Below are 57,671 nucleotides of genomic sequence, written 5' to 3' on the forward strand. Positions count from 1 at the left end.
AACCCATCGGGTCTGCATGTTCAGAACTAAGAAAAGACAATACCCGCCGCCGTCGGGATGGAGATACCAAAACCGCAGCTAAAGCCGCTATCCCCAACAAGGCGATTCCGGCAGTCAAATAACGCATCGAAATCCCGACTACCATCAGCACACAAAGCAAAATAGAAACGAAGATAAGCAGCGTTCCCATATCGTGACCAGCCATAACCAGAGCCGCAATCATCACAAAAGGTAGTCCTACCCAGATAAACAGCGAAGACAGGGATTCAATCTTGCATTTGCCGCTCGCGAACACCGTAACTAGCAGCAAAATGAAGGCTACTTTTAAGAACTCGGAGGGCTGAAAGACCTGGTTAATACCGGGCACATAAACCCAGTTGCGGTTACCGCCCTGGGCGCGTCCTAGGGAAGTAAACACCGCCAACTGACCGACTACTGCCAAAAACAGGATAAAAGGTGAAAGAAACTGCAGATAGTGAGCTGGCATACGGGAAACGGCAACCATGAAAGCGAAACCCATTGCCACAATAAGTAAAGGACGCGCTATCCCCCAATAGGGCGTAGTTCCTGCCGACAGCTCCAAGATTACCGAGGCAGAAAACTGCATTAGCAATCCAATTACCGAAAGCGCAATGATTAAGAACCATAACAACTGATAGTTAAATAAGGGAGCCTGGGTGACGGATTTCCATAGCCTGAGCAGTTTACGCTTCCCATCGGGATTATCGGAATGAAAACTATCCGCTAACTTTACTTGGATTCTAGGAATCTTGGCTTTTACTTTCGCAGCGGCGCCCGGTCGTGTACCCCTATTGTTCTCCACAACTTTTTGCCTAGCCACAACTATCCCTCCAAACGGGCAACGGCCTTAGCGAAAGCCTGACCGCGTTGAGAATAGTTCGCGAACTGATCCCACGATGCACAGGCAGGTGCCAAAATCACCTTGTCCCCCGGAAGCGAAAGTGCCACTGCTTCATTAACCACCGAGAACATCATGTCCTCATGAGAACTAACCTCAACCACCGGAACTTTCGGGGCATATTTGGATAGTGCGGTGCGTAAAGCTGAGCGGTCTTCACCGATTAGCACCACCCCGCGCAAAGTGGCAGCCACGTCTTTAACTAGCTGGTCAAAAGACTGCCCTTTCGCGTCTCCCCCCGCAATCCAAACCACCGAAGCCGGAGGTAAACCCGCTAAGGAAGCCGCTGCCGCATGAGTGTTGGTGGCTTTGGAATCATCAATCCAGGTAACCTGAGCTGCATTCCCAACGGTAGCCCGCCGATGAGCCTCGGGTTTGAACGCGCGTATCCCGTCCCGAACGTCCTCGGGTTTTACCCCAAAGGCTCGGGTAAGACCGGCAGCTGCCAAGGCATCTTGAAGGACGGTAATCCCTGGTTCCCCCTGGTAGTAGTGGAAATCCCCCAGACCGGCAAGCGCGATCGCCTCTTTTTGGGGATTGGGGCTATAGGCTCTATCGACCAGCATATTCTCAACAATTCCTAGCTGATAGATATCGGGAGTACCGGTGGTAAAACCAATAGCGCGACACCCAGCAATAACATCGGCATCCAGTACCATCTGCAATGTTTGGCAATCTTGTTGATTATAGAGGGCAGCAACTTTTGTACGCTCATATACCCGCGCTTTTGCTTGTACATAAGCCTCGCGAGAGCCGTGCCAATCTAAATGATCAGCATCAAGGTTCAAACAAACCGCTGCTAAGGCAGACAGGGATTTAACCGTATATAGCTGGAAACTGGACAGTTCAACCGCCAACACCTGGGCTTTCGCATTTGCGGCAGCTAGAACCACCGGAGAACCCACATTGCCCACTGCCTGAGCCTCATAACCGCCAGCTTGCAAAATAGAGCGAGTCATCTGCACCGTGGTGGTTTTGCCGTTAGTGCCGGTGATGGTCAGCCAAGGGGTATCTTGACGTAAGGTAGCTGTCTGTTGGATTTGCCAAGCCAGCTCGACCTCGCCCCATAAATCTACCTGGTGAGATTGTGCCCAAGAAAAAACCGGATGGCGCGGAGGTACTCCGGGACTAACCACAATCAGTGAGGGCTGAATCTTATCGAGAAGCTGCTCGCAGTTCCCCTGAGTCTCCTGATAAAACTGGGAGCGCGGATAATCGCTAGCGCAGTTATCTAGGGCTTCTTCCCGAGAATCAATAGCGCAAACTTTCGCCCCCAAAGTGCTCAATACTTCAAGGCAGGCTCTGCCCGATGTTCCTAAACCGATAACGCAGACCACCCGGTCTGCCCAGATTTCATTAGTCACTTGATGGCAACCACCCATTCGGCGTAGAACAGGGCAATCCCAGCAATTGCGCAAAGACCAGCAATAATCCAGAATCTAACTACAATAGTTATTTCTTTCCAGCCCTTTAACTCGAAATGGTGATGCAAAGGCGCCATTTTGAACACCCGTTTACCGGTTAGCTTAAATACCCCCACCTGAATCACATCAGACATCACAATCAACACGAATAAACCACCGATAATTACCGCCAAAAACTCGGTACGGGTCAGTATCGACAGTCCCGCGAAAGCGCCTCCCAGCGCCAAAGAGCCAGTATCACCCATGAAGATTTGAGCCGGAGAAGTATTCCACCACAAGAAACCAAAACAGGCTCCCACTATGGCTAAGGAAATTATCGCCAAGTCAGCCGGGTCGCGAACCTCATAGCAAGCCTCAGCCACTTGGGGAGCCACATTTTGCAGCGGACAACGCTGATAATACTGCCAGGTGGCAACCCCGGTGTAGGCTCCGAAAGCAAATAGGCAAGCCCCCGAAGCTAACCCATCAAGACCATCAGTCAGGTTCACCCCATTTGACCAGGCAGCAATGAGAAAGTTAGCCCACAAAGCAAACAGGATAAAGGCTACGAAAATGCCCGCGAAAGCTAAATCCAGTCCGGGAATATCACGTACCACTGAAATTTTGGTAGAGCCCGGAGTAACTAAAACTCCGTTTTTTTCATGTCGCGGAAACAGTAAAGCTAATACCCCAAAAGTGGTGCCTACTGCCACTTGTCCAAGTATTTTTGCCCAAGGGGTCAGACCCAGGGAACGCTGCTTAGAAATCTTAATATAGTCATCTAAGAATCCGATTAGTCCCAAACCTAATATCAGCAGCATCAATAGCCAGCCTGAGGGGGATGGAAAAGTCCAGGAAGCTATATGAGCACTGATCCAGCCACCAACCGTTGCCAAAATAATAACCAAACCGCCCATAGTGGGAGTGCCACGCTTCGTGTAATGGGCGGTAGGGCCGTCCTTACGAATGAACTGACCATATTGGTGTTTACGCAAAAGACGAATAAGTACCGGAGTCCCGGCTAGCGATATCACCAGGGAGGTTAAAAGAGCTATCCCCAAAGGAACCATTAGGCGTTGCTACCTCCTGTTAGTGCATCAGCAATACGCCAAACCCCCGACCCGTTTGAGCCTTTAATCAATACCGTATCGCCGGGAGAAATAACCTGTTTAACTACTCTAAGCGCCTTATCAGCATTTTCAACGTGTTGGGCTTCGGCGTGGTCAGAAACCATTGCGTAAATCGGCTTTGCTTGCTCGCCTACGGTGATAACAACCGCTATTTTTGCCTCCAAACAAGCCTCGCCGACCAAGCGGTGATGCTCGGCAGAATCTGCACCCAGCTCCAACATTTCCCCGAGAACCGCTACTGTGCGTCCTCGTCCTTTTGCCTGCGTTAAAGTCTGCAGAGTTTTTATCCCGCTGCGCATAGAATCAAGATTCGCATTATAAGAATCATCTATAACCGTAATATCGGATTCGATTTCCCTAACTGCCAGGCGGTGTTCAGAAAGAGGACGTGCTTTTTCTAGGACTAAGGCGGCATCTTGCAGACCCAGCCCCAGCTCGGTAGCAGCGGTAACAGCCGCCAAAGCATTAGAGACATTATGTTTCCCGATTAGCCCCAGCTTCACCTTCACGCTTTCTTTACCGCGAGTGATTAAAAACTCGGCTCGTCCTTTGCCATCCATAGTTATCTGGGAGACATAAACCCCGTTGCTCTTTGCAAAAAGCCCCAAATCATTAGCAGTTTCCAGCGACCCGAAATAACGAACCGCCTGTCCGCAAGCCATTTGACGCACTCTTTCATCATCTATGTTCAAGATAGCTAGGGAAGTTTTAGCTGGTAGCTGCGAAAAAGAGTCTTGGTAGCCATCTTCAGCGAAACTCTGCTTAGCGCACTCAGCCTCCGGACTAAGGGAAAACGAGCGTTCTTCAGGAAAATTCCGTAGCCCCCAAAGCAGTTCCGCCTTGGCTCTAGCCAGCGCTTCTATCCCTCCAAATCCTCCCAGATGGGCATGTCCCACCATGAGCTCAATCGCCATATCCAAGGGGGCAATCTCGGTTAGGAGCGCCAAATGCCCCAGACCGGAAGCCCCCATTTCCAGCACCAAAAAGTCAGTGTCCTCCTCTGCTTTCAGCACAGTTAATGGTAGCCCTACCTCGTTGTTATAGGACTTTTCCGGGGCAACTACCTTTCCGAGCTTAGTAAGGAGCACCGACAATAAATCCTTAGTGGTAGTTTTACCGGCCGAACCGGTAATACCCACACAAATCGGTTTTTTGCCCCCACTTTGTTGCCGCAAAAAAGCTAGATGTTGGTGGGCTAGCCAACCTAAAGCCCGGGTGGCTTCCGGAACTTGCACATAGGCAATACCAACCGTTTCGGCTGCCTGTGCCTGCTCTACAATCGCAGCCGCCGCCCCCGCCTTTTTAGCTGCCGCTAAAAAATCATGTCCATCCGAACTTTCTCCGCGGCGCGCCACATACAAATCCCCTGGCTTTACCTGGCGAGAATCGGTTACCACAGTTCCGGTGATGGTGATGTCGGGATTTTGGCAGGAAGTGTTTAACGCCTGCGCTATCCATCCCAATGTCCACATATCTTCGCTCCTATTTATAGGTTCTCTTCTAAGGATAGCTAGTGCGCGCTCACGGGATATAACTGGGGCTTACTGGTTGAGGGAGGAACATCTAGCAAAGTGAGCGCCTGCGCTGCTACCTGCGAAAACACTGGCCCAGCGACAACGCCGCCGTAGATACCAGATTTAGGCTTATAGATAACTACCGATACCGCAATTTCGGGATTCTCCGCCGGAGCCAAACCAATAAAGGAAGCCACTACCCCGGCAGAAGCTCCGGAACTGGAAATAATCTCACTGGTACCAGTCTTGCCAGCACTTCGATATCCGGGAATCTGCGCCTTTTTTGCAGTACCTTCATCGGTAGTAACCGATTCCATCATTCGCACTAAAGTAGCAGCCACATTTTGATCTAGTTTTTGGGTTGTTGCCGGAGCTTTAGCCTTTTGAATAATCCCTTGAGAATCTGCATACCCCTCAACCAATCTGGGCATAACCTGCACCCCTTGATTACCAATAGTGGAGATTAGGGAAGAAATCTGTAACGGCGTACAGGCCATACCTTGCCCAAACATGGTGGTGAATCGTTGGCGTCCATCCCAACTTTTGGGGCTGCCGATGATGCCGGCAGATTCGCCAGGCATCTCTATCCCCGTTTTCTGCCCTAGACCTAAGGACTGCATCATTTGGTAGCGCTGTTGGTCACTAACTTTTTGTCCAATTTGAACTGTTCCGGTGTTAGAAGATTCAGCCAATACCCCGGAGGCAGTTAATGACAAAGTGGGGTGGGAGTGGGAATCTCTAAAGGTTTGACCGCCAATAGTGATTTGATAGGGCGAGGTTACCGGAGTTAGAGGGGTGATTTTCTTTTGTTCTAAGGCAGCAGCGAAAGTGACGAGTTTTCCACTAGAACCCGGCTCATAGGTGTATTGAACTACTCGGGAACCAGTTGTCCCATTAGTACGTTTGCGAACTGTCTCGGGAGGTTCATTTCCCGAATCCGCCAAAGCTAGAATTTGTCCGGTTCCCACCCGTTGAACTACTACCGTCCCCCAGGCAGCTTCAAACTCTTTCACCTGCTTATTAAGGATATTTTCGGTGATATTTTGGAGGTCAGCGTCAATGGTTAGCCGCACGGTTTTCCCCGGTTTGGCTGCCTGTAAAGTATCGGTTCCTCCGGGAATAATCTGCCCGGAGGGAGAAATCTCCGCTACCCGTTTACCCGGAGTGCCAGAAAGCTGTTTATTTTGCGTAGCTTCTATCCCGGCCTGTCCGACTTCTTCCGAATCGGTAAATCCCAGAATCGAAGAAGCGGTAGCCCCATTAGGGTATTGACGTTGATAACGGCGTTCCCCATCGATGCCGTCTATCCCCAGTTCACGGATTTTACGCCAATCCTCGGCACTTACATTTTTCGCAAGATATACAAATCCCCGTTTACCAACCATTTTACCCCCCAGAACCGCCGGGTCCATTTTTAATATGGGGGCAAGTTGTCTGGCTGCTTCCGCAGCTCCAGTGCCAACTATTTTCTTCTCGTTGCGAGGGTCGCGAAGTTTAGATTTGTCGGTAACTATTTCTCCCTCTGGGGAAAAAACTTCGCGATGAATATAGTTCTTAACTAGCAGCTGGTTTACCGACACGTTATATACCTCAATTGAGGTGGCTAGGACGGTTCCCTTACGATCAACGATATCTCCCCTTTTAGCGGCGATTTCGGTTGAAGAGGTGCGAGCTTTAGTTGCTTCCTCGGCAAGGGAGGAAGCCTGTACCACCTGCAAATCAAATAATCGGATTGCGCAGATAGTCAAGATAAAAACCACAATCGTCAGCAGTAATCGCCCGCGTTTTCTAGCCACCTTACTGCCAAGTGTCTCAGTTTTTGCGGACGAAGAGATATACCCATCTTTCCCAGAAAGGCTGTCTTTTCTAGGGCTGGCTATTTTTGGGCGCGAAGATGATATCTTCGCTTTCCGAGAGTCCGCTTTCCCCTTGACCATATGCGATATTATTCCTCAGCAGCTTGGGTAGGAGGGGTACCGCCCTCTATTTTCCCTGTTTTCAAGGTAACGTAGCCGGTTTCTCCGGCGGGAACATAACCATTCTTCAGGGCGGCTTCTCGCACCCGTTCAGGACTAGATTGGGAGTTTACCTGGGAACGCACCCGTTGATTCTCCTCTTTAATCTGCGCCAACTGCACCTGATCATCGTGGATTTGGTAGGAAATAACCGCTAGTTGCGTATTTATTAAGAGGGGGGAAATTATTAGGGCAGCGAGAGTCAATGCGGCAGCGATTATTTTTGCTACCAGCGGGGAGCGCTTCTTGGCTGTTTGACCCTCCCCAACTACTCGCAAATTGCGGGTGTTAAAAGCGCGAACCGTCCTAGGTCGCTTGGGGGATATCTGACGGGCAGCTGCAAAATTAGGCATTTTGTTCCCCAATCTTTTCGGTTTGCATCCTCAACTTCTGAATTGCCCGCAACCGCACCGATGCGGAGCGCGGGTTTTTTTCGATTTCGGCGGCTTCAGCTTTTTCAGCTCCACTGGTTAAAAGAGCGAAAGCTGCGGGTTTATACACGGGAATACCCTCTGGCATTTGCGAGGTCACTACCTGTCTAAATGCCTGTTTTACTATCCGATCTTCAAGGGATTGATAGCTTTCAACTACTAACACCCCACCGGGAGCTAGGGCATCTAAAGCGGTGGGCACCGCGGCACTGAGGATAGATAACTCCTGATTAACCGCTATCCTTAGTGCCTGGAATGTACGTTTTGCGGGGTTGCCTCCGCTGCGCCTAGCAGGTGCAGGAATTGAGTCTCGCACTATCTCTACGAGCTGTTTTGACGTTTCTATCGGCGTTTCTTGGCGTTTTTCTACTATGGCGCGGGCGATGCGGGTAGCGAATCTTTCTTCCCCATATTCGCGCAGTATCTTACTTATTTGCTCCCCCGACAACTCGGCAAGCAACTCCCGGGCACTCTTGCCTTTGCTTTGATCCATGCGCATATCGAGTTCGCTATCCTGGGCGTAGCTGAATCCGCGAGCGGTATCATCTAGTTGCATAGAGGAAACCCCTAAGTCCATCAATATTGCAGCTAAAGGATATTTATCGTCGCTGTAGGCACTGGCGACTGCCCCAATTGCGTCATAGGTGGCGTGCACTGCCTTGAACCGTTGGGAATAGTTTTGCAATCTCGACATAGAGCTAGCGAGCGCCTGTTTGTCGCGGTCAATTCCTATCAGATGTACTTGGGGATAGGTCTTTAGGATTAGTTCACTGTGCCCTCCTAGCCCTAGGGTGGCATCGATTATTAGGGCGCGACCGTTTTTTCCCGCTTGTTCGACACCTTTCCCTAAGAGCGCGATGCAGCGCTCAGCCAGCACTGGCTGGTGGGTAAAAGTTACGTGTCTAGGCATATTTTCCTTCGGGACAAGTGGGAACTACAGGGCTGATTTTTGGAGAACCAGGACTCTCCCCGACGATCTGCTACCGGGGAAGAGGTGTCAGAGCATTCGGGAAGAGACCAGGTACTCCAGGTCAAAACATTCCGGGTATCACTTCCTCCCCGGTTTGAGAAAAGGATTCTTCTTGTTCGGCTAGATACTGGTTCCAGGTGTGTGCGTTCCAGATTTCTACGCGCGCACCTGCGCCTATAACGGCTAGTTCTTTTCCTAAATCGGCATAGGTGCGCAGTTGGGGCGGAATCACTATTCTGCCTTGTTTGTCGGGGATCTCATCTGAGGCTCCAGATAGCATTACCCGCACATAGTTGCGACCTTGGCGGGAGGAAAGTGGAGCCCGGCGTAACTCTTGATACATTTCCTCAAACTCTTGAGCGGGAAAAACGTAGAGACAGCGGTCTTGACCTCTGGTGATAACGAGACCGCCTGCTAGTTGATCACGGAATTTAGCTGGAAGAATTAGGCGTCCTTTTTCATCCATTTTCGGTTCATAGGTACCGAGAAACACTTACGCCACCTCCTTTTCAGCCAGTTAGCTCCACTTTACCCCACTTTTCCCCACTTAGACACAAAAAATGAGCGTTTCCCCAAAAAGATTAGAAATAATTCAGGCTTAAATCTGACTTGACCTGCAAGTAGACACAGTGGAGGAAAAAAGAGAGTTACTGACTACAAAAGGTGAATACCTAAACAGCAGCCAGAAAAAGATGCGAAAGCTGAAACCTTAGAAAAAGGAAACCCCAAAACCAGCGGGGAAAAGAAAGATAAGTAAAAGCCTCTAGCTAGCCAGCGTTATTGCGGCGATTCCACTTATCTTCTTGACGCTGCCTAAAACTTGGAGCAGCCACCGAGGAAGAGGATTGCCCCTTTTTGACAGATTTGCCAGAGCTAAGCCCAAAAGTAGCGAAGCGGGAATTCATCGGCAAGGTTACCGAAATGAGCACTACCACAAAACCGAAAACTGCAATCACCACAGCTAACAGTTTTGAAATTGACCACAGAGAAATCCCTACCACCAACAGAATTATCCCTACCACAACCAGGAGCGTCATGGCAGCTATCAGCTTGGGAGAAAGATTAACTTTTTGTGTCTTTACGCTATTAGAGGTTTCTTCCTGGGAAGGTGGTGCTACCTGGACATCAGAAAACTGACGTTCCATATCTGCCAGAATCTGTTTTTCTTTCTCAGACAGTCCCACAGTAGTTCACTCCTCTCCTAGCTGACACTAACCAGCATAAAACAAAACTCTAGTTCAGCGAGATTCACTTTCATAACCCGAAACCTCACGAAGATTATCTACAGCCACTAAGGTGGCTGGCAGCAAGGAAATATCACCAAATTTCTGATGGATTTTATCCATTGCTATTTCTGCCGCCCGTCCTCGCCCATCACTGTCCCAAGACATTTGTACCCCGGAAGAAGGGGCAGATAAATCCTTCGTAGTTACCCCTACTAGACGAATTCCCCCATGCGGCATTTTTTCTTTCGCAAATAAGCCCAAGGCAGCCTGAGCAATATCGCGAGCAACGTCGGTAGGTTGCAAAAGGGTACGCGAACGAGTCCAGGTACGAAAATCGGCAGCTCGCAGCTTAATGGTGACGTTAGCAGCTAAAAGATTATTTGCTCGCAGCCGGGCAGCACATTGATGAGCCTGACTAAGCAAAGTTGAGGCTATTTCTTGGCGCGAATGCACATCGAGCGAAAAAGTAGTTTCGGTGCCAATCGACTTTTCTTTGGGTTCAGCGCCAACCGGGCGGGAATCTTGCCCCCTGACCATCTGATATAAACGCACCCCCATAGCTTTCCCAAACAGCGAGTTCATTTGGGAAATACTTAGATCAGCTAGTTGCCTAACTGTTTCAATCCCTTTACTTTCTAGTTTTTTACCGGCAGCCTGGCCAATACCGGGAATCGCCCCCACCGGCAGCATATGTAAGAACTCTAAAGTTTTAGTGTCCGGTACTAACAGAATGCCATCTGGTTTAGCATGGGCAGAAGCAATCTTCGCGATTAGCTTATTGCAACCAATACCTACCGATGCGGGAAGCGACAGCTCACTGCGGATGCGTCCTCGCAATAACCGCGCTATTTGCACCGGGGAGCCTAAACGCCTCCTAGCCCCCGAAACATCTAGAAATGCCTCATCAATCGAGATTTGCTCTATCACCGCCGTAATCTCCCCTAACAGGGACATCACTTTTCGCGACAGTGCCGCATAGTAAGCATGCCCCGAAGAGACCACAATCGCTTCCGGACAAAGCCGTTTAGCTTGAGAAACCGGCATAGCGGCATGGATACCTCGCGCCCTCGCCTCATAGGAAGCAGAAGACACTACCCCGCGGTTACCACTTCCCCCCACAATCACCGGTTTTCCCCGCAAAGAGGGATTGCGTAAAATCTCGGCTTCCACGAAGAAAGCATCCATATCGACATGCAAAATATCGGTTCTGCTATCATCACTACCCCAATCGCGTTTAGCGGCAGCGCAGTAGGGGGACTTACTCACCGTTCAGCTCTTCCTAGTGTCCAGGTAGCGTCAGTTTCCACCTTGAGCATCATCTTCGGTGACGCTTTCACCACCACTAGGAGGCGGAGGGGGCGGAGCGGGAATATCGATTTTTTCCGCAGAATGCGAGTTTTCAGTTTGCTGAGGACGCGAGCGACGCGGTGGGAAATGCCGCCCCTTGGGAATCGGCACCGCTAGGGAATCGTCTTTATCTGCCTGGGGGCTTCGCTTCCCAGATACCGAACCATCTGGGCTTTCTAGCCGGCTCTTGTCGTCTTCTACCGGAGTATCCACCCGGCTAGGGGCAGGGGATACTGTACGAGCGGGTAACTTCGGTTCGTCGGGGAGCAGCTGATTCAAAGCGGCCTTTTTAGAAAGATGTGCCAGCAAATCGTCACGTCCCCCTAAAAGCCCGTCAGCATTATTATCGGGAGTTTCTTGCGTATTTACCTCTGCCAAGAACCTTTCAATACGTTCTGCGATTGCTTCCCCGGAACGTGAATTTACCGACTCCGCCAAAGATTTCGGATGTAGCTCTCCCCAAGGAGAAGTTAAGGCCTCATCGTAGTGTTCTTCCATTTTCTCGATGAGCTCTTTAGCTTCGGGGTTTTCCTCTATTTGCTGGTTTATTTCTTTGGTCATCTGGGCGCTGGCAGCTTCCAAATCCCCCAAAGGTAAATCCAGGTTCAAAGTTTCAGATAGATATTGAATCGCGCTGACCGCACCGGGAGGAAATTGCCCATCTGCTAGGTAATATGGCACTCCCACAATCAGCCCTCGGGCTTTGACGGAAATCATTTTGAATAGCATCTGCAAGTACTGCCCGAAAGAGGCGGTGATAATAAAAGTTCCCGGCATTTGGGTTTGGGGAGGCAACAGATCAGAATTCGGGGAAGTTTGATTAATAAAAGGAATCCGAGTGTGCGGGATATTTGCCGCGATTCCCATCAAATCAACCGCTTGCTTCACCCCCATCTTCTTACAGACCTCAAAAATCGCTAACGAAAAGTCTTCCCAGTTGATGTCAGGTTCCAAACCTCGCAGCAGTAAAACATTACGTCCGGAATAGTCGGTGATTCGCTCTAGGGTGCAACTGGGATAACGCATATCGGTCATCGTCCAGTTTTCGATAGTGATTCGAGGGCGACGGGCTCGATAATCCAAAACTGTTTCCAGAGCGAAACGAGCGACTTCTTCATGTGGGAGAGCATGCAAGAGCTGTTCAATAATCATTCCTCCGATATCGCCAGCATCTATTGCCCCAGAAAATGCGTAAAGCAGCACTTCAGCCTGAGTGTCCTCATAGGCCGGACCGGGAATTACAAAACGGCTATGCTCGGTCATCTACCCTCCTTTTCTGATTCCAGCCTACCTGGCTGACGCAAACCATGCATACCCCTCGCCCAATCTCTAGGCTTTTCAGCTAAAGCAGCTAGAATGGTTGCCTACTTTTTCTACAGGAGGAAAGGCGCTCTTGAACGATTCCGCAGAACTGGCACGCGAACAGGCAGCAGTCGATAGCATTTACCAAGTCTTAGATGACAACCGCACTCGTTACCGCCAGCAACAACGCGCTATCGAGGCACATGGCGCCACCGGTTCGCCCCAGAACCGTTCCGAACGAGACGTGATGTCTGCTCATCTTGGAGATCAAGCTGCCCGCTTAGAGGGAGTGGAAGAACGTCTAGTATTTGGACAGATAACTCCCTTAAAAGGAGAAAAACTCTATATCGGCCGAGTAGGTTTACAAGACCGCAACCACCAACAAGTTTTAATGGATTGGCGGGCAAAGGCCGCTACCCCTTTCTATCAGGCTACCGCGCGTCACCCGCTGGGCATGGCAAGCCGCAGACATATCGGTTTACATCGCCGGAAAGTTATTTCCTTAGAGGACGAGGCATTCAATATCTCCCATGCCCGCAAGGAAGGGATAGAGCTTCAAGGCGAGGGCGCACTGCTGGCGGCATTGCAAGCAGAACGCAGCGGACGGATGGGCGATATTGTCGCCACTATTCAAGGCGAACAAGACCGAATAATCCGCGCTAAAACCTCCCAGATTTTGGTGATTCAAGGCGGACCGGGAACTGGAAAAACTGCGGTGGCTCTACATCGCGCCGCTTTCTTGCTCTATGAACAGTCTGAGCGTCTGGCAAAATCCGGAGTATTAATAGTTGGTCCTTCCCCGGCTTTCTTGCGCTATATCGAGCAGGTACTGCCCGCCCTCGGAGAAACCGGGGTGGTATCCACCACCATTTCTACTTTGCTGCCCGCAGTTCGCGCCCAGGCAACAGAGCACCCAAAAATCGCCGCTTTAAAAGGCGATTTACGCTGGGTAAAACTAATAAAACAGGCAGTGCGTTCCCTGCAGAGAGTACCCGATTGTCCCCAAACTATATCTGTGGGGGCTACAAAACTGTTGCTAGCGCCACAAACCGTGCGGGAAGCGATAAAACATGCACGCCTAAGCGCTAAACCCCATAACCAGGCGCGGGAAATCTTTGTTACCCAGGTACTAGATGCTCTCACTGACCAGTATTTAGATATTGAAAACCGCCGAGAACGCGAACAGTTAGCCTCCGCAGCCAGCGCTGCCGGTCTGGAAGAGATCGAAACTGTCCGGGACGACCTTAGTGAACGTGCCTTCGTACGTGAAGAAATACGCGCCAACATTAATGCGCGCCGAGCAATAAATCTTTGCTGGATGCCGTATTCAGCGCAAAACCTACTACGCCGTCTCTATGCCTACCCGGCTTTTCTTGCTCGTTTCGCCAAGGAGTTCACGCTCGCAGAGCAAGAAATCCTCTACCGCCCCAAAACGGCGGATTTCACCCCCGCCGATGTACCTCTATTAGATGAGTTAGCAGAATTGCTGGGAGAAGTTCCCAGCGCTAACTCCTCCAGTTCCACAAAAGCAGCGCGGCAGGTACATGAAAAGGAGCTTTCCCGCGCACAAGCAGCAATTGAAGCTCAAGGCCTGGGAGATGGAATCGTTTCGGCAACTATGTTAGCCAGTAGAGCTGGCGAAAGCGTTGAGCAAATAGCTCTATCGGAGCGCGCCTACCGCGATCGCAGCTGGACTTACGGACACGTGGTAGTAGATGAGGCCCAGGAACTATCCCCTATGGATTGGCGTTGTTTGCTACGTCGCTGCCCATCGCGTTCTTTTACGGTAGTAGGTGATTTAGCCCAACGTATTTGGGGAGGTAAAACCGGCTGGAAGGAGCTATTAGGTCCGGCGGCTAGCGCCTTGGAGGAAGAAGCCTATTTAACGGTGTGTTACCGCACCCCAAAGGAGATTATGGATTTAGCCGAGAGCGTTAGTGCCGCTGCCGGTCGCCCCTCGCCCTATCCGGTACAGGCAGTACGTAACGATCCGGGCTGTCTTGTTACTCGACAAGTAGCAGCTATTGACAGTCCTGTTTTGGAAAACGTAATCAAGGAAGAAATCGTTTATCTGGATAATCAACTAGGTAAAGGACGAGGACGAATCGCCTTGATTTGCGGGAAAAATGATTTTGCAGGCTTGCGCGATATCTGTTCCCAACTGCCGTTTAGAGTCGGCATTGACCCGATTAGCGAGCGAGTTTGCCTGCTAGATGCGGTTACTTCCAAGGGACTAGAGTTTGACAGCGTGATTTTGCTAGAGCCTGCCCATATCGGAAAACAAAGCGTAGGTAACTTGTTTGTGGCTATGACCCGTCCTACTCGCCACCTGGTTACTTTACACACCGAGCCTTTACCGGCTGGCTGGAACTAGATTAATTGCTGATTTAAGTACCGAAAATCGGACATTTTTGCTAACTGCCTGCTGCGCTGAAAAGATGGGGGTATGACGAAGGCAGTTTTACTTGAAGATCCGCATGAAATGGCGGATGAAGTTTTTTCCAATTACGACATTGACGTAGAACGTATCAAGGGTTCTCTTGACGAGGACGCACTGATTGAGCGCCTCCAAGACGCGGATATTGTGGGGATTCGTTCAAAAACACAGGTCAGTTCCAAAGTAATTGAAAACTGTCCTCGTCTGAAGGCTCTTGGTTGTTTTTGTATTGGAACTAACCAGGTTGATTTAAAGGCAGCCACCCGACATGGAGTAGCCGTCTTCAATGCCCCCTATTCAAATACCCGTTCGGTGGTTGAGTTAGCTATCGGTCATATCATTAACTTGGCGCGTCAGGTTGAAACCAGAAACCAAGATTTGCAACGCGGCATTTGGAACAAGAGCGCCTCCGGCTCGCACGAGGTACGCGGGAAGACCCTGGGGATTATCGGTTATGGAAATATCGGTACCCAGCTGTCTGTCCTGGCAGAGGCGATGGGTATGAACGTAGTCTTTTACGACTGCGCCCAGCGTCTAGCTATGGGAAATGCTCGTGCTCAAGCTTCAATGGATCAGGTGTTAAAAACTGCTGATTTTGTTTCTATCCATGTTGATGGACGTCGCTCCAATGCGGGTTTAATCGGTCGGCGTCAGTTTGACCAAATGAAAGAGGGGGTCATTTTCATCAACTTGTCACGTGGACATGTGGTTGATGTAGATGCCTTGGCAGATAATATCCGCAGCGGAAAGATTGCCGGAGCCGCGGTAGATGTTTATCCAGAAGAACCAGAAAAGAACGGTAACAAGTTCCACTCTCCGCTTTTAGGTTTGCCAAACACCATATTGACTCCGCATATCGGAGGCTCGACTTTGGAAGCCCAATTCGATATCGGTCAGTTCGTGGCACATAAAATTGCCGACTATTGGCGACTAGGTACTACCGAGATAAGCGTTAATCTACCTAATCTCAATCTTCATGCCCATAAGGATTCTCTGTACCGTCTAGCGTTCCTACACACCAATACCCCCGGCGTATTAGGACGGGTAAATCAGGTTTTTGCTAATCAAGACGTAAACATTAATGGGCAGATTCTAGGAACTGAGGGACAGGTGGGCTATGCCCTGACTGATATCGCCTCCCAGCTGCCAGTTTCGGCAGTTGCCGAGATTCGTTCAATGCCGGAAACTATTGCGCTTCGAGTTTTGTCTGTGAGTTAGCTTCTTGCTGACGAGCCCGGATTTCATCAATTGCGGCTTGAAAGTCCTCTAAATCATCAAAGCTGGAATATACCGAAGCGAACCGCAGATAGGCCACCACGTCTAACTCTCTAAGCGGCCCCAGAATGGCGCGCCCAATTGAGTGACTGTCGATTTGAGATTTTCCGGTAGAGCGCAAATCTTCTTCTACCTGTTGCGCGAGATGAGCCAGATTATCGTCACTGACTGGGCGACCTTGACAGGCTTTTTTTACCCCGCTAATTACTTTTTGGCGGGAAAAAGGTTCGAGTGTGCCTGAACGTTTACTGACCGAGAGGGCGGAAGTTTCTAAAGTGGTAAAACGCTTGCAGCATTTCGTACATTCTCGGCGGCGACGGATAGCGTTACCATCTTCAGCCATGCGCGAATCAATCACTCGCGAATCATCGTTATGACAAAACGGACAGTGCAAACTTCTCCCCCATATTTTAAGACTCTGGAGGTCTAGCTTATCGCAAGATTTCAGATGGCTGCACCACCGCTACCCCGCTAAACCATTTCTAGAAATTGAAATATCCAAAAAACGACAAAACTTGGGTTAGACGTAGAACGCGGAAGCTGACTCTAATAAAACTGAAGGCAGCTGGGCTATTGCCCTAACAGCAAGTCAGCTTGCAGGGAGTGTTCCCCCTGGGGTATATCTGCCCCCGATAGCTGACTAAAACCACCTTCTAGAGGACTATCCAAGTCCCAGTAAGTCCCAATTGTGCCACCCGCCATTAAGGCGCCAGCTACCAAAACTAAAGCCAGCGAAATTTTGGCTAACTTGAGACTGATAGCAGGAAGAACCGCAGCTGAAACCGTCTTGGCTATCCGTTTTATTGGATTATTAGTCCCCCTTTCCCTGGAGGACAGTTTTGTAGGGCGCGCCGTTAGTTGCCCAGCTGCCGATAGAATGCCCGGCACGTCACCCCTCAAGTTGTCTTGGTGATTCTTCACGGTGGAGGATAGCGGCGCACTGTCCGAGCTATCAACCAAGACCGGAGACTTAAAGTTGCCAGCTGAAGGAAGTTTCGCCGAAGAACTTAAACGTAAAGAAGAAGCACTATCACCGCGGTGCACCCAAGCTGGAAGTGAGTCGAAAGCTGCCCCTGCCCCATCCGTACGGTTCTCCCTACCGACGGCTTTCGGGCAGGGCAGTTTCGACCCCGCAGGATGACGAGACTTTGCCCGTGCACGTTCAATATAGGTGGCATCCACCAATTGCAGACGAGGACGTTTTACGGTAGCAATCTGACGCTTTGCCATCTGGTAGTCCCCTAAACCCACTACCCGCTGATGGGTCAGTTCTTCCAAATCAAATGAAAGTTGCGCAGACATAACTACCCCTTTCTCGAACAAACGTTCGTCGAACATCTGTTTGATAGAATAGCGCTAAGGGTGAGTAAAATCAAGCCAAAATCATTTATTTATCGAACAAATGTTTGCATATTGGGTCACAATTTCTTATCATGGGGATAACAATCAGGAGGAAACTATGGCAAAACCACAAAGTCAGCACCTTGACCTTGCGGATTTACGTCCGCGTCCGCGCGCCATTTTTGAGGCAGTTTGCACTGGAATCCGCGTCCATGGATACCCTCCATCAGTTCGGGAAATAGCCGCCGAGGTAGGGCTATCATCTTCCTCTACAGTCAAACACCACTTAGACAGTCTGGTAAGTCAAGGTTTCTTAGTTCGAGCCGATGGACGCAGTCGAGCTCTTGAAATTAATCCCCAGTTCACTTCACTGCCTGTCAGTTCAAACCCACCTACCTCTTCCCCCAACGACCATGACAACATAGTCCCGCTTAACCATCACGCTATCCCCCTGGTAGGTCAAATAGCTGCCGGTGTCCCAATCGATGCCGAGCAACACGTCGAGGACGTATTTACCCTCCCCACTCGTCTCACCGGTGAGGGTGAGCTGTTTATGTTAAAAGTACATGGCGAATCGATGATTGAGGCAGCCATCTGTGATGGCGACTGTGTGGTGGTACGCCGCCAAAATGTTGCCGAATGGGGGGAAATCGTAGCTGCCATGATTGATGGAGAAGCCACAGTGAAGACCCTTGCGCGCCGGGACGGACACATCTGGCTACTGCCCCACAATCCCGCTTTTGAACCGATTAACGGGGACAACGCAACTATCTTAGGAAAAGTAGTTACCGTACTACGCTCCCTCTAGTTGTACTTAAGTAAGACCCTTACCGCTTTCACCTCAATAGATAATCACATTTCTGGAAACGTGACCTCTTCGACAGCGAATTTTTTTGCGTTTACCCCTCGCTCCTGCTTAACATAGACAAGCCGCCGCGGGGTGGAGCAGTTCGGTAGCTCGCCGGGCTCATAACCCGGAGGTCGTTGGTTCAAATCCAGCCCCCGCTACTAAAGAAAATCCTGCAACCTCCCGGCTGCAGGATTTTTTATTAAATCTACCCCGCCCCCCACAGGGGAAACTCAATAACTCGGATTAAGCCTCAATATGGGCGCGATTACGATAGGCTACCAGGCAATCCTGAGCCACCGGGGTGTCATTAAAGGCGTGGAAAACCCCTTCAATTTCTTGATAGGGCTCCGCGCCCTTACCGGTGATTATTACCGTGTCGTCCTTAGCAGCCGCTAAAATCGCTTTACGAACAGCGTCGCGCCGACAGGTAGTAATTTCGCAAACATCTTCCATTTCGGGACGTTCTTCTTTAATCCCAGCGAGTAGCTGATTACGAATCGACTGCGCATCTTCGGTACGCGGATTTTCATCGGTCACCCACAACCAATCCGCATATTTAGCAGCCATTCTTGCTAGCGGCACCCGTTTAGTTGCGTCCCTATCCCCATCGGTACCGAACACCAAATGCAGTTTTCCGGGAGTAAACTCGCGCATAGTTTTCAAAATAGACGCTAGGGCCTCGGCAGTATGGGCATAATCATTTACTACCAAGGGGGTTCCCTCACCCCGTCGCCCTACGATTTCTAAACGCCCCGGAACTGCCAGTTTAGCCAGCCCTGCTTTCGCTGCCTGGGAGCTAATCCCAATTCCGGTAACCATCAAATAAGCTATCGCCGCATCTTGAACATTTACTTCCCCCGGCAAGGCTACCCTTATCTCTTCGCTTCGCCCCGCCCGGGCATCATTTTTTTCCGACAAAGTAAAATCGCAAGCCGCATGGGCGACATTATTAACAATGCTGGTAACCACCCAGTCTGCTTTACTAGCAGGATTATAGGCCGATATCGTAAGTCGGTTAGTGTTAGAACTTTCAGCTAGTTTCTCGCCCCACTGGTCATCAACGCAAATAACCGCGTAGTCAGTAAACTCTTTGGAGCATAACCGGGCTTTGGCAGCCAGATAATTCTCCATAGTATGAAAATAGTCCAGATGATCATGTTGCAGATTAGTAAAAGCAGTGGCATCAAATTTCATACCCGAAATCCTGCCTAGGGCGAAGGCATGTGCCGAAACCTCCACTACCGCGGCTTTCATACCCTGCTCCACTCCATAGGCTAGGATTCGCTGCAACATTGGCCCTTCAAAAGTGGTGCGCGCGGACTGAATCCGCAAATCACCCACCCGGGTTTCGGCAGTTGAAAGAATCATGGTGGGCAAACCGGCAGCTTCAAAAGCAGCTTTAACCGCAAAACAGGTGGTAGTTTTCCCATTAGTACCGGTAACCGCCACAGTTTTCATTTTCCCTGCTGGATTATCGAAAGCTCTAATCGCCATCACCGAAGCAGCAGCGCGGGGATTTTCTACCTCTACCACCGGTATTTTCACCTCTTGGGAACGAGCCAAATCGGCGCCCTCAGTGTCGGTAATTATCGCTACTGCCCCGAGCTGTTCGACCTCAGCAGAAAACTTCGCGGCATGAACATTCGCTCCTTTCAAGGCAATAAATGCTTCCCCCGCTAAAATCTCATCAGAAGCCATCGAAACCCCGCGCACCTGAATATGCTCCCAGGCTGGCTCGATATGGGAGGTAAAACCCTCCACAATCTTAGAGAGGGAAACCGGCGCTATTTGGAGAGGACGAAAATCTCGAAAGGTTACAGTCATAGCTTCTACTCTAGTCTTAGGACGCCCTCTAGCAATAAAACCGAAAGTTACTACCCAAAGAGAGACATAAAGATAAAGCTCCCGTTTAAGGACGCACAATTTCTCCCCCGCCGAGGGAGCATATCTCGCTAAATACCTCGGGGTCAGTTAAACATTGACCTAAGCTATTGGTCTTACCGTAACCGTGAAAATCTGAAGAACCAGTAAGTTTGAGCCCCAGCTTTCTCCCTATTTCCCTTATTTGCGCCTGTTCTTGCGGATTTTGTTCCGGATGAAATGCTTCAAGGCCAAACAATCCAACTTCTTTCAGTTCCCCAATAGTCGCTATTGATAGGAAGCGGCGCTGCCTTTTAGCAGCTCTAGGATGAGCCAGCACCGCAACCCCTTTCGCTTCCCTAACCAGGCGCACCGCAGCAACAGTATCTAAAGCCTGGTAGTGGACATAGTATTTACTGGAAGTAGCCAGCACCTGCTCGAAGGCAGCGCTACGATTCGGAAAATACCCGCCTTTTACTAGCGCGTCAGCCAGATGAGGACGACCAATTGGGCTGGAACCAGCTTGCTGGAGGACTTGTGCATAAGAAATATCGAAATCGCGGGATAAGCGCTGCACCATTTCCCGCATTCGCTGCTGGCGGGCAAATAGCGTTTTTTCAAATTGAGTAGATAAAACTTTGCTGTTCGGGTCGGGAAGATAGGCTAGCAGATGCGCAGTTATCCCCTGGTAGGCAGTGGAAATCTCTACCCCTGGCATCAGAGCAACCCCGCATTCGGTAACCAGTTCACTGGCTGGTTTTATTCCTTTGAAAGTGTCATGATCGGTTAGCGCTATCGCATCCAATCCGGCTTTAGCGGCAAGACGCATCACTTGAGCAGGAGAATCTGTCCCATCTGAACAGGAAGAATGAACATGAAGGTCGATACGCCTAAAGGACATAGAACCATAATAGGATACCCGTGGCATGATGGAAGCATGGATAAAAATGTGAAGGCACAGGAAACTCAGCCCTTAAAAGACCGGGTAAATAACCGCTCTAGGCGAATTAACAGTCTGGCGTTTCGAGAGTTCATTGGCAGCGGCTGGGGGGAACGCAAAGACCCACCCCCTACCCCTAGCCCTGCAAAAGAGTATTTACCTCAGCGTTACCAAAAACTGGGAGCACACTTTCGCGGGGAACGCCTAGTGATTCCTGCCGGAAATTACAAGGTTCGTTCTAATGATTGCGATTACCGTTTCCGAGCTCACTCGGCATTTGCGCACCTGACCGGGCTAGGCGGGGAACTAGAGCCTGACGCCGCCCTGGTTTTGGAACCCCTAACCGATAAAGAGGGAACGCCCTTAGATAATTCCCCCGCGGATACGCAGTCCTTTACCCACCGGGGCATCATATTTTTCCGCCCCCAAGCTCCGCGTAGCAGCGAAGAATTCTATTCCGACTCCACTTATGGTGAGTTTTGGGTAGGACCGCGTATGACCCTTACCCAGATGGAGGCAGTTACCGGGCTGCAGGCGCGTCCTCTAGATACTTTGCCCGATCAATTAGCTAAAGATGCTGGTCTAGTGCAACTGCGAGTAATTAGAAATGTTGATAGTTGCGTGCAAGCGGCGGTAGAAAAAGTGCGCCAAGAAGCGGGGTTAGTGACCGGTGAGGACGCCAAAGCTATTGACGAGAAATTAGAAGAAGCCGCATCAGTCTTACGGTTACAAAAAGATGACGCCGAGATAAAGGAACTTCAACAGGCCGTAGCTATCACTAAGCGAGGCTTTGAAGACATGATTCGCGTCTTACCTCGAGCCACCGGTCACCGACGCGGGGAACGCGTTATTGAGGGGGCGTTTGGGGCTAGGGCGCGCGAAGAAGGCAACGGTCTAGGTTACGACACTATTGCTGCTTCAGGAAATCATGCTAATACCTTGCATTGGATTGATAACGATGGTCAGGTTCGCGAGGGCGATTTGATTCTTATTGATGCCGGAGTGGAAGCCGACTCGCTCTATACTGCGGATATTACCCGCACTCTGCCGGTAAATGGCAAGTTCACCCCGGTACAGGCCAAGGTCTATAACGCGGTACTTGATGCCTGTGAAGCTGGTCTAGCGCAAGCTAATAAACCGGGGTGCCGTTTTAAAGATGTACATGATGCAGCGGTAGCTACTTTGGTTAAACATTTGGATTCCTGGGGGCTGCTGCCGGTTTCGGCGGAACAAACCTTATCTGAGGACGGCGGGGAATACCGCCGTTGGATGCCACACGGGGTTTCTCACCATTTAGGTTTAGATGTCCATGACTGTGCGCAGGCAGCGCGAGATATGTATATGGATGCTCCCTTAGAGCCAGGAATGTGTTTTACGATTGAACCGGGACTCTATTTTCATCAGGACGATGAGCTTCTACCTGAGGAACTACGAGGTATCGGGGTCAGGATTGAGGACGATGTGCTGGTAGAAAAGGACGGCAGCGTACGCCGCTTGTCGGAAGATATTCCCCGCACTATCGAAGATGTTGAAGCCTGGATGACGCGAGTGCAAGCAGGCTAAAGCGGTAAACGGCAAAACTAGCAGCTTTTAAGCTGTTAGTTTTGCCCCCGTAGTTTATTGAGGAACTGGCGGGTACGCTCCTGGGAAGGATTATGGATTAACTGTTTAGCGTCTCCGGATTCCAGTACCACTCCGTTATCAATAAAGAGGGCGCGATCAGCGACCTCGGCGGCAAACTCCATTTCGTGGGTCACAATTACCATCGTCATCTCTTCTGCTGCCAAAGAGCGAATAATCTGTAGGATTTCCCCAGTTAGTTCCGGATCTAAGGCCGAAGTAGGTTCATCAAAATAGAGCATCTTTGGTTTTAGAGCCAGCGCCCGGGCGATTGCCACCCTTTGCTGCTGCCCTCCAGATAACTCACCGGGATAAGCTAGTGCCTTATCCGCCAGGTTCATGCGTTCTAGTAGCTGTTTAGCCTGTGCATTGACCTTAACCGGGTCGCGTTTTTGTACCTTTATCGGAGCGTCAGTAAGATTTCTGAGCACTGTCCAATGAGGAAACAGATTAAAGTCTTGGAACACTAGCCCAAAATCGCGGCGAAACTCCCGTTCGTCGGCGCTAGAAACCTTAACTCCGTCCTCTTTCTTTAAGGCTTGTTTCCCAAAGTAACGAATCTCTCCGCTGTCCATTTGTTCTAGGAAAGTACAGCAGCGCAAAAGCGTAGATTTTCCAGAACCTGAAGGACCTAGAATCGCCAAAACTTCACCGGTATCTACGCTCAAGGACACGCCTTTTAGAACCTGATTAGTCCCAAAACTCTTTTCCATTCCTTTAATGCTTAGCGCTTCCATATCACTCACCTAATCTGATAACTACCCACACGTTTCTCAATCCGCTCCATCACTACCGCTACCACCAGGTTAAACACCCAGTAGAAAATACCGGCCGCCACAAAGGGAAGCATCGAAGCGCTGGCTGCAGCCTGCTGTTTCGCAATTGTAAACATCTCCGCGTAGGCAATCGCAAAAGCGAGCGACGTATCTTTTACCAGGGTGATTACCTCATTAGTAATCGAAGGTAAGACCGTGCGGAACATTTGCGGCAATTTGATAGTCAAGAAAGTGCGCGCCGGAGAATACCCCAGGACAAAAGCAGCCTCAGATTGACCCAGCGGAATTGCTTGAAAACCTCCCCGATAGATTTCCGCAAAATATGCCGCATAGTTAATCGCAAACGCAATAATCACCGCACTAAAGCGATAAGTAGAACCGATTTGCACCCCAAATAGGAAAAAAGGACCAAAATAGACCACCAATAGCTGCAGCATTAAGGGGGTGCCGCGCATCACCGAGATATAGAACTGGATAAACCAAGCCAGAGGCTTAAACCGGCTGACTCTGCCGCCATAGACCGCCAAACCTAAAGGTAGGGAGAGTAACAGGGTGAGTGCGAAAATGATGAAAGTTTGTACCATACCACCGGCAAGTTCCGGTAAAAACGACAAATCCATATAACTCCCCTAGCTAGCGTTCGCGCTTTTGAAGAACCTATAAGGCAGACATTGAATAATCACAGCTTTTAGCGGCGTCTGAACAACGCGACGCTAAGCCCCCTTAAAATTAATCAGCGATTACCGACTTTTCCAGCTGGTACTTTTTCGCAATGTTCAAGAAAGTGCCATCTTTCTTCATTTCGTCCAAGGTTGTTTGTACCTGATCGCGTAGCGCCTGGTTACCTTGCTTAAAACCAATCGCATATTGCTCGGTGTGGAAAGGCGGATTCATAATCTGGAACTTATCCTTTCCGCGCTGTTCCAATTGGTACTGCGCCACCCCAATATCGACTGCTACCGCATCTGCTGCCCCTGCCTGGAGGGTCATAAAAGCATTGTTATAGTCGGGAACTTGGGTCATTTCTTTGAAGCTAGCTACCAAATCTTTATTCTTCTCATCTTGCAAAGCGGTTAGACCGGAAGAATCTGCCTGGACTAAAACAGTTTTACCTTTCAAATCGGCTGTCGTTTTAATAGCCGAATTGGTTTTGGTAACGAATACTATCGAGTTATCTACATACGGCTTGGAAAACGTATAGTTATCCTCGCGCCCGTTCATGGTGAACCCATTCCAGATGCAGTCGATAGTGCCGGATTTAAGTTCCATATCTTTGGAGTCCCAATCAATAGGACGTTTTTGCAGTTTCCAGCCGTTACGTTTGGCGACTTCGGCGGCTAAATCCAAATCGAAGCCCACGTATTCCCCGCCCTCTTTATAGCCATAGGGAGGAAAGTTTGCGTCAAAACCAACGGTAAACTCGTCGCCCTTAGCCTTAGTTTGCGAGGACGCTTTACCGTTTCCGGAGCAAGCGGCTAGACCACAGACCAAAGCTAGCGAGGTGATGGCAAGCAGCGTTTTCTTTAGCTTCATTTGAAATCTTCCTATCCTGGGGACAAATAAACCAAGTAGAGTTTAGCAAATAGGCTAGTCCTAGCTTGCGTAGCTACCTTTCTATCTCAGTAGGCAACACGAGAGTGGAAATAGTCCCCAAATAGACTAGAGGTTTACCAAAGCCTGGCGGGTGGGTAAAAGATTATTTTACGCACCAATCGGAAAAATATCCCCAGTTAGCCCACCTGGTAACCGGTACGAGCTTTGAGTAAATCCCCGCCGGGTACTGCTTCGATAAGTTCGCGGGTGTAATCCATTTTGGGATTCGCGAAAATCTCGTCAGCACTGCCGTATTCGACCAGCTTGCCATGCTCCATTACCGCGATATCATCAGCGTTTTCACGAACTACTGCCAGGTCGTGGGTAATGAACAGATAGGTCAGCCCCAGTCTACCTTGCAGCTCATTTAGCAAATGCAAGATTTGGTCTTGAACCAGAACGTCCAAAGCCGATACTGCCTCGTCAAGTACCACCAGTTCCGGACGCAGCGCCAGAGCGCGAGCAATCGCTACTCTTTGCCGTTGTCCCCCCGAAAGCTCATTCGGGAAGCGCCGCATAGCGCTGCGCGGCAACGCTACCATATCAAGTAGTTTTGCTACTCGTTCTTCCCAAGATTTGCGGTTACCAATTTTGTGAATCCTCAAGGGTTCCTCAATGCAACGGTAAACCGAAAACATGGGGTCTAAAGAGCCATAGGGATTTTGGAAAACTACTTGCATTTTGCGACATAGCGCGAAAAGCTGCTTTTTGTTCAAAGTTGAAAGGTCGATGCCTTCATAAAAGACTTTACCGCTAGTAGGGTCAAGCAGATTCAAAATCATGTTGGCAACAGTGGATTTACCCGAACCGGATTCTCCCACCAAGGCTAAGGTAGAGCCACGTCTAACTTTGAAAGAAACATCATCGACAGCGCGAAAGTTCTTTTTCTTGCCTTTCTGACCGCGAATCTCGAACTCTTTAACTAGATGATCTACCCGGATAACTTCGTCGCCTAAATGTTTAGCTAGGGGTTCTCCGCGCACATTGGTTCCCATAACCACCTGGTCTGAGCCTTTTTTAGCCGCTACCGCAACTGTAACATCCGCGCTGGTACGCGAGTCAATAGTTCCGGCTTGAGCCTCGCCCTCTTCGGGGGAATAGTCAATCTCGATTCGCTTTGAAGCTAGCGAGGGCGCAGCATCAACCAGGCGGCGAGTATAAGGATGCCGCGGATCGTTTAGAATATCGCGAGCAGGTCCAGATTCAACTACCCGTCCACGGTGCATTACTACCAGGTGAGAGGCCCGTTCTGCCGCCAGTCCCAAATCGTGGGTAATAAAGAGGAGCGCCGTACCGAGTTGTTTGATTTCCTTTTCCAGGTGATCGAGGATTTTCCGTTGCACGGTTACGTCCAGCGCACTGGTAGGCTCATCGGCAATCAACAGTTGGGGGGCAGCTGCCAAACCAATCGCGATTAAGGCTCGCTGACGCATACCACCCGAAAACTCGTGAGGATATTGCTTTGAACGAGCCTCAGCATCTGGGAGCCCGGCATCTTTTAATGCCTGCATCGCCTGTTCATGAATATCTTTATCTTTAGTAGCCTCGTTAAACTTTAGAGCTTCTTCAACTTGAGAGCCTATTTTCCAAACCGGGTTAAGGTTTGACATCGGGTCTTGCGGAACCATTCCAATTTGAGCCCCGCGTACCTGCTGCATTTCCTTGGCAGTCAGGGTAGTTAGCTCCCGCCCATCAAACTTTATGGAACCGCCAGAGACTCTCCCCGTCCCCGGTAGCAGTCCAATAATGGCAGCCGCTAGGGTTGATTTCCCTGACCCTGATTCGCCTACAATCGCAACGGTTTGTCCCCGGTAAAGCGTCAAATTTGCTTTGCGCACCGCCGGGACTACCCCGGTAGTGGAACGGAAAGTAACCTCTAAATCTTTTACTTCCAACAGGGGTGAGGGCGCAGCGGCAGTATTCCTATACATTTCATCACCCGCGTCTTTAGGCATAGTATCAATCTTTGGCTCGGTCATATTATTGTTTCCTCTGGTTCGGATCGAGCGCGTCGCGTACCACGTCGCCCATCATAATGAAGCTCAAAACAGTCATTGCCAGGGCAATCGATGGTAAGAACAGCACCATCGGAGCTACCCGCAGTTGCGCCTGAGCAGTCGAAATATCTCCGCCCCAAGAAACGATGGAGGACGGTAGACCAATCCCCATAAAGGATAGCGTTGCTTCCGCCACGATAAAGGTGCCCAGCGCCACGGTAGCGTAAACAATCACCGGTGCCGCCGCATTAGGCAAAATATGCCGAAGCAGAATCTTTATATCCGAAACCCCTAGAGTACGAGCCGCGGTTACGTATTCTTCATTCTTGATAGACAACACCGCTCCGCGACTAATACGTGCAATTTGTGTCCACCCGAAGATTCCTAAAACAATCACTACCATCCAGATGGAACGATGTTCCTTGAACATCTGCATAATCACGATGGCAGCTAAAACCATGGGGATAGCAAAGAAGATATCTACAATTCGGGAGAGGATGGCATCTAGAATACCGCCGAAATACCCGGCCAGTGACCCAAATATTACCCCGATTACCGTAGCAGTCAGGGTAGAGAAAATCCCAACCGCGATTGAGGCACGTGCTCCGTAGATAATTCGGGAATAAAGGTCGCAGCCTTGCTTATCAAACCCGAAAATATGCCCCTTGGTCGGCCCTTTAATGGAATTCTCTAAGGTGCAATACGCGGGATCTTGAGAGGTGAATAGCTGGGGTACAAGTGCCATTAGCACCGCAATCACGATGATGGTAGCTGCAACCCAAAATAGTGGTCGCTTTCGCAGCTGTTTCCAGGCTTCTCCCCATACCGAGGAGGGAGCTGATTCATCAGCTACTGCATCTACAGCGCCCAGACCGGTTTCATCAACTTTATTTACGTAATGTTCTTGTCCGGGAAGTTTTTGGTTACTCATAGCGAATCCTCGGATCTAGTACAGCGTATAACAGGTCTACGAGCAGATTAGCCACAATATAGACCAGAACCAGAACGGTGGTGATAGAAACTACGGTGGCAGCCTCACCACGTAAAATTGCTTGGTAAAGTGTGCCTCCAACTCCGTTAATAGCGAAGATGCCCTCGGTGACGATTGCTCCAGTCATAAGACCCCCCAGGTCTCCACCTAGGAAAGTGGCTACCGGAATCAGGGAGTTGCGCAGCACGTGATGGGTCATAACCCTGCTTTCGGGAATACCTTTAGCTCGAGCAGTACGAACATAATCCGCCGTGAGGTTTTCGGATACTTCTTGACGCGTTAAGCGAATAACGTAGGCACAAGAAACCGCGCCCAGCACTATCGCGGGCATCAATAAAGACTGGAAGCTAACGTTACTGCCAACTGTGGTGGGTAGCCAACCCAGTTTTACCCCAAAGAGGAATTGAAACAGAAAACCGATAACAAAGGTGGGAACGGCGATTACTACCAGAGAAAGCACTAGCACAGTAGAATCGAAGATTTTCCCTTTTTTGCGACCGGCGAGAAAGCCGAACACGATACCGATAACTGCTTCAAAGAAGATAGCCATGAAAGCTAACTGAATCGTTACCGGGAAAGCGCCAGCCATCACGTCTGTTACTTCCAGTCCGGAGAATGTCTTTCCAAAGTCTAAAGTCAATATCCCCTTTAGATAGAGCAAATACTGCATCCAAAGCGGCTTATCCAGGTTGTACTCTGCCCTAATCTGAGCAGCGACCGAGGGCGGAAGTCCTTTGTCGCCGCCTAGTGCCTGTACCGGATCGCCCGGCATGGCATAGACCATGGCGAATATCAGGAACGTTGCCCCAAAGAATACCGGGATCATCTGAAGTAGACGACGCCCTATGTATCTGAGCATAGGTATCTCCTTATTAATAAGCTGCCTTTTACTCTATCGTGATATTTGATTGAGGAAAAAATAAATCTGGGGGCGGCGATAAGAAATCACCGCCCCCAGAGGATTATTTGCTGCTACAGTAGCCAGTTCGACTAGAACTAAAGACTACTTAGCGTTCTTGGTAATCTCGTAGTAAACCGGCTCACTCTTCCAGTTGAAGGCAACATTGGAAACGTTGTCTTTGTTCCACACCCCTACTACGTTGGAGTTCCACAGCGGGATAGCCGGGAGATCGGTAAACAAAATACTTTGAGCTTCAGCAAACTTCATGTCTTGCTCATCTCCCACCGGAAGTTTCGCAATATCAATCATCAGTTTGTTGAACTGCTCGTTATTGTATTTACCGTCGTTAGAGTTTCCGTTCTTGGAGTAGAGCGGTTCCAAGAAGTTACTCATACCGGGGTAATCTGCCTGCCAACCAGAACGGAATGCACCTTTAATGGTTTGCTTGGTGATGGCATCGCGCAAGCCTTTGAAATCAGGGAACGCTTCCCCTTCGGCTTTAATGCCCAGGTTATTCTTTAGCTGGTTAGCGACTGCGTCTACCCAATCTTTGTGGGAAGAATCGGAGTTGTAACCAATGGTAAAGGTGTCGTCATACTTAGAGATGGCATCGGCTTTTGCCCACAGTTCTTTTGCCTTGGCTTTATCGAACTTTAGGACTTCGCCTCCCTTGGTCTGTTTCATTACCTTTTCATAGTTAGGCATAGACGGAGAGGTGAAGTCTTTGGCCGGTACCCTGGTGTCTTGGAAGATGGTCTTGCAGATAGTCTCGCGATCGATTGCGTAAGCGATAGCTTGACGACGCAGACGACCTTCCTCGTCCATTCCGAAGTGCTTTATCCGATCGGGAATGGTGAAAGACTGGAAAATAGCTACTGGCTGATTAGCGTTAGATTCCGGGAAATCAGATTTGAAAGTGCTGAAGGCAGCGGCAGGTAAATCATCAAGCACGTCCAGCTGACCAGATTGCACATCGGCATAGGCAGCATCAGACTTCAGATAAATCTTGAAAGTAAGCCCGCCATTCTTTGCCTGGCGCGGACCAGAATAGTTTTCGTTCTTTACCAGTTCGATGGATTCCTTGTGCTTCCAGCCTTTATCTTTAAGGGTGTAAGGACCGGAAGTAACGGTTGGGTTATCTCCGAACGCTTTCATATCCTTGAACGCCACATCCGGAAGAGGCGCATAAGCGGAGTATCCCAGGCGCAGCGCAAAGTCCGAAGTCGGCTGGTTCAAAGTAATTTGGAAAGTATAGTCATCAATCTTCTTTAGCCCCGACAGCTCCGGTACATCGGGTGCCTGCGCACCTGCTTTTGTAGGACCGGCAGTAAAGCCTTTAATGACCTCGAAGAAAGAAGAGGCCAACTGAGCGTTCTTGGGGTTGGCCCCATAGTTCCAAGCTTTGATGTAGTTGTCAGCCTTAATCGGGGAACCATCAGAGAACTTGGCATCTTTCTTTAGCTTAACGGTCCAAACTACCTGATCGCTCGACTCAACCGATTCGGCGAGTTCATTCTTTGCTTCTCCGGTCTTGGGCTCGTAGTAAACCAGTCCAGAGAAAAGAGCGTCAAGGACGCGACCGCCACCGGTCTCATTGGTTGAGGTAGGAATCAGAGGGTTCTGAGGTTCTACAGTGTTTACAGTGATAATTCCTTTGTCATCTGCTTTTGCGGCTGAGCCGCCGTTGCTGCTTCCACAACCGGCCAGAGCCAGGGAAAGAGTAACAGCAGAAGCAAGGGCTAATGCGCCCCGTCGTTTCACTATTGCCTCCAAGAGTGTTGTTTGCATTTTTTAAGCTGACTAATCAGCGAAAATCGCTCTCACGATTACAGCTCAATATAGCACTTCAATTATTTTTAATAAATTTTCAAGGATTCCTTAAGACAGATTTGCATAATGCCGCATTTACTTCCTAAACCGGATTATGAAATGTTTACCTGCCAGATAAAATCCATAAACGTCCTTTAAATAGCCAAAAATCTAAATCTCGCGAACTAGACATGACGGGACAAATTAGCCTCACGGGGATTAACCGCCCGGGAACGGGTAACTAACTTGTGACCGCCCCACAGAGCCAAGAAGAAAAGCAAGCCAATATAGCTAGCCAGGAAGTTCATAATCGAGAACTCGCCGGTAATCACATCTAAGGATTGCCCTACTACTACCACCGCACACATAATCAAAGCGATAATCGGACCTGCCGGATAGAAAAGCGCCTTATAGGGCAAATCTGCCACGTCCTTACCTTGAGCTTTATAGGCACGCCGGAAACAATAATGAGACCAAGCAATCCCCATCCAAGTGATAAACCCAGCCAATCCGGAAGCATTAACCAGCCAAACATATACCTGACCAGTGCCCACCCTCGAAGTTGCAAAACAAAGTGCCCCCACCAAGGTGGTTGCGATCAAAGCCATGATCGGCACCCCATGCCCCGTTAGCCGAGCAAAAATCGCCGGTGCTTTCTTTTCTTTAGCCAAAGAATAGAGCATCCGCGTAGCGACATACATCCCAGAGTTACCGGCAGAAAGAATTGAAGTCAGGATTACCGCATTCATAACCCCCGCTGCAATTGCTATTCCCGCACGTTCAAACAGTAACGTAAATGGAGACTTCGTTACCGCCTCGGTAAAGCCTTGGGCTGTGTCAGAATCGGCGTTGGCTCCCTGCAAGAGGGCGGGATCGGTGTAGGGAATCAGAAAAGCAATCACCGCGATGGCTCCGATATAGAACAATAAAATCCGCATGAACACTGCGCGAGTTGCCCGGGGAACATTCTTTTCCGGATCTTCAGTTTCACCCGCAGCAATCCCAATCATTTCGGTGCCTTGGAAAGAGAAACCGGCAATCATGAACACCCCCATGATTCCCCAAAAACCGTGGACGAAAGGAGCATCCCCGGTCGTAAAGTTAGTGAATCCAGGGGATTTACCACCGAGAATACCCAAAACCATCAAGAGACCTAGAGCCAAAAATACAATCACCGTTACTACTTTGATAGAGGCAAACCAGAACTCTGATTCCCCAAATCCCCGCACGGTAAAGGCATTGAGCACAAACAAAATAAGTAAGAATACTAATGACCACACCCAAGCAGGCACCACTGATTCCGGAAACCAGTACTGCATGACGATAGTCGCTGCTACCAACTCGGCAGCTACAGTAATCGCCCAGTTATACCAATAGTTCCACCCCTGGGCAAAACCAAAAGACTTGGAGACATAACGGGTAGCGAAAACCTCGAAAGCGCCTGAAGTGGGACAATAGGTAGCCATTTCCCCGAGCGATTGCATCAAGAAGAAAACCATTACCCCAATTGCCCCATAGGCAACTAATGCACCCCCAGGTCCTGCCCCGGTAATGGTTCCTCCGGAAGCTACAAATAGCCCGGTACCGATGGCGCCGCCGATGGCAATCATATTTAGATGCCGCGCTTTTAATTTCCGTTGCAGCTGCGCAGTGGAAGCACCTGAATTAGCGTTACTACTATCAGGGATTTCATTAGTGGCCACTGTTTTCCTCCGATTGAATTAATTCTTAGTAACCTTATGGAAAGCTACCGCACCTTTCCAATCAGAGGTCACGTTGCCCACATTCTGACTAAATCCGATGTTTGAGCTGGGAGACCATAGCGGTATGGAAGGCAGATCCGCTAGCAGCAGAGTTTGTGCCTGTTGATAGAGTTTTCCAGCCTCTTTAGCTGTATCTGCCGCCTGCGCCCTCGTCAAAAGTTCGGCATACGCGGGATTGTCATATCCCATTTTGTTACCATTACCGCCCTTTACATAGCGCCCTGCCAAGAGATTATTTGGGGAAGGATACCCCATTGACCAGCCCATCCGGAAGGGACCGGTAAAGGAATGTTGATCCATCATTTCTAATAGGGTCTTGAAATCCGGCTGAGGATCGCCGACTGCTTTAATCCCCAGGGCATTCGACAACTGGTTACAAACTGCATCCACCCAGGGCTGGTTAGATTGGTTTGAATTGTAGGTGATTTTAAGCTCCCCTTGCCAAGGGCTGATTGCATCAGCGGCTTCCCAAGCTTTTTTCGCGGCAGCTTCGTTATATTGCAAAACCTTAGTAGCCTCGCCACTGTCTATGTGTCCGAGAATTTGTGGTGGCAAAAAATCGCTGGCTGCCTTACGAGTGCCATAAAAAATGCTTTTTATTATTTGTTCACGGTTAATTGCTTGCGAAATTGCTTGACGCCGCAGTTTTCCCTCTTCCCCAGAAAAATGTTTCGTCTGATAATCAATATCGAGAGTCTGCATCCCGGCTTGAACCGCGTTAGTAGTTCGGTTTCCTAAATCTTTTTTTACGTTGGGAAGTTCTCCGTCGGGAATCTGATCTAACACATCAAGATTTCCAGAAAGAAGATCTTGGTAAGCAGCGGAAATATCTGCATAAATCTTTAGTTCCAGTCCGTCATTTACCGCTTGGCGCGGGCCGCGATAACTGGTGGACTTATCTAGTAGTATTCGACTGGAAGACTCCCATTTAGCCAAAGTGTACGGACCATTCCCCACTGGTTTTTGCCCAAACTCTTTCTTTATCTTTCCTTGGTCATCAAAAGCTGAATCTGGGAGCGGATAAAAGCCGTTGATTCCTAAACGGTTAGAAAAGTCAGCTACCGCTCGCTTCAATTTGATAGTTATTTTGTAATCATCGTTGGCCATTACCCCGCTCAGATTCCCGGTACCGTCCTCCTCTGCTCCCTCAATTGCTTCAAAGGCGGTGGTGGCTCCCAGTTTTTGCGCAGCAGAGGCTTTCCAGGCGCGCACATAGTTTTTAGCTAGCACCGGAGTACCATTAGAAAACTTGCGGTCAGTATTCATCTGGATTGTCCAGGTTTTATGGTCAGGAGAATCTGTAATCTCGCGCGCCACATCATTTACCACTTTTCCCTGCTCGTCGTAGGTAACTAGACCGGCAAAGAGCAAATCAATAACTTTGATACCGGCATCATCATCAGCGGCAGCGGGGATAAGTCCGCGAGCAGGTTCTTCCCCGTTAATGGTTACCCGGTTTACTGCGTTTTCTTCGGCATTATTGGAGCTACAAGCGCTTAATCCCCCCATAGCGATAACTGCTGATAGCAGAGTTACTAAAGAGATAAACCGAGAGCGGATATTCATTTCTTACCTTTCAAAACACCAAAATTATTAACCTAATGATACTTAGTTATTACTGCTATCTGCTATTTTATGCCCTACTATCAAGCTGGTGCAGTACCTAAGACTATTGCGTCTGTCTAGGATTTACGGTTCAAGCTGATTATTTTGTTAATGAGATATTTCAAGATAGCTTACGCCACACACCTTAAAATCGTCTTATCCCTCTTTTTTCATGGTGACTGCTTTGCGGATAACCTCAAAATGTACTGCTCCTGTTGGAGAAATAGTTCGCATAAAATCAGCAAAACCTTTCCCACCGGCTCTTTGGAACTGATTATAGGTTTCGTGCCACCTTCGCCAGCCATACCAGGGAGCTATGCTCAAGGCGGGAATCCCCAGGTAACGCTGTCGCAGTAGCTGCTGATTCCACGGTCCTCCGGGTTTTTCTCTAAGGTAGGCGATGGCTTTAGGAAGTGTCCAAAGTGATTTTCCTTGCCCCTGCTGCCCATATAGCTGTAAATCCGCTAACGCTAAAGCTATGAACCGAGTAATACGTTCTATGATTTCCAGCTGAATTTCGCTGGGAATCTCCCACAGTTTTGGCGCCATTTCCAGGGCGAAAAGATTCCAACCCAAGTTTGTGGCGGGCAGGTTAGCTCCTACCCGAGTAAACAGGTTGTTTCCATAGGTTTCTCGTACCCGAGAATACAGATGGGCTCCAGGGATTCCTTTCTCGAAAGCCGCCAGAACAAAATAGGCATCATCAATTTCGCAGAAAGCATCGAAAGCGTTACCGCAAATAGCTGTTACATCTTCCCCGCCCACACCAGCATGAGGCGCACGGGTGAGCGCACATTTGCGGGACGTGCCTCGCGAAGAGGGAGACAACCCAATCCCGGTTGGATAGTACGGGTGCATTAAGACACCATGCGGATCATTTTCCCAACGTAGGGGGAAGTACTCGGGGCTAGCTAAGGCCGCTAGCTGGGAATCAACCTGCTGACTAAAAGCATCGGTCGCGTCCTCTATCGCCCAGTTCAATACCTCGAACCCGTCAGAGATTTCTAGGCTAGATAGCCGATTCGCCCGATTTCCCCCCAATTTGCTTAACAGTTGGTCACGTTGGGCACCTAAACGCACTAAATCTGCACTAGCCTCTGCATATAGTTCACTGGGGTTAAGGTCGCTCACCCCTACGCTTTTAAGGGAAATAAAATAGGAGTGCGGATCTACCGGACCGATTGGTGAGCAGGCTGACATAATTTCTTGTTTCAAGAAGCTAGCCATATCTGCGAATGCGTCCTGCGCGGTAGCTTTTGCGCGTGCTAGAGCGCGCCTGCCCATTGGGGAAAGATGAGCCAGTTCCATCTTGCTACGTTTTCCCTGATAAATATCATGACCAGGGTCAGCGAGTAGCAACGCTTGTTCCAGTACCTTTTCCAAAACTTCCTGGGGAAAAGCATATCCGCGATTCTTCGATTCGCGCATAGTGGTTTTTAATCCCGTGAACGCCTGGGGAAGCGCCAGAAACCTCCTAGTCAGATTCCCCACTCCCACCTCGGTGGTTACGTCCATGAGTTTGAAACCCTCTGCTATCACCGGGATTGGCGAGTTAGTGCCACTAATCTCGGACTCTAGGAAACCAGCTTCAAACTTTTCTTGTTCTGCTTGGGCATAAAGGGTAAATCCTTGCGCCTCTTGTTTCTCGCGGAGACTAGCTTTTGGTGTCCTAGCTATGCGCGCCAAAGTGTCTTTACGCAAGTTGTAGCGTTCTGAGATACCGGGAGGTGAATAATCTGGGAGCATAGCATCGTAGCCGGATATTCCCCACTCGGTAGCTTTGAAAGGGTCAATACGGGCATAAGCGGTGATGTATTGGTTCAGCACGGTGTCGATTTGCTTAATATCAGTTTCCACCCTGCTCTCCCCGGTTTTCCTTTCCCGCTTTCATTGTCTTATCTGAGTTCTTTTCTTAGCTTAACAGTGAGACCATAAGACCGATAGTATTGCGTGTACACATTATCTACGTAAAACCAATAGTCTTAAGGTAATGGAACAATATTTTACGGACAAACAGGTGGCTGCGCCGAGTGAGCGCAATAGGATTAAAGTATCGCTTGCGGGTAGGGAACTGCTTTTAGAGGGCGCGGCGGGGGTTTTCTCGTCCCGCCACTTGGATAAAGCTACCGAGATTTTATTGGCAAACGCACCTATACCTCCTAAAAATGGGACTTTTTTGGATTTAGGATGCGGCTGGGGACCTCTGGCAATCTCCTTGGGGATTTTGAGTCCCGCCGCACAGGTTTTGGCGGTAGATGTGAATGAGCGCGCCCGGGATCTTACCCGAACCAATGCTAGGCGGGCAGGAGTAGCTGTTCAGGTGGAATCTCCCGAGAAGATTCTTACAGCCGTAAAAACTGCCGGAGGACTTGACCTCATCTGGTCAAACCCCCCAGTTAGGATTGGAAAAAAGCACCTCCAACAGTTACTGCTAACCTGGTTGCCACTGTTAAAACCGGGCGCCGAAGCCATTTTGGTGATGGGAAAGAACCTGGGCGCAGATTCGATGCAAAAGTGGCTGTGTACGCAAGGCTTCCCTACCCGTCGCCTCGCTTCTAAAAAAGGTTTTCGTCTGCTTGCGGTTTCCCCTGCATAGCTAAACGAGCGCAAATAACGCTCTCTGGGACGATGAGGAACCCAGATAAAGGCGCCGGGAATAACTTTTATCCGAGTGGGCGCGGTGGGCATAAGAATTCGGAAAACGTCGCTACGTTTGCCGAATTCTTGGGCGGGAGGTAAAAGTTATTCCCCGCGCTACTAGCTATCTAATCAAAGCGAATGTCTATACAAGCTTTTCAGCCAGATTATCAGGGGTGGGAGGAAACAGGCATCCCCCGCGTTCATGAGCTACAGCAGTTATAACTAAACGCGGGCAGATACTTTTAACAAGTATCTGCCCACGCAGTTATGTAGTCTTTAGCTATTTAGGAAGTATTCCCCTATCCCTGTTGGGAAAATTGCTAAAACAGTTAGTGGGAAACCGCTAATTCCTTCGCCTCTATGGCACTATCGCTGTGCATAGCCGATTCTTGCTGGGCAAGAACTTGGCTGCGCACTCCCCGGGGGTCTTTCACAATCAGGTAGACAACCCAGATAACGCCACCCAGTGCCACTACGGATAGCCCGAGATAGGAATCATGCAGCATATCGAGAGGGGCAGGAGTGAAAACTTCTGTGCCGGCTTCGAGATATTCCGCAAGTAAATCAACCATCCACATTAGGGATGCTCCCCAGTACATCCAACACAGCAGGTCTAGACGCATTTTTGATTTAGGGGCGCGAGCATACCAACACGCGGTTGCGATGATTGCCGCAAAAATAGTTATTAGTAAAGTCACGAGAAATCTCCTTTAAGCTGCGTTTGCTTCAGTTGCAACCCGGTTGCGGCGCTCGGTAGCACGAATCAAGGCTAGACCTACGCCCCAAACTACGGTAACCAATAGCGCCATGCCAACCCCCACAGTGCCCATTTCAAAGAGCATCTGTTGGGTAGTGGAACGCTCTGTCAGTGCCGATAGGAACGGGAAAAAAGGAATCACTTCGCCGTGCCACAGATGCTCAAAAGCAAGCAGTACAGCTCCGCCCCACAAAAGATTAGTTAGCCAAGTCAGCTTACGAACTAAATCTAGCGAACGCTGAGCACCTTCGGTAGAGCCACCAGCTTCTGCCTTCTTCGCGATATGTTTCTTAGCAACTGTTAGCGCTGCTGCTTCCACAGTCGGAACAATAAAACACGCCATAATGACTCCTTTAATTATCTATCTAGTTCGAACTTAGTCTAACAGACATCTTAATCGTGACCGCGGTAACTTTAAATCTAAAAACCCGAAATTGGGTTAAGAAATCATTCCCAAATCCCGCCAGGTGTCCAGCGATTCTTTGGCTTCCTCAGCGGTTAAAAGATTCATTGCGAAACCATTTTGAATCAGGACATAGTCCCCTACCTTAGCTTCGGGAACATATGCCATACAGGCATCTTGAACCTGTCCCGCCACATCGATTCGTCCCATCGGCATTAGACCCGGCTCTATCGATAGAATCTTGCAGGGAACCCCCACACACATGGCTTACTTCCTTTCCCTAGACAGTTCCCAGTTCTCTAAACCCTAAAATCCCTCACGTCCTCTAAACGTTATCAACTTTCAGCCCCATCTGACCGCTGGGCGCGGAACTGAGGGGCAGACAGGGGTCAGCTTCTCGAATAGATTCTTCCAGCGCCCCCTGGGTTTGTGCCCCGTCAAGCGCAATGGCTTGGGTTAATAACTGTGCAAGCCATGGCTCATTTTGTGCAGTGGGAGTAAGGATAGTTGCCTGAGTAATCATCCCTTCAGTATCCGTGGCATAGGTATGCGCCAAGATTCCTCTAGGTCCGTCCACCACACCGCTGGCTTGTCCACTGCTAAACTTAACGGGTCGTCCTGCCGTGTGCTCCTCAGAATTTACCTGCCCTACCAGGCGCGATAGCTGTTTAACAAGCTCAGTAGTTCTTTCTAGAAGATGTAAGGTTATTATCGCCCGAGCAGGTTGCGCGTTGCGACTTTCTGCCAGCCAGCGTTCTTGTGCCGCTGCTGCCTTAGGGCTAGGAAGAGTACCGATAGAGAGCTGGCTTACTGGACCTACCCGGTATCGCCCCTCATTTACTCCCAATGCTCGCAGATAAGGACGCGGAGCAGGAGTGTGCGGGTTTTCCTCTCTGATACGCTCATTCCATTTCGAGAAAGAAAACTCGTCAATGATTTTTTGTTCGAGAACCACCCTAACCCGAGTACCAAAAACATCCGGGTTTGCGTCCTCGTTAATCAATGCCACCTCTGAGCCAGAAAAAGCATCAGCTAAGCGGGATTCCTTAGATAATCTAAAGGCCAGGTCACATAATTCTTCAGCGGCTTCAATTGCATCCGGCAGGTCTTCATCCAGGTTTTTTAAAGCTTTCAGTTCCGGCAAGGCACGCACCCCGCCGGGAAGGGCGCTAACTGGGAAATGACCGGGAGAACCCGCTGCTACCAGCATTTTTTTCGCTACCAATCTAATCGCTATTCCCGCATCCCTATCTTGCATCAAGAAACGTAGCGAATGGGTTTGCACAATCGAACCATAATGCAGCAAACGGCGAGTAAGTTCTGCCGCTTTGGACAGCGGCTCGCTTTGGCTGAGCACATCAAGGGCACGCATACCAGCCAAATGATGTGCCACCGGGCAAATCCCGCACAAATGCTCGGTCATTTTCAGCGCTTCCAGGGCAGATTTTCCCACCAACATTGCATCAACGCGAGGAAGTCCTTGCAAATCAAAACGCGCCTGGGATTGTCCTTGCCGGTCTTTGGAAACTACTACCCGTCCTTCTAGGGGATCAATAATCTCGTCAAGGTTGATTTTCATGAATCTCCTCAAGAAAATGAATATATGCATGAACTTGGGCTATTAACTTCGGTAGTGGCGGCGGTTGAAAAAGCAGCCGCTGACGCTGATTATCAGGTTACCCGAGTTAAAAAAGTCTCGCTAAATGTGGGGGCTATGTCAGGTGCTATCCCCCAGGCTCTTTACGGCTCGTGGCCCATAGCCAAGGCTCAAACTATCTGCGAAAGCGCTGAACTGGAAATTAATCCCATCCCAGCCAGTGTTTATTGTCCAAAATGCCAGCGAGAAGTCGAGATAGATGAGTTCTTTGCCCTGCTTTGTCCAAAATGCCAAACCCCAACCGCGAACCTTACCCATGGTCGCGAGTTTGATATCTCCTGGGTTGAGTGGGATAAGGAATAGACAACTACGGGGAAAGCCAAGAGTCAAGAATCTGGGCGGCATAAGCAGTAGCCTGCTCAATCCCGCTGCTAGCTGCCGAGGTTAAACCCAAATGCAGATTGACGTCCTCACTAACTACCCCTACTACTTCGATTACGCGAGGTTCTTTGCCCGTAAGCCGGGCGGAAGTGAGAATATCTAGTAGACCTACCTGGTGAGGAGACATTTTCATCGAAAGCAAGCGCGGCACATGATCCCCACTCAAATGGAGCGCCTGACCGGGAATACGCCCTGCACCGGCTGCTACCGAATCCAATATCAGTAAATTCTCGGATTCTTGAACAACGGGAACCAGCTCCATTCCCCCCGTTCCGCCCTCTAAAAGAGCTAGTTCTCCTCGACTAATCGCCTCTTGCCAACTGGGGCGAACGCTCAGCAGTTTACGCAACTGCTTTAAAATCTCTAGCCCGATTCCATCATCACCCATGATTGGGTTACCAACTGCAAGAACCGTATATTGGCTTCCTGCCCAGCCCTTACCGTCCACCCTGGAGAAATCCGGTAGAGGGCGGTCAGCTGCAGCTATAGTGGCCCCCTCTGCCGGTTTCCGCAAAGAAACAGACGGGGAGGACGCGGGTAACTGTTCACCTTTAATCATTAGAATCTTTCCGGCTACAGCTCGGGGGCATCAACTGGTTTAGAAGTACGACGCATCCACACTCCTCCAGAAATCATTGCCGAGACTCCTCCATGGCGTTCAAGAGAATCAGCCCGGAAAGCCAAATAAATATGAGCAATTACAAAACCCCAGAATAGGAACATAATCATGGCGTGAACTAGACGCATGAATGGTATCCCAAACCAGTCGTTTGGTGCTGCCATAATCGCCCAGAAAAGGCTGGTGTTCCTGTAAGGGAGGGCGTAAAGAGCCATCCCTATCCCCATTTGGAAAGCCCCTATAACATAGACCGAAGTATAGGTAAGTTGCTGCAGCGGGTTGTGAGCCACATATAGCGGCCCCTCTTTCCGCAAGAACAGGTAGAACCCGACAGTTTCTTTCAGGTACTTCAAGTCCTCTTTTTTCTTGAACGGCCAGAAAGTCTCCCAGCGTAAGTAGCGATCTTTGGACACAAAGGCGATAACTACCCGTACCGCACCGATAGCTATCCAGGTGAAAGCCGCGACGAAGTGAATAAAACGCATTATGCCCATCAGATAGCCGATATCCACGCCCCTAAAGAAAGTATCTCCAAAAAAGGGATCCATAATGTAATAACCGGTTACCGACATAACCACAATCAGAAATACATTCAACCAGTGCAAGAAACGTAAACCGACAGACCAAACGCTCAGCCTTACCCAATCCTCGGTGGTGGGGGTAAGGTCATCATCTTGCAAACCGGTACCAACCGGTCGCACATTGATAAATCCCTCCATTTGGAAAGGACCACATTCGCCATTTTCATCTACCCTAGCGGTAGCTACCCCCAGGCAGCGGTATCCCCTAGAGCCAGCCATCTGTGCGTTTTTACGAAGCAGAGTACGCAAAGCCCGCTCTGGTTTCGCCACATTCATTACCGATTCCAGGTCACCGCGAGCAATCACGATGTTCATGGACTCACCGGTCTTGGTGCGCTTCATATCGTTAATCCGAGCCAACGAGTAACGCCGGTTTTGAGCGGGATCAAAGTTTTCTGCGGGAATCTCGCTATTGGGAATCCCGTGTTTGAAGCGGTAACGCAGGGATTCTTTAAGGGCAATATCAACCGGATCGCTGCTGCCAGTAGGGCTAACCGCTGCCATTAACAGCAAGCGGCGCATCGACAGGTCAGAGCAGCTAAAACCGCCCCCAACCTCAATCCCACTGGATTTATGGCTCTCATTACCAAAGAATTGGATTTCTTTATCCTGATTCCCGGTGCTGACGGTTTTTGCCGGTTCTATCGGTTCGCCCTCTAGGGTAGAGTTTGCGTTTTCACTGTTCGGATTGGTTTTTGGGGAGGGCGTATTTTGGGAGCTCATGAAGTCACCGCCTCGCTAATAAGATTTCCCTCCGGGTCGAGGACGTGCACGGCGCAGGACATACACGGATCGTAAGAGTGAATCGTGCGTAACGGTTCCAGAGGAGCCTTCGGGTCTACTAAGGGATGATTTCCCGTGCCCATCAGTGATTCTTCATACGGACCGGTAACTCCTTGAGCGTCACGTCCTCCCGCTAACCAGGTGGTGGGAACCACTGCCTGGTAACGTGCAACTTTACCGTCCTTGATAGTGACCCAGTGGGAGAGGTTACCTCTCGCAACCTCAACAAAGGCGTAACCTTGAGCGGTTTGTGGCCAAGAGGAGGGTTCCCATTTGCTGGCATCGAAAACGTCTATATTACCTTCTTTAATATTGGCGACCAGCGCGTTGTAATCCTCTAACAGTAAGTTGGCAGAAACTACTGCCTCGGCAGCGCGGGCAAAGGTGCGCCCCATCGTCGAGTTAATCTGAGCAGGGGTAATTCCCAGGGTAGAGGCGGCGGATTCCACTAGCTTCTTAACCGGCGCAAATCCTTGCGCATAGGCGAGCATCAAACGCGCCACCGGACCGACCTGCATCGGTTTACCGTCATAGCGAGGAGCCTTACACCAGGTATATTTACCATCAAAGTCATCACCTAGCCACTTAAATGGCGGCTTTGGTCCGTTATATTTAACGGTGGTTTCCCCTTTATCAGGGGTAAGACCTTTCTTGTCCCCCACTGAATACTCGTACCAGGCTGAGGTTACAAACTCTTCAATCTTGTGCGGATCAAAAGGATGAACCTTGCTCAAATCCCCGTTCAAAATCACGCCAGGTTTAATGGCGCTATGTCGAGAATCGACCCGGGACTTGTTGGGGTCTCCCCCAAAGGTGGCACCAGCAAGACCTACCGCTAGATAGTTCGCGTGGGTAGCCCCGATATCGAAATAGTCTTTATAAACCCCGGCAACTGCCAAAACGTCTGGGTAATAGCAGTCATTTACGAATTCTACGATTTCATCAATCCAGGTTTTCACCTGATCTAATTGTACCTGGTTAATGGATTCCGAAGAGTTAGGATCAATTGAGCAGGCCATTCCCCCGACCAGGAAATTCGGGTGGGGATTCTTGCCTCCAAACACCGTGTTAATGCGAATCATGGATCGCTGGAACTCTAAAGCATCTAGATAGTGCGCCACGCACATCAAATCTGCTTCCGGAGGAAGCCGGTAATCGGGGTGATCCCAGTATCCTCCGGTAAAGACCGATAGCTGACCAGAGTCAAGAACGCTCTTGATGGTATCTCTAACTTCGGTGAAACGTTTAAGGTTGTTTCCGCGCCACTTTGAACCAATAGAGTTCGCAAACTCGACCGCTTTTGCCGGGTCAGCTTTTGCCGCGTTAGGAACATTAACAAAATCTAGGGCGTGCAAGTGGTAGAAGTGAATCACATGGTCTTGGATTTCTTGCGACCCTAGTACCAGGGAGCGAATCAAGCGGGCATCATCGGGAAGAACTGATCCTATTGCGTCCTCTACTGCGGTAATGGAAGCAATAGCGTGAACGGAGGTACAAACCCCGCAGATACGCTGCACAAACGCCCAAACATCACGCGGATCACGGTTTTGAACGATGGTTTCAAGACCGCGGAACTGGGTGGTTTCACTCCAGGCTTTCTTAATTTTTTTTCCCTCGGATTCAATCTCAATACGCAGATGACCCTCGATACGGGTTAGGGGATCGATGACTACTTTTTCGGTCATTACTTCGCCTCGCTGTTCTGTTTATCGCTAGTAGCGTCCTCGTTTAGGGAGTTATTTTCGCCCCCAACTGCGTTGTCTCCGAAAGCTGCCATCGGAGAATTCTTGGTAGCTTTGCGGTCAGCTGCGGCTCTAGCAGCGGTTATTCCCGCGTGTACCGCCACCCCAGATGCTACCGCCCCGGTCAAACCCAGACCTACCTTTTCGGCAGTGGCTTCTACCCCAAAACCGGGGATATTTGGCAACTTGTCATAGAAAGGCGTAAACCGGTCATAAAAATCTCGTTCAGTACAACCGATACAGGGGTGACCTGCACCAATTGGCCACCCTGATTTCAGATTCCATTGCACTATCGGGCAGGGACTAAAAGTTGAAGGCCCTTTACAGCCCACATCGTACAAGCACCAGCCTTCACGCGCCCCGGCATCATCGAATGTGCGCACGAATTGGCCGGCATCGAAATGAGGACGACGCGGGCAGGAATCGTGAATCCTCTGACCATATGCAAATAGCGGACGACCCTCAGAATCAACTTCGGGAGCCTTACCGTGAGTCAAGATATAGGTTAAAGATGCGGTGATTACCTCACCGATTGGGGGGCAACCCGAAACATTAATTACCTGTTTATCTTTAATAATTTCATCGACGCCTACCGCACCGGTGGGATTAGGTTTAGCGGCTTGGACAGATCCATATACGGCACAGGCGCCAACAGCCAAAATCATAGTGGCGTTCTTGGCAGATTCCTGCAAGACTTGTTCAGCCGATTTTCCACCGATAGTGCAGTAGATTCCGCCATCCTTGGTAGGAATAGAACCATTTACCACCAGGATATGTTCCCGGGCATTAGTTTCTTCCAGCGCTTTTTCTGCCGCTTCCCCAGCTGCCGCCATCACCAGTTCGTTATAGTTCACGGACAACAGGTTTAGCACCACCTCTTCCACAGTAGTTCCCCCACTGCGCAGGGTGGATTCCATACAACCGGTGCATTCTTGAAGCTGCAGCCAAACCACATTAGGTTTAGTGATTGCCCCCAGTTTATCGGCCAGCTCCTCGGCGGCTTTTTGTGCTGGAGCTGCGTGTGCCATTTCGGGAGTTCCAACCGCGAAAATAGCGGCTAGACCAGCACAATACTTCACGAAATCACGTCGGCTAACCCCGGCGCTGGCTAGATTTTCGGCGAGGGTACCTTCTCGCCAAGGCTTAATGTCATAGCTCATACGTAATCCCTTGTTGGTGACGGAATTAGAAATAATATTAGACAAGCAGTCTGTGAACTACAATACCTAGTCCCTCAATATTGGCTTAAAATTGAGTATAAGCACCCTATTATTTACGCAATGAAGCAATTACGTATTCATAGATTTTGCAGCCAGTCAATCCACTCATCCACGCCTTCACCATTTAAGGCCGACACTTCAATGACCTTCACTCCCGGATTGACTTGCTCCAAGAAACCCCGGAATTTTTGCATATCGAAGTTTAGATAAGGCGCGAGATCCATTTTATTGACAACGACCACCTCAACCGAGCGGAACATCACCGGATACTTTAGGGGCTTATCCTCGCCCTCGGTAATCGAAAAAACCATCGCCTTAGCGGTTTCTCCAACATCGAACTCTGCCGGGCACACCAGGTTGCCAACATTTTCAATAATCACCAAATCAAGAGCGGTCAAATCCAATGCTGACAAGGCTTTATGCACCATCGGGGCATCCAGGTGACATTCACCTCCAAAACCGTGACCGGTGTTAAGTAAAGAAATTTGCGCCCCGTATCCTGCCAGACGTTCAGAATCCATAGGGGTTTCAATATCACCCTCGATAACTCCTACCCTGATTTGTCCTTGCAGCTTAGACAAAGTTTGCTCTAACAGGGTGGTTTTCCCCGAACCAGGCGAACTCATCAGGTTCACCACTTTTACGTTATTTTCCCGGAATGACTGGCGATTATGATCTGCCAAATGATCATTTTCCGCGTAGATATCTTCCAAAATCTCTATACGTTCCCGACCTGTTTCATAGCCGGAATGATCCCCGATTAGTTCCGGATCGACCACATATTCCCCATGGTCATGGTGATGAGAATGCTCCCCATGATCATGCGCATGAACTGTACCATCATCATGGCGATGAAAACGTCCCATTATTGTTTCCTTTCTGGCGAAACCTCAATAGACACCACTCTAAACTCTTCCCCGCTAATTATCTGCAGATCCCGCGAGGAGCATTCTTGGCAACGAAAATCCAACACTTCCCGCAATTCGGTGCTAGCTTTACATTCACGGCAAGACACCACCGCCGGTATTTCGGTGATATTAAGCCGGGCCGGCCCGCGCAAAGTAGTCTTACGAACCGCTCCCCAGGCGAAATAGAGAGCTTCGGGAACTACCTGACGCAGATGCCCTACCTCTAATTCGACCTCTAGCACCTCACGTCCAGCTGCATTTCGCGACACTATCCGCGCAAGTTGGCGTGACAGTGCAACTTCATGCATAACAACCCCCTAGGTTTTCTTATTGGCGAGGACGCGCCTAGGCTCGCCCGACATCTAACTTTGAGCTTACCGCTAGGCTTAGGACGATAGATATTTTAGATGGGGGAGGCAAATATGCGACGCGCCTATCGACTACGCGGAGTAGTACAGGGAGTAGGGTTTCGTCCTCACGTAGCGAGAGTTGCTAGCGATTTTCCCATCACCGGTTTTGTGGGAAATGATGACGAATCGGTGTTTATAGAGGTACAAGGCAGTCCCCAAGACATTGAAGATTTCATCTCCAAGCTGCTCGCTACCCTCCCCCCATTGGCTCAGGTTCTAAAATGCGCCGCCCAAGAAATGCCCGACATCGAAGGTGAACACAGTTTTCAAATAGTTAAATCGCGTCGCCGCCCCGGTGTACGTACCCTGATTCCTCCCGATACTGCCACCTGTCTCGATTGCCAAACCGATATGGCAAATCCCAATAATCGGCGCTACCACTACCCCTTTACTACCTGCACAAATTGCGGCCCGCGCGCCACTATTATGATGAACTTACCCTATGATCGGGACACCACCACTATGGTTAAATTCCCGATGTGCCGGGCTTGTCACGCCGAATACACAGACCCGACAAACCGCCGCTACCATGCGCAACCTATAAGCTGCTTTGACTGCGGGCCAGTGTTGTGGGTGAGCGAAGCAAAAAAACCAGATTTGCGTCCTCCAGTCGGAAAGCGTGCCCCGCTGATTGATGCGGCTTTATCTCAGGCTCGTCAGCGGTTAAGTGCCGGGGAAATCTTGGCAGTTAAAGGTATCGGCGGCTTCCATCTGATGTGTGATGCCCGCAATGAAGAGACGGTAGCCCGGCTGCGTAAACGAAAAAATCGTGGAGATAAACCTTTCGCAGTCATGGTGGGCGATATTGAAGCGGCACGCAATCTTGCTCAACTTAATCAAGCCCAAGTTGAAGCACTGACCAGCCCATCTCGACCGATTGTGATTGCCCCGGTAAGTTTTGACTACCACCTGGCAGCCAGCATTGCTCCCGGTCTTAGCGATATTGGGGTGATGCTGCCGTATGCTCCCCTACATTTGGAACTTTTAACCGCTGAATGCGCTGAGATGGCATTGGTTGCGACCTCAGGGAATCTGGCAGGAGAACCCTTGTGTTTTACCAACGAGGACGCCGCCTCGCGTTTAGCAAAAATTGCGGATGCTTTTGTATTCCATGACCGTGATATTCACCTGCCGATGGAAGACTCGGTTTTCTTGGGGAACTCGAAGACTACTATTCCCTCGCGGCGGTCCCGAGGATATGCACCACTACCAGTACCGCTACCTAGAAAAGCTGAAGTTCCGACTTTAGCGGTGGGAGGAGAATTAAAAAACACGTTTTGCCTGGCCAGCAAAGATTTGGCACATATTTCGGGACATATCGGGGATATGGGTACGCTTGCCAGTCAAGAAGCCTTCGATAGGGCGGTCACTCAAATGCTAAATTTCCAGCATGCTCGACCTGAACGAATCGTTTGCGACCTACATCCCGCCTACTTGACCACCGCTTGGGCATCAAGGTTTTCCGCCGCTAAAAATATCGAATTAGTGCAGGTACAACATCACGTAGCCCACGCTTATTCCCTGTTGGCGGAGCGAGATTGCCAATCCCGAGCCCTGGTAGTAGCAGTGGACGGTACTGGTTATGGCGCTGACGGCACTATCTGGGGAGGAGAAATCCTGGAGATTGCGGGAGAGACCTGGCAACGCCGCGCTCACCTGCCCTCATTTAGCTTGGTAGGAGGCGACCGGGCAGTGCGTTATCCCTGGCGAGTTGCTTTAGGGATTGCTCACGACTGGAATCTGGATTGGATAGCAGAAGTAATCAGTGAAGAAATTGGCGATAGGCAGGGTAATACCGGCGAACTTGAGCTGGTTAAAAGTCAGTTAAACAGCGGTTTTGGAGTAGTATCCACCACCAGTTGTGGCAGATTATTTGATGCCGCAGCCGCTATCCTTGGAATCTGCACATCCGTTAGCTATGAGGCGCAAGCCGCCATGCAGCTAGAGTCCGCTGCCACTAACTGGGCGCATACTAACCCGCTTCCCCGTCCTAAAACGTTCAAATCTTTTCGAGACCTGTTTGAATTTTTAGGTGAGGGCGAACGAGAAATCGGGGAACGCGCCTGGTTTTTTCATGTGGGCTTGGCAGGATTACTGGCTAATAAAACCCAGGAACTAGCTGAAGAAAGCCAGATATCTACGGTGGGACTAACTGGCGGGGTGGCTTTGAACCGCCTGTTTAGCACCCAGTTTACCCACCTGCTCCGCAAGGAAGGCTTCAAGGTATTAACCCACCGCACCGTGCCCCCAAATGATGGGGGGCTGAGCCTAGGACAGGCGTGGGCAACGGTTTTAGGGGCAAGCGAGGGCTAATATCACTAGGTACCATCCGGCCTTTAACGTACTCGCCTAGATTATTAGCAGATTCGCGGCAGCGGATCGCCCACCAACATATCAATCATCCGAGTCCCCCCGAAAGCCGTCACCATCACCACCGATGACTCCGGTTTGGAAACTACCCGTCCGATATTAGCGGCTTCTTCCCCGCCCGGAAGCGCCCGCAGCGTCTCCAGCGCGGTATCTACCTGATCAGCGGGAACTACCGCACAGAACATGCCTTCGTTCGCCACATAGATAGGGTCGATACCCAACATATCGCAGGCACCGCGGGTCATATCGTGTACCGGAATAGATTCGTCCTCGATAGCTATCCCTAAGCCGGTAGCTACCGCCAGCTCATTGAGCACTGTGCCTAGTCCGCCACGCGTAGCGTCCCGCATCCAGCGGGTCTGCGGTACTGCCCCCAATAAGCCTTCAACCAGGCAATTAACCGCGCGAGTATCGGATTTAATCGGGGCTTCAATCGCCAGGTCCCCGCGTGCCATCATCACCGACATCCCGTGATCGGCAATCGCTCCCGAAACGATAATCCGGTCACCGCGCTGCACCTGGTCTGCTCCTAGTTGGCGCGAAGGCGGTACAATCCCGATTCCGGCAGTGTTAATAAATAATTTGTCGCCGCTACCTTTGGGAACCACTTTGGTATCGCCGGTAACGATTCTTACCCCAGCCTTCTCGGCGGCATCTCGCATCGCCTGTACTTCCCGGCGCAAATCCGCAATCGGCAATCCCTCTTCCAAAATGAAACCGGCACTAATTACTTTGGGGATGGCACCAGATACCGCCAGGTCGTTGACGGTACCATTAACCGCGAGCTCTCCAATAGAGCCGCCGGGGAAGACAATCGGATTAACCACATAAGAATCAGTGGACATTGCCAACTTATACCCGGAAAAATCTGCTAGCGCGTCCTCGTCCTCGGCAAAAACGCCGAGAATTTCCGTTAAAGGAAGCACCCCTGCATCGGTCAGTTCCTCTAAAACCCGGTTACCATAGCCGGACACAAAAACCTGTTCCACCAGGGCAGCCGACGCTTTCCCGCCCGCCCCATGCGATAGCGTCACGTATTCATCTTTGAGTTTCATGCCGCGACTGCGTACCCGGGCAATATTGGAGTTTACTTTTGCTTCATCTTGATTAAGCCGGTTTTTCGGATCCATATATCGATAATTGCACAACGAGGTGTCATTTTCATCTTTTGATAGCTCAACTAAATGACAGTAATCTGGAAAAGAAGCTTGCTGAAGGAGATTCATATGTGTTTGGGAGTACCAGCCGAAATCGTAGCATTCGACGAAACCGAGAGCGGCCGCGCCAAAGTTTCACTATCGGGAGTCGAACGCATGATTTCCACCGATTTACTGGCAGACGAAGGTTTAAAAGTAGGTGACTGGGTGCTGGTACACGTGGGATTTGCAATGTCTCAGATTGATGCCGATGAGGCCGCCACCACATTGGAGCAGATAAAAAAGTTAGGACAGTTCGAGGACGAACTAGAACAGTTCAAGACCACCTCCGCCGATTAGCCCCTACTTAAGCCTGCACGTGGAAAAAGAAGAGTGAACCAATGAAATATGTAGACGAATTCCGTGACCCCGAGTTTGCGCGCAAACTGGTAAAACGTATCAATGCGGAGGCTTGTCATTTTGAGCGCCCATTAGCATTTATGGAGATTTGTGGCGGACACACCCACACTATTTACCGGCACGGCCTTGAGCATTTATTGCCCGAAAACGTACAGTTCATTCACGGCCCGGGCTGCCCGGTGTGCGTAATCCCCATGGGAAGGGTCGATGACGCCCTCTGGCTGGCTAATCAACCGGACGTCATATTGACGACTTTCGGGGACATGATGCGGGTACCAGGCTCTCAAGAATCCCTGCTACAGGCGAGGGCGCGCGGGCGCGATATCCGTTTCGTTTACTCTCCCCTGGACGCTTTAAAGATTGCGAAAGAAAACCCTGATAAAAAGGTTATTTTCTTTGCTATCGGGTTTGAAACTACCGCGCCCTCGACTGCCGTTACCCTGCTAGCAGCCAAGAAACAGCAGGTAAAGAACTTTTCCGTGTTCTCTAACCACGTGAAAATTGAGCCACCTTTGCGGGCAATCGTAGGCGCAGATGAAACCCGGATCGATGGTTTTATCGGCCCCGGTCACGTAGCCACCGTCGTCGGCTCGGATGCCTTCAAATTCTTGCCCACAGAATACAATAAACCGGTGGTAGTAACCGGTTTTGAGCCGCTCGATATTCTACAGTCGGTAGCCATGCTAATCGACCAATACCTATCGGGAGCAGTCGAACGCGGTGAATCGCGCGTAGAAAACCAGTATTCGCGAGTAGTACGTCCCGAAGGTAACTTGGCTGCCCTAAAACTTCTTGACCGGGTATTTTCCACCCGCGACACTTTCGAGTGGCGCGGTCTCGGCTGGATGCCCTATTCCGGAATGGGGATTTCTGAGGAATTCGCAGCCTGGGACGCGGAGCGACTGTACAACGTGCCGGGGGTGCGGGTTCCCGATCCCCCCGCTTGCGAATGCGGATCGGTGCTCACTGGGCGGATTAAACCTTGGGAATGTAAAGTGTTCGGCACTGCCTGTTCGCCCGAAAAACCCATCGGTACCTGTATGGTTTCCCCCGAGGGAGCCTGCGCCGCGTTCTATAACTTTGGGCGCATTGACCGGGAAACCGCCCAAGCCATCGTAATCGAGGACTAATCAGGTCTGCCTCGAGTTTACGGGTCTGGCTCGGTAAAAGTGCTCCGGGGACCCCGATTTTCTCGCTTCAGCGAGAATAGGAAGTTATACCAGGAGGCTAAAAAGCGTGTTTCCGACTAAAAAAGATAGTGACAGCATACCTGTCCCTCTCGCATCTTTTACCGGCCGCGACCCTTTTGCTCGCAAACTCTTCCTTGCACAATTTGTCTTCTACCTCCCCAAAGCAAAAAACACGCCTATGCCTCCGACGTTACAAATGAGCCAAACGTGCGGGTAATAGTTATTCCGCCTACCAATAAACAATTCTGATAATTAACCGCGTATCCGAAAGCCAATAATATGATGTCAAGTGGGTGAAGCCTGCTCGGATAAAACTATCCCCCGCATGCAAGGCTCGCAGCTACTTACCACTGTCTGTTCCTCGAAAACTCCAATTTCCCGGCCTGTCGCGATTCAAGATCCTTAAACGAGGGGGCGAGGTTTTATCCGAGTGGGCGCGGTGGGCATAAGAATTCGGAAAACGTCGCCACGTTTTTCGAATTCTTGGGCGGGAGGAAAAACCTCGCCCCCGCGCACGATTTTGGGCAGGAGGAAAAAAGTTTTCCGCGCTCAGCCACTAGGCTGTTTCTTCGTTGCGAGAAAAGCAATACAACTAATTCATTCTGCATGTTGGCGGGGTTTTGTCTGTGGAGGGTGAAAACGTTACTTAGGTGGTTCTACTTGCCTGCACATATGCCTGAAAAATGTCGATGCGGGGCAAGATTTTCCTCGCGCCCCGAAATCCGTAAAAATACTCTGGCATCTTCACGGGTTTAACACCCGAAGCCTTCCCCTCGACATAAAACCGCTCCCCGTTCTCCCTAAGTAGTCTGTCCCTCTCATATCTTTTACCGGTCGCACCCAATTTCGAGACATTATCGCCCTCCCGATACAGTTTCACCCTCCCGAGATGGGAAATGTGGTCGCTTTGGGGGTGGTTTGGCGATATTGGGAGGGTGTTTTTGTCTGTGGAGGGTGAAAACGTTGCTTATATAGTTCTTGCTGCCTGCACATATGCCTGGAAATTGTCGGTGCGGGGCGAGGTTTTTCCTCTCGCCCAAGAATTCGGAAAACGTGGCGACATTTTCCGAATTCTTATGCCCACCGCACCCACTCGGATAAAATCTCGCCCCCGCGTTAGACACACCGTTCCACCGTCACTAGAAAAGCAATACAACTAATCTCATACGGTTTGGCAAAAGCGTTTCAATGAACGCGGAAAAGTTTTTATCCGAGCAGGCTAGACACCCTTGTCATCATATTTTTCGACCTTCGGATACCCGGTTATAAATCAGAATTGTTTGTCGGGCTTTATGTCCATTATTTGTATTTGTCACAGGCAAATACGGATTTTGGGCAGGAGGAAAAAGTTTTCCGCGCTCTTTCTGACAAGAATAAAACTAGACAGGATTTTCGGACAGATTATTACTCGCTTTCGATTTCGAGGAGGGTTAAGGCTTGTTCCAGGTTGGCGGCGGTGCCGGCTTCACCGTCTAACCAGTGGATTCTGGGGTCTTTGCGGAACCATTTGCGCTGTTTGCGGGCAAGCTGCCGGGTTTGCAGCGCTATTTGTTCCGCCGCCTCTTCACGGGTGATTTTTCCGGCTAGCAAATCCATAACCGCCTGGTAACCGGTGGCGCGGCAAGCGGTAGGAGTGTCCGCCAAACCTAGTTTTTGCAACTCTTCAACTTCCGCGATAAATCCTTGCGCCAGCATTTGGCTGGTGCGCTGGGATATACGCTCATCAAGCACCGGAAGCGGCCAGGAGATTCCCAACTGCAAAGCAGGCTGGAAGTATTCCCGTCGCGGCATAGTGGCTGAAAACTTCCTGCCGGTTAGCTCATAGACCTCCAGGGCGCGAATCACCCGGCGTTCATTAGCCGGCACGATTCTAGCTGCGGACTGTGGATCAACTTCGGCGAGGCGTTGATGCATTTTCTCTATCCCCAGCTGCGCCGCCTGGGCTTCTAGGCGCTTCCTAATAGCGCTATCGGTTCCGGGGAACTCGATTTTGTCAAGGACGGCGCGAACATAGAGGCCGCTCCCCCCTACCAGTATCGGTAGCGCTTTGCGCGCGCGAATTTGCTCAATAATTTGGCGACAACTGCGCTGATAGTCTGCTACTGATGCTTTTTCCTCTAGCTGTAAAACATCTAACAGGTGATGCGGGATTCCCCGGCGCTCATCTACCGGAATCTTCGCGGTTCCGATATCCATACCGCGATACAGCTGGAAAGCATCAGCCGAAATAATCTCGCAAGCGATTCCTTGCTCCCCTAACGCCGCAGCTAATTGCAGGGAAAAACCAGATTTACCGCTGGCAGTTAGCCCGACTACCGCTAGGAGAGGAAGCTTGGAGGAATCCATTAAGCTACCTATCCGCGAGGACGAATGGCGGGAATTCCCAGTGAAACCTGCTGGGAGTATTCTTCCTGTTTACTCTGACGCGCCTGCCAAGCATCCCCGGCTCTGGTGGGGCGCACCGAGAATAATCCTCCCTCCAAGGCAGAATCTGCGAGCAAGTTATGGGGAGCACCATGGGTGACAGTAGCCGTCACCATATCTCCTGGTCGCGGCATTTCCTGTCTGGCAGGTAATGCTACGTGGACTAGGCGTCCATCTCGGGCGCGACCAGATACCCGGTGAGTTTCTTGATCTTTTCGCCCCTCGCCCTCGGAAACTAATACCTCTACTTGTCTGCCTACTAGTTTCTGGTTTTCTTCCAAACAAATCTGGTCTTGCAGCGCAATCAACCGGTTGTAACGCTCTAGCTTGACCTCGTGGGGAATCTGATCCTCGCGGTCAGCCGCCGGAGTGCCCGGACGTGGCGAATATAGGAAAGTGAAGGCAGAGGCAAAACGAGCCTGCGCTACTACCTCTAGCGTCTGCTGGAAATCTTCCTCAGTCTCTCCGGGGAATCCTACGATAATATCGGTGGAAATCGCGGCCTCAGGCATAGCCTCCCGTACTTTATCCAGTATCCCCAGGAAACGTTTTTGCCGGTAGGAGCGGCGCATCGCGCGCAAAATAGTATCAGAGCCCGATTGGAGTGGCATATGCAAGGTGGGCATTACGTTTTCAGTTTCCGCCATTGCCCAAATCACGTCGTCACTAAAAGCTGCCGGATGAGGGGAAGTGAAACGTACCCGTTCTAAATCCTCGATATGTCCGCAGGCACGCAGCAGCTTGGCGAACGCTCCGCGATCTCCAAATCCCGCGCCATAAGAATTGACGTTCTGCCCGAGCAAAGTCACTTCAATCGCGCCTTGAGAAACCACGGCTTCTACTTCCGCTAGCACCTCCCCAGGTCGGCGATCGCGTTCGCGTCCCCGCAGGGAGGGCACTATACAAAACGTACAGGTGTTATTACAGCCGACCGCGATTGACACCCAAGCGGAATAGGAGGATTCTCGCCTGGTAGGCAAGGTGGACGGGAAAACTTGCAGCGACTCTGCGATTTCTACTTCAGCGCGGTGATTGTGCCGTGCCCGCCTAAGTAACGCGGGGAGCACATCTATATTGTGGGTGCCGAATACCGCGTCCACATAGGGGGCTTTTTCAATGATTTTTTCGCGCATCTGCTGCGCTAAGCAACCTCCCACTGCGATTTGCATTCCGGGGCGTTCCCGCTTCACACTGGCCAGTTGCCCGAGGTTCCCAAAGAGGCGGTTAGCTGCAGCTTCGCGTACCGAACAGGTGTTGATTACTACCACATCAGCGCCGCCGTCCCCGGCATTAGTGGCGCGCGCGGCTGCTTGCGGCACCAGTTCTACCGGTATCAAGCCGTCAGCTTCTAGCAGCCCCGCCATCCGTTCGGAGTCATGCTCATTCATCTGGCAGCCAAGAGTTCGCACATGATAGGTGCGAGGCATTTTATCGTTGCTTGTCATCGCGCCTAAGTCTAATAGGCGAGCTGCCAGTGAGGAAAACGACTGTGACCGAGCGCTCTTTGGCAGCTTTTCGTACCCCCTACCCTCCGAGAAAAGTTGCGCTTAGCGGTTACCTTCCGCCCACTGATTTACCAAGGACACGATTTCTTGGTCGAGTCCAAAATCGCTGATTAATGGCATTACCACTGTGCTAAGGCAGTGAAGTATTCTAAATTAGGACTTCATTTCGGAAAATATGTGGTTATCTCGAAAAAACGAGGAGCGCTACCGTGCCTATTTTAGATATATCGGATAGCGAAGCGGTGGCTCGCTATGAAGAATTCGTTGCTACCAGTCCGTACGGTCACGTTATGCAATCGGTTAACTGGGCAAAAGTAAAAAATAACTGGGACAGTGACTACGTTTATCTGCGGGACGATGCGGGAAGTATTACCGCCGCCCTGTCAATACTGTCTGTCAAGAATGATGGATCCCACGCTTTTATGTATGCCCCGCGCGGCCCGGTCTGCGATTTTAAAAATATCGACACTGTGAAAGCACTGGTTAAAGAAGCTTCCCCGGTGGTGGAAAAACGTAACGGATTTGTTTTGAGGATGGATCCCGAGTTCGCCTATGACGAGGAAGTATTGGAAAGCTATCGCAATGCCGGCATAACTAATCTGGCGATCACCACTCGGGGAGCTGATGAACACAGCTTCTCCAATCCTCGGATGCATATGATTGCGGACATTTCTATGGGAACCCATGATGATTTTCTGAAGACCGTAAAATCAAAAAATAAAGGTAAGATCAAGGTTCCTTATAAACATGGCCTGGAAACTTTGCGTTTTCATCGTGGTGATCCCGGGTTTGAGCAAGCACTCGATAAATTTTATGAACTAACCAAAATCATGGCGAAGCGCCAGGGAATCACCTATCGCCCTAAAGATTATTTTGTGCGCCTATTTAATGCCTTCCCCCCCCCCAGCCGTAACTCTCTATGAAACTCGTACCGCCGAGCAGGAGGTACTTTCTTGCGCCATCGTTTTGGGCTTCAACCGGAAATGTTTTTATATTTATGCTGCTAGTTCCAATGAAAAACGAAATCTGCGTCCTAACTATCAAATGAATAATGAAGCAATTAAGGACGCTATCGAACAGGGATATACCCAATACGATATGGGAGGAATTTACGAGGTAGATAACTCGGGGGGACTCTATAGCTTCAAAAAAGCCTTCTGTGGCGAGAGCGGCCTCTTGGAAATGATTGGACAGTTCGACTGGGTTTATAACCCTGAGGTCTACAGCGAGTTCAGCAAATAGCTGGAGGACGCCCCCCTATTTTCCCATAGGCACAAGCAATAGTAAGACCTCCCTGGGATGCTGTCAGCTAAGAAGATCCTCACCCCAATAGGTGATACCCAATTAGGAAAGCCAGATGAAGCCGATAAGCTGAAGACAAAGGAGATTACCCCTAAGGAGATTTTGATGCCGAAGTTGCGTCCTTTCCGTGCGCTGCGTCCCACTAGCGAGGCTGCCCCGCAGGTAGTGGCACTGCCCTATGACGTTATGAACCGTGAGGAAGCTAGCGCGCAGGGCAAAGACCCGAACTCTTATCTGCATATCACGCGCGCGGAAATTGATTTGCCCCTCAGCGTGGATCAACACGCTGACCAGGTGCATGAGCAGGCAGCCGCTAATCTGACAGATTTTATTGACCGGGGCGTGCTGGTACGCGAAGACCGCCCTTGCCTGTATCTTTACCGGGAAACTTGGCGAGGAAGAGCCCAGGTAGGAATCGTAGGGTGTGCCCAGGTTGGCGATTATCAAGACGGCACTATTAAGCGGCACGAGAAAACTTTAGCGATTAAGGAAGCCGACCGGATTAAACATTTTGACCGGGTGAATGCCCATACTGAACCGGTATTTCTCACCTATCGCGCCCGTGAAGAAATAGACGCCCTCACCGCGCGGGTAACTCAAGACCAGCCGCTGCTCAAAGGAGAAACTTTGGAGGGCACTGTCCATGAGCTTTGGCCGCTCTCGCCGGAAGACACTTCTTTAGCTAGCGGCATCTTTGAATCATTGGACTACTTTTATATTGCCGATGGCCATCACCGCTCAGCTTCCGCGGCCAAAGTAGGGCTTTCTCGCCCCCAACGCGCAGATGCCCCCTGGAATGAATTCCTCGCGGTCGCGGTTCCTGACCACGACCTGCGGTGTCTGCCCTATAACCGGCTAGTGCTTGATTGGGGCGACACCTCCCCCGACCAGTTCTTGAAAGACATATCGCAGGTAGCAACGCTAAGTGAACTAGGCGAGTTTGCTGCCCCGGAAAATTCTGGTGCTTTCAGTATGTATCTAGGCGGCAAATGGTATGCCTGCCGCTTCCGTCCCCAGGTTTTAGCCGGTAAAGAGCTACCTGATTCTTTAGATGTGTCTTTACTGCAAGAAACAGTGCTCTCGCCCCTGCTGGGAATTACCAATCCGCGCACCAGTGAACGTATCGAGTTCGTAGGCGGGATTCGCGGGGACAGCGAACTTAAAGCAGCGGTAGATAAGGGCGATGCCTGCGCGTTCTACATGTATCC

50 protein-coding genes and 1 tRNA gene (1 of these 51 running past the window's edge) are annotated in these 57,671 nt (G+C 50.2%); 13 read left to right on the top strand and 38 right to left on the bottom strand.

The genetic code is table 11. The features are described 5' to 3' along the window. The 11 genes from QZT94_RS03915 to QZT94_RS03965 all read right to left on the bottom strand — a co-directional run. Positions 1-823, bottom strand: an 823-nt coding sequence (locus QZT94_RS03915; protein WP_296773189.1) for an FtsW/RodA/SpoVE family cell cycle protein, incomplete at its 3' end; no start/stop codon positions are given. 20 nt (positions 824-843) lie between these two features. Further along, positions 844-2,283 carry a UDP-N-acetylmuramoyl-L-alanine--D-glutamate ligase gene (gene murD / locus QZT94_RS03920; protein ID WP_270625303.1) on the bottom strand — a complete coding sequence of 480 codons (1,440 nt, stop codon included), beginning with the start codon at positions 2,281-2,283 and terminating at the stop codon, positions 844-846. After that, positions 2,280-3,392 (bottom strand): phospho-N-acetylmuramoyl-pentapeptide-transferase, encoded by a 1,113-nt coding sequence (mraY, locus tag QZT94_RS03925; protein ID WP_072509891.1) that lies wholly within the window; start codon positions 3,390-3,392, stop codon positions 2,280-2,282. The genes murD and mraY overlap by 4 nt, the downstream gene beginning before the upstream one ends. Next, complete coding sequence (murF, locus tag QZT94_RS03930) at positions 3,392-4,924, bottom strand: UDP-N-acetylmuramoyl-tripeptide--D-alanyl-D-alanine ligase (protein WP_296761585.1); 1,533 nt, start codon at positions 4,922-4,924, stop codon at positions 3,392-3,394. Before murF ends, mraY begins: the two co-directional genes overlap by 1 nt. 38 nt (positions 4,925-4,962) lie before the next feature. After that, positions 4,963-6,762: a penicillin-binding protein 2 gene (locus QZT94_RS03935; RefSeq protein WP_270625300.1), complete on the bottom strand. Its 1,800-nt coding sequence runs from the start codon at positions 6,760-6,762 to the stop codon at positions 4,963-4,965. Positions 6,763-6,911: 149 nt separating this feature from the next. Next, positions 6,912-7,334, bottom strand: a complete 423-nt coding sequence (locus tag QZT94_RS03940; protein ID WP_079985888.1) for a hypothetical protein — start codon at positions 7,332-7,334, stop codon at positions 6,912-6,914. Beyond that, positions 7,327-8,322, bottom strand: a complete 996-nt coding sequence (gene rsmH, locus QZT94_RS03945; protein WP_296761577.1) for a 16S rRNA (cytosine(1402)-N(4))-methyltransferase RsmH — start codon at positions 8,320-8,322, stop codon at positions 7,327-7,329. The genes QZT94_RS03940 and rsmH overlap by 8 nt, the downstream gene beginning before the upstream one ends. A 121-nt stretch (positions 8,323-8,443) precedes the next feature. Then, positions 8,444-8,875 (bottom strand): division/cell wall cluster transcriptional repressor MraZ, encoded by a 432-nt coding sequence (gene mraZ, locus QZT94_RS03950; protein ID WP_072509894.1) that lies wholly within the window; start codon positions 8,873-8,875, stop codon positions 8,444-8,446. 274 nt (positions 8,876-9,149) lie between these two features. Beyond that, positions 9,150-9,566 (bottom strand): DUF3040 domain-containing protein, encoded by a 417-nt coding sequence (locus tag QZT94_RS03955; protein ID WP_270625296.1) that lies wholly within the window; start codon positions 9,564-9,566, stop codon positions 9,150-9,152. A gap of 54 nt (positions 9,567-9,620) precedes the next feature. Next, a complete protein-coding gene (dinB, locus tag QZT94_RS03960) occupies positions 9,621-10,874 on the bottom strand; it encodes a DNA polymerase IV (RefSeq protein WP_072509896.1) in 1,254 nt (417 codons plus the stop codon). 30 nt (positions 10,875-10,904) lie between these two features. Then, entirely contained in the window at positions 10,905-12,218 is a 1,314-nt protein-coding gene (locus QZT94_RS03965) for a PAC2 family protein (RefSeq protein WP_296761571.1), read from the bottom strand. A gap of 130 nt (positions 12,219-12,348) precedes the next feature. On the opposite strand from QZT94_RS03965, the gene QZT94_RS03970 reads away from it, so the two are divergent. Together QZT94_RS03970 and serA are read left to right on the top strand one after the other, a co-directional pair. Further along, positions 12,349-14,631, top strand: coding sequence for a hypothetical protein (locus QZT94_RS03970; protein WP_296761568.1), 2,283 nt, complete (start codon positions 12,349-12,351; stop codon positions 14,629-14,631). A 72-nt stretch (positions 14,632-14,703) separates the two neighbouring features. Next, positions 14,704-15,912 (top strand): phosphoglycerate dehydrogenase, encoded by a 1,209-nt coding sequence (gene serA / locus QZT94_RS03975; RefSeq protein ID WP_296761566.1) that lies wholly within the window; start codon positions 14,704-14,706, stop codon positions 15,910-15,912. Here serA and nrdR read toward each other — a convergent pair. Next, entirely contained in the window at positions 15,881-16,363 is a 483-nt protein-coding gene (gene nrdR, locus QZT94_RS03980) for a transcriptional regulator NrdR (protein WP_072509900.1), read from the bottom strand. The genes serA and nrdR overlap by 32 nt on opposite strands. Before the next feature lie 176 nt (positions 16,364-16,539). Next, a complete protein-coding gene (locus tag QZT94_RS03985; protein WP_296761562.1) occupies positions 16,540-17,271 on the bottom strand; it encodes a hypothetical protein in 732 nt (243 codons plus the stop codon). A gap of 157 nt (positions 17,272-17,428) precedes the next feature. Between QZT94_RS03985 and lexA the strand changes: the two genes are divergently transcribed. After that, complete coding sequence (gene lexA / locus QZT94_RS03990) at positions 17,429-18,118, top strand: transcriptional repressor LexA (protein ID WP_072509902.1); 690 nt, start codon at positions 17,429-17,431, stop codon at positions 18,116-18,118. A 126-nt stretch (positions 18,119-18,244) separates the two neighbouring features. Continuing rightward, a tRNA-Met gene (locus QZT94_RS03995) sits at positions 18,245-18,318 on the top strand. 85 nt (positions 18,319-18,403) lie between these two features. Here the strand turns inward: QZT94_RS03995 and QZT94_RS04000 are convergent. Both QZT94_RS04000 and QZT94_RS04005 read right to left on the bottom strand, forming a co-directional pair. Then, on the bottom strand, positions 18,404-19,984 hold the full coding sequence (locus QZT94_RS04000; protein ID WP_296761559.1) for a UDP-N-acetylmuramoyl-L-alanyl-D-glutamate--2,6-diaminopimelate ligase: 1,581 nt from the start codon (positions 19,982-19,984) through the stop codon (positions 18,404-18,406). Positions 19,985-20,069: 85 nt separating this feature from the next. Beyond that, positions 20,070-20,948 carry a PHP domain-containing protein gene (locus QZT94_RS04005; protein WP_296761556.1) on the bottom strand — a complete coding sequence of 293 codons (879 nt, stop codon included), beginning with the start codon at positions 20,946-20,948 and terminating at the stop codon, positions 20,070-20,072. Between the two features lie 9 nt (positions 20,949-20,957). Here QZT94_RS04005 and QZT94_RS04010 point away from each other — a divergent pair, with 9 nt between their 5' ends. Then, positions 20,958-22,523, top strand: a complete 1,566-nt coding sequence (locus tag QZT94_RS04010; RefSeq protein ID WP_296761554.1) for an aminopeptidase P family protein — start codon at positions 20,958-20,960, stop codon at positions 22,521-22,523. A 35-nt stretch (positions 22,524-22,558) separates the two neighbouring features. Here the strand turns inward: QZT94_RS04010 and QZT94_RS04015 are convergent, their stop codons facing one another. The 10 genes from QZT94_RS04015 to QZT94_RS04060 all read right to left on the bottom strand — a co-directional run bounded on the left by QZT94_RS04015 (position 22,559) and on the right by QZT94_RS04060 (position 35,872). Continuing rightward, positions 22,559-23,317, bottom strand: a complete 759-nt coding sequence (locus QZT94_RS04015; protein WP_072509906.1) for an amino acid ABC transporter ATP-binding protein — start codon at positions 23,315-23,317, stop codon at positions 22,559-22,561. 5 nt (positions 23,318-23,322) lie between these two features. After that, entirely contained in the window at positions 23,323-23,976 is a 654-nt protein-coding gene (locus QZT94_RS04020; RefSeq protein WP_270625281.1) for an amino acid ABC transporter permease, read from the bottom strand. A gap of 109 nt (positions 23,977-24,085) precedes the next feature. Beyond that, positions 24,086-24,889 (bottom strand): amino acid ABC transporter substrate-binding protein, encoded by an 804-nt coding sequence (locus tag QZT94_RS04025; protein ID WP_296761549.1) that lies wholly within the window; start codon positions 24,887-24,889, stop codon positions 24,086-24,088. Positions 24,890-25,086: 197 nt separating this feature from the next. After that, on the bottom strand, positions 25,087-26,904 hold the full coding sequence (locus QZT94_RS04030) for an ABC transporter ATP-binding protein (RefSeq protein ID WP_296761600.1): 1,818 nt from the start codon (positions 26,902-26,904) through the stop codon (positions 25,087-25,089). A gap of 25 nt (positions 26,905-26,929) precedes the next feature. Continuing rightward, on the bottom strand, positions 26,930-27,877 hold the full coding sequence (locus QZT94_RS04035; protein ID WP_072509909.1) for an ABC transporter permease: 948 nt from the start codon (positions 27,875-27,877) through the stop codon (positions 26,930-26,932). Further along, on the bottom strand, positions 27,870-28,796 hold the full coding sequence (locus tag QZT94_RS04040; protein WP_072509910.1) for an ABC transporter permease: 927 nt from the start codon (positions 28,794-28,796) through the stop codon (positions 27,870-27,872). The genes QZT94_RS04035 and QZT94_RS04040 overlap by 8 nt, the downstream gene beginning before the upstream one ends. A 144-nt stretch (positions 28,797-28,940) precedes the next feature. Continuing rightward, positions 28,941-30,599: an ABC transporter substrate-binding protein gene (locus QZT94_RS04045; protein ID WP_296773191.1), complete on the bottom strand. Its 1,659-nt coding sequence runs from the start codon at positions 30,597-30,599 to the stop codon at positions 28,941-28,943. Positions 30,600-30,832: 233 nt separating this feature from the next. Next, positions 30,833-32,257 (bottom strand): amino acid permease, encoded by a 1,425-nt coding sequence (locus QZT94_RS04050; protein WP_296761597.1) that lies wholly within the window; start codon positions 32,255-32,257, stop codon positions 30,833-30,835. 111 nt (positions 32,258-32,368) lie between these two features. Further along, entirely contained in the window at positions 32,369-33,976 is a 1,608-nt protein-coding gene (locus QZT94_RS04055; RefSeq protein ID WP_072509913.1) for an ABC transporter substrate-binding protein, read from the bottom strand. 195 nt (positions 33,977-34,171) lie between these two features. Further along, positions 34,172-35,872: a DUF885 family protein gene (locus QZT94_RS04060; RefSeq protein WP_072509914.1), complete on the bottom strand. Its 1,701-nt coding sequence runs from the start codon at positions 35,870-35,872 to the stop codon at positions 34,172-34,174. A gap of 133 nt (positions 35,873-36,005) precedes the next feature. Between QZT94_RS04060 and QZT94_RS04065 the strand changes: the two genes are divergently transcribed. After that, positions 36,006-36,611: a methyltransferase gene (locus QZT94_RS04065; protein ID WP_072509915.1), complete on the top strand. Its 606-nt coding sequence runs from the start codon at positions 36,006-36,008 to the stop codon at positions 36,609-36,611. 373 nt (positions 36,612-36,984) lie between these two features. Here the strand turns inward: QZT94_RS04065 and QZT94_RS04070 are convergent, their stop codons facing one another. From QZT94_RS04070 to QZT94_RS04085, 4 genes are all read right to left on the bottom strand, one after another. Then, complete coding sequence (locus tag QZT94_RS04070) at positions 36,985-37,353, bottom strand: hypothetical protein (protein ID WP_296761538.1); 369 nt, start codon at positions 37,351-37,353, stop codon at positions 36,985-36,987. 12 nt (positions 37,354-37,365) lie between these two features. Further along, entirely contained in the window at positions 37,366-37,755 is a 390-nt protein-coding gene (locus QZT94_RS04075) for a hypothetical protein (RefSeq protein WP_296761535.1), read from the bottom strand. Between the two features lie 96 nt (positions 37,756-37,851). Continuing rightward, a complete protein-coding gene (locus tag QZT94_RS04080; RefSeq protein WP_072509918.1) occupies positions 37,852-38,079 on the bottom strand; it encodes a HypC/HybG/HupF family hydrogenase formation chaperone in 228 nt (75 codons plus the stop codon). A 61-nt stretch (positions 38,080-38,140) separates the two neighbouring features. After that, a complete protein-coding gene (locus QZT94_RS04085) occupies positions 38,141-39,394 on the bottom strand; it encodes a nickel-dependent hydrogenase large subunit (protein ID WP_296761534.1) in 1,254 nt (417 codons plus the stop codon). A 24-nt stretch (positions 39,395-39,418) separates the two neighbouring features. Here QZT94_RS04085 and QZT94_RS04090 point away from each other — a divergent pair, with 24 nt between their 5' ends. Then, a complete protein-coding gene (locus QZT94_RS04090; RefSeq protein ID WP_072509920.1) occupies positions 39,419-39,775 on the top strand; it encodes a hydrogenase maturation nickel metallochaperone HypA in 357 nt (118 codons plus the stop codon). 4 nt (positions 39,776-39,779) lie between these two features. On the opposite strand, the gene QZT94_RS04095 is transcribed toward QZT94_RS04090, so the two are convergent. From QZT94_RS04095 to QZT94_RS04120, 6 genes are all read right to left on the bottom strand, one after another. After that, positions 39,780-40,412, bottom strand: a complete 633-nt coding sequence (locus QZT94_RS04095) for a hydrogenase maturation protease (RefSeq protein WP_270625270.1) — start codon at positions 40,410-40,412, stop codon at positions 39,780-39,782. A 14-nt stretch (positions 40,413-40,426) separates the two neighbouring features. Continuing rightward, a complete protein-coding gene (gene cybH / locus QZT94_RS04100) occupies positions 40,427-41,776 on the bottom strand; it encodes a Ni/Fe-hydrogenase, b-type cytochrome subunit (RefSeq protein WP_270625269.1) in 1,350 nt (449 codons plus the stop codon). Beyond that, positions 41,773-43,521, bottom strand: coding sequence for a nickel-dependent hydrogenase large subunit (locus QZT94_RS04105; RefSeq protein WP_072509922.1), 1,749 nt, complete (start codon positions 43,519-43,521; stop codon positions 41,773-41,775). Before QZT94_RS04105 ends, cybH begins: the two co-directional genes overlap by 4 nt. Next, the gene (locus tag QZT94_RS04110) at positions 43,521-44,738 is read right to left on the bottom strand and encodes a hydrogenase small subunit (protein ID WP_296761530.1); all 1,218 of its coding nucleotides are present in this window, start codon (positions 44,736-44,738) and stop codon (positions 43,521-43,523) included. The genes QZT94_RS04105 and QZT94_RS04110 overlap by 1 nt, the downstream gene beginning before the upstream one ends. 137 nt (positions 44,739-44,875) lie before the next feature. Continuing rightward, positions 44,876-45,664, bottom strand: coding sequence for a hydrogenase nickel incorporation protein HypB (gene hypB, locus QZT94_RS04115; RefSeq protein WP_072509924.1), 789 nt, complete (start codon positions 45,662-45,664; stop codon positions 44,876-44,878). Then, positions 45,664-46,014, bottom strand: a complete 351-nt coding sequence (locus tag QZT94_RS04120) for a hydrogenase maturation nickel metallochaperone HypA (protein WP_270625265.1) — start codon at positions 46,012-46,014, stop codon at positions 45,664-45,666. The genes hypB and QZT94_RS04120 overlap by 1 nt, the downstream gene beginning before the upstream one ends. Positions 46,015-46,128: 114 nt before the next feature. Between QZT94_RS04120 and hypF the strand changes: the two genes are divergently transcribed. After that, positions 46,129-48,429 carry a carbamoyltransferase HypF gene (gene hypF, locus QZT94_RS04125; RefSeq protein ID WP_296761528.1) on the top strand — a complete coding sequence of 767 codons (2,301 nt, stop codon included), beginning with the start codon at positions 46,129-46,131 and terminating at the stop codon, positions 48,427-48,429. 44 nt (positions 48,430-48,473) lie between these two features. Here the strand turns inward: hypF and hypE are convergent, their stop codons facing one another. After that, positions 48,474-49,616: a hydrogenase expression/formation protein HypE gene (hypE, locus tag QZT94_RS04130; protein WP_072510747.1), complete on the bottom strand. Its 1,143-nt coding sequence runs from the start codon at positions 49,614-49,616 to the stop codon at positions 48,474-48,476. Between the two features lie 96 nt (positions 49,617-49,712). On the opposite strand from hypE, the gene QZT94_RS04135 reads away from it, so the two are divergent. Beyond that, positions 49,713-49,982 carry a HypC/HybG/HupF family hydrogenase formation chaperone gene (locus QZT94_RS04135; protein WP_072509926.1) on the top strand — a complete coding sequence of 90 codons (270 nt, stop codon included), beginning with the start codon at positions 49,713-49,715 and terminating at the stop codon, positions 49,980-49,982. A gap of 41 nt (positions 49,983-50,023) precedes the next feature. Continuing rightward, on the top strand, positions 50,024-51,172 hold the full coding sequence (hypD, locus tag QZT94_RS04140; RefSeq protein WP_296761524.1) for a hydrogenase formation protein HypD: 1,149 nt from the start codon (positions 50,024-50,026) through the stop codon (positions 51,170-51,172). Positions 51,173-52,636: 1,464 nt separating this feature from the next. On the opposite strand, the gene miaA is transcribed toward hypD, so the two are convergent. Together miaA and miaB are read right to left on the bottom strand one after the other, a co-directional pair. Continuing rightward, on the bottom strand, positions 52,637-53,578 hold the full coding sequence (gene miaA / locus QZT94_RS04145) for a tRNA (adenosine(37)-N6)-dimethylallyltransferase MiaA (protein ID WP_296761522.1): 942 nt from the start codon (positions 53,576-53,578) through the stop codon (positions 52,637-52,639). Between the two features lie 8 nt (positions 53,579-53,586). Next, positions 53,587-55,101, bottom strand: coding sequence for a tRNA (N6-isopentenyl adenosine(37)-C2)-methylthiotransferase MiaB (gene miaB / locus QZT94_RS04150; RefSeq protein ID WP_296761521.1), 1,515 nt, complete (start codon positions 55,099-55,101; stop codon positions 53,587-53,589). A gap of 269 nt (positions 55,102-55,370) precedes the next feature. Between miaB and QZT94_RS04155 the strand changes: the two genes are divergently transcribed. The 3 genes from QZT94_RS04155 to QZT94_RS04165 all read left to right on the top strand — a co-directional run. Further along, complete coding sequence (locus tag QZT94_RS04155; RefSeq protein ID WP_296761518.1) at positions 55,371-56,084, top strand: peptidoglycan bridge formation glycyltransferase FemA/FemB family protein; 714 nt, start codon at positions 55,371-55,373, stop codon at positions 56,082-56,084. Then, complete coding sequence (locus QZT94_RS04160) at positions 56,050-56,403, top strand: peptidoglycan bridge formation glycyltransferase FemA/FemB family protein (protein WP_296761515.1); 354 nt, start codon at positions 56,050-56,052, stop codon at positions 56,401-56,403. The genes QZT94_RS04155 and QZT94_RS04160 overlap by 35 nt, the downstream gene beginning before the upstream one ends. A gap of 165 nt (positions 56,404-56,568) precedes the next feature. Further along, positions 56,569-57,671 carry the 5' portion of a DUF1015 family protein gene (locus QZT94_RS04165; protein ID WP_296761512.1) on the top strand. The gene runs 118 nt beyond the window's last position, so the window shows 1,103 of its 1,221 coding nt (coding positions 1-1,103); it begins with the start codon at positions 56,569-56,571; its stop codon lies beyond the right edge, outside the window.

The sequence above is a fragment of the Varibaculum sp. genome (assembly GCF_008661855.1).
GTDB classification, from domain to species: Bacteria; Actinomycetota; Actinomycetes; order Actinomycetales; family Actinomycetaceae; genus Varibaculum; species Varibaculum timonense_A.

What these genes read in the sequence shown, in the direction of transcription:
- QZT94_RS03965 (WP_296761571.1), bottom strand. Translation starts at nt 12,218, where the DNA reads ATGACCGAGCATAGCCGTTTTGTAATTCCCGGTCCGGCCTATGAGGAC.
- QZT94_RS04010 (WP_296761554.1), top strand. Translation starts at nt 20,958, where the DNA reads ATGGATAAAAATGTGAAGGCACAGGAAACTCAGCCCTTAAAAGACCGG.
- miaB (WP_296761521.1), bottom strand. Translation starts at nt 55,101, where the DNA reads ATGACAAGCAACGATAAAATGCCTCGCACCTATCATGTGCGAACTCTT.
- hypD (WP_296761524.1), top strand. Translation starts at nt 50,024, where the DNA reads ATGAAATATGTAGACGAATTCCGTGACCCCGAGTTTGCGCGCAAACTG.
- rsmH (WP_296761577.1), bottom strand. Translation starts at nt 8,322, where the DNA reads ATGCCTAGACACGTAACTTTTACCCACCAGCCAGTGCTGGCTGAGCGC.
- hypE (WP_072510747.1), bottom strand. Translation starts at nt 49,616, where the DNA reads ATGGATCCGAAAAACCGGCTTAATCAAGATGAAGCAAAAGTAAACTCC.
- QZT94_RS04030 (WP_296761600.1), bottom strand. Translation starts at nt 26,904, where the DNA reads ATGCCTAAAGACGCGGGTGATGAAATGTATAGGAATACTGCCGCTGCG.
- murF (WP_296761585.1), bottom strand. Translation starts at nt 4,924, where the DNA reads ATGTGGACATTGGGATGGATAGCGCAGGCGTTAAACACTTCCTGCCAA.
- QZT94_RS04110 (WP_296761530.1), bottom strand. Translation starts at nt 44,738, where the DNA reads ATGAGCTATGACATTAAGCCTTGGCGAGAAGGTACCCTCGCCGAAAAT.
- QZT94_RS04025 (WP_296761549.1), bottom strand. Translation starts at nt 24,889, where the DNA reads ATGAAGCTAAAGAAAACGCTGCTTGCCATCACCTCGCTAGCTTTGGTC.
- mraY (WP_072509891.1), bottom strand. Translation starts at nt 3,392, where the DNA reads ATGGTTCCTTTGGGGATAGCTCTTTTAACCTCCCTGGTGATATCGCTA.
- QZT94_RS04015 (WP_072509906.1), bottom strand. Translation starts at nt 23,317, where the DNA reads ATGGAAGCGCTAAGCATTAAAGGAATGGAAAAGAGTTTTGGGACTAAT.
- QZT94_RS04135 (WP_072509926.1), top strand. Translation starts at nt 49,713, where the DNA reads ATGTGTTTGGGAGTACCAGCCGAAATCGTAGCATTCGACGAAACCGAG.
- QZT94_RS04040 (WP_072509910.1), bottom strand. Translation starts at nt 28,796, where the DNA reads ATGCTCAGATACATAGGGCGTCGTCTACTTCAGATGATCCCGGTATTC.
- QZT94_RS04085 (WP_296761534.1), bottom strand. Translation starts at nt 39,394, where the DNA reads ATGAAAATCAACCTTGACGAGATTATTGATCCCCTAGAAGGACGGGTA.
- QZT94_RS04105 (WP_072509922.1), bottom strand. Translation starts at nt 43,521, where the DNA reads ATGACCGAAAAAGTAGTCATCGATCCCCTAACCCGTATCGAGGGTCAT.
- QZT94_RS04005 (WP_296761556.1), bottom strand. Translation starts at nt 20,948, where the DNA reads ATGCCACGGGTATCCTATTATGGTTCTATGTCCTTTAGGCGTATCGAC.
- QZT94_RS04000 (WP_296761559.1), bottom strand. Translation starts at nt 19,984, where the DNA reads ATGACTGTAACCTTTCGAGATTTTCGTCCTCTCCAAATAGCGCCGGTT.
- lexA (WP_072509902.1), top strand. Translation starts at nt 17,429, where the DNA reads ATGGCAAAACCACAAAGTCAGCACCTTGACCTTGCGGATTTACGTCCG.
- QZT94_RS04055 (WP_072509913.1), bottom strand. Translation starts at nt 33,976, where the DNA reads ATGAATATCCGCTCTCGGTTTATCTCTTTAGTAACTCTGCTATCAGCA.
- QZT94_RS04035 (WP_072509909.1), bottom strand. Translation starts at nt 27,877, where the DNA reads ATGAGTAACCAAAAACTTCCCGGACAAGAACATTACGTAAATAAAGTT.
- hypF (WP_296761528.1), top strand. Translation starts at nt 46,129, where the DNA reads ATGCGACGCGCCTATCGACTACGCGGAGTAGTACAGGGAGTAGGGTTT.
- QZT94_RS03985 (WP_296761562.1), bottom strand. Translation starts at nt 17,271, where the DNA reads ATGTCTGCGCAACTTTCATTTGATTTGGAAGAACTGACCCATCAGCGG.
- QZT94_RS04075 (WP_296761535.1), bottom strand. Translation starts at nt 37,755, where the DNA reads ATGGCGTGTTTTATTGTTCCGACTGTGGAAGCAGCAGCGCTAACAGTT.
- QZT94_RS04065 (WP_072509915.1), top strand. Translation starts at nt 36,006, where the DNA reads ATGGAACAATATTTTACGGACAAACAGGTGGCTGCGCCGAGTGAGCGC.
- QZT94_RS03940 (WP_079985888.1), bottom strand. Translation starts at nt 7,334, where the DNA reads ATGCCTAATTTTGCAGCTGCCCGTCAGATATCCCCCAAGCGACCTAGG.
- miaA (WP_296761522.1), bottom strand. Translation starts at nt 53,578, where the DNA reads ATGGATTCCTCCAAGCTTCCTCTCCTAGCGGTAGTCGGGCTAACTGCC.
- QZT94_RS04080 (WP_072509918.1), bottom strand. Translation starts at nt 38,079, where the DNA reads ATGTGTGTGGGGGTTCCCTGCAAGATTCTATCGATAGAGCCGGGTCTA.
- hypB (WP_072509924.1), bottom strand. Translation starts at nt 45,664, where the DNA reads ATGGGACGTTTTCATCGCCATGATGATGGTACAGTTCATGCGCATGAT.
- QZT94_RS04020 (WP_270625281.1), bottom strand. Translation starts at nt 23,976, where the DNA reads ATGGATTTGTCGTTTTTACCGGAACTTGCCGGTGGTATGGTACAAACT.
- QZT94_RS04120 (WP_270625265.1), bottom strand. Translation starts at nt 46,014, where the DNA reads ATGCATGAAGTTGCACTGTCACGCCAACTTGCGCGGATAGTGTCGCGA.
- QZT94_RS04050 (WP_296761597.1), bottom strand. Translation starts at nt 32,257, where the DNA reads ATGATTGCCATCGGCGGCGCCATCGGTACCGGGCTATTTGTAGCTTCC.
- cybH (WP_270625269.1), bottom strand. Translation starts at nt 41,776, where the DNA reads ATGAGCTCCCAAAATACGCCCTCCCCAAAAACCAATCCGAACAGTGAA.
- QZT94_RS04090 (WP_072509920.1), top strand. Translation starts at nt 39,419, where the DNA reads ATGCATGAACTTGGGCTATTAACTTCGGTAGTGGCGGCGGTTGAAAAA.
- serA (WP_296761566.1), top strand. Translation starts at nt 14,704, where the DNA reads ATGACGAAGGCAGTTTTACTTGAAGATCCGCATGAAATGGCGGATGAA.
- QZT94_RS04095 (WP_270625270.1), bottom strand. Translation starts at nt 40,412, where the DNA reads ATGATTAAAGGTGAACAGTTACCCGCGTCCTCCCCGTCTGTTTCTTTG.
- QZT94_RS04160 (WP_296761515.1), top strand. Translation starts at nt 56,050, where the DNA reads ATGCCTTCCCCCCCCCCAGCCGTAACTCTCTATGAAACTCGTACCGCC.